At 38.9% G+C, this 57,671-nt stretch carries 56 protein-coding genes, 3 pseudogenes and 1 other annotated feature (2 of these 60 only partly in view); of the genes and pseudogenes, 35 read left to right on the forward strand and 24 right to left on the reverse strand.

The annotated features are described in order from the left end of the window. Nucleotides 1-242 precede the first annotated feature (242 nt). From ABWV72_RS18540 to ABWV72_RS18590, 11 genes and pseudogenes are all read left to right on the forward strand, one after another. On the forward strand, nt 243-365 hold the full coding sequence (locus tag ABWV72_RS18540) for a hypothetical protein (RefSeq protein WP_289847863.1): 123 nt from the start codon (nt 243-245) through the stop codon (nt 363-365). Between the two features lie 35 nt (nt 366-400). Beyond that, nucleotides 401-937, forward strand: coding sequence for an adenine phosphoribosyltransferase (gene apt, locus ABWV72_RS18545; RefSeq protein WP_216047345.1), 537 nt, complete (start codon nt 401-403; stop codon nt 935-937). A gap of 6 nt (nt 938-943) precedes the next feature. Continuing rightward, on the forward strand, nt 944-3,505 hold the full coding sequence (gene dnaX, locus ABWV72_RS18550; protein WP_353372299.1) for a DNA polymerase III subunit gamma/tau: 2,562 nt from the start codon (nt 944-946) through the stop codon (nt 3,503-3,505). Nucleotides 3,506-3,533: 28 nt separating this feature from the next. Then, entirely contained in the window at nt 3,534-3,860 is a 327-nt protein-coding gene (locus tag ABWV72_RS18555) for a YbaB/EbfC family nucleoid-associated protein (protein WP_216047343.1), read from the forward strand. A gap of 860 nt (nt 3,861-4,720) precedes the next feature. Then, nucleotides 4,721-4,864 (forward strand): annotated as a pseudogene (locus ABWV72_RS21235) (DDE-type integrase/transposase/recombinase); the annotation flags it as partial. A gap of 628 nt (nt 4,865-5,492) precedes the next feature. Continuing rightward, nucleotides 5,493-5,987 (forward strand): hypothetical protein, encoded by a 495-nt coding sequence (locus ABWV72_RS18565; protein WP_353372303.1) that lies wholly within the window; start codon nt 5,493-5,495, stop codon nt 5,985-5,987. 494 nt (nt 5,988-6,481) lie between these two features. Next, nucleotides 6,482-7,120, forward strand: a complete 639-nt coding sequence (locus ABWV72_RS18570) for a hypothetical protein (protein ID WP_353372305.1) — start codon at nt 6,482-6,484, stop codon at nt 7,118-7,120. Nucleotides 7,121-7,227: 107 nt separating this feature from the next. Next, nucleotides 7,228-8,073 carry an AbiJ-NTD4 domain-containing protein gene (locus tag ABWV72_RS18575; protein WP_353372307.1) on the forward strand — a complete coding sequence of 282 codons (846 nt, stop codon included), beginning with the start codon at nt 7,228-7,230 and terminating at the stop codon, nt 8,071-8,073. 83 nt (nt 8,074-8,156) lie between these two features. Next, nucleotides 8,157-8,672 carry a DUF1643 domain-containing protein gene (locus tag ABWV72_RS18580; protein WP_353372309.1) on the forward strand — a complete coding sequence of 172 codons (516 nt, stop codon included), beginning with the start codon at nt 8,157-8,159 and terminating at the stop codon, nt 8,670-8,672. A gap of 158 nt (nt 8,673-8,830) precedes the next feature. Further along, entirely contained in the window at nt 8,831-9,490 is a 660-nt protein-coding gene (locus tag ABWV72_RS18585) for a hypothetical protein (protein WP_353372311.1), read from the forward strand. A 99-nt stretch (nt 9,491-9,589) separates the two neighbouring features. Next, nucleotides 9,590-9,829: a hypothetical protein gene (locus ABWV72_RS18590; protein ID WP_353372313.1), complete on the forward strand. Its 240-nt coding sequence runs from the start codon at nt 9,590-9,592 to the stop codon at nt 9,827-9,829. A gap of 456 nt (nt 9,830-10,285) precedes the next feature. Here the strand turns inward: ABWV72_RS18590 and ABWV72_RS18595 are convergent. Together ABWV72_RS18595 and ABWV72_RS18600 are read right to left on the reverse strand one after the other, a co-directional pair. Beyond that, nucleotides 10,286-10,531: pseudogene (locus ABWV72_RS18595) on the reverse strand (IS110 family transposase); the annotation flags it as partial. A 6-nt stretch (nt 10,532-10,537) separates the two neighbouring features. Continuing rightward, entirely contained in the window at nt 10,538-10,765 is a 228-nt protein-coding gene (locus tag ABWV72_RS18600) for a hypothetical protein (RefSeq protein ID WP_353372315.1), read from the reverse strand. Between the two features lie 134 nt (nt 10,766-10,899). On the opposite strand from ABWV72_RS18600, the gene ABWV72_RS18605 reads away from it, so the two are divergent. Then, a complete protein-coding gene (locus ABWV72_RS18605) occupies nt 10,900-11,601 on the forward strand; it encodes a hypothetical protein (RefSeq protein ID WP_353372317.1) in 702 nt (233 codons plus the stop codon). A gap of 401 nt (nt 11,602-12,002) precedes the next feature. Beyond that, on the forward strand, nt 12,003-12,584 hold the full coding sequence (locus ABWV72_RS18610) for an SHOCT domain-containing protein (protein ID WP_353372319.1): 582 nt from the start codon (nt 12,003-12,005) through the stop codon (nt 12,582-12,584). Between the two features lie 256 nt (nt 12,585-12,840). On the opposite strand, the gene ABWV72_RS18620 is transcribed toward ABWV72_RS18610, so the two are convergent. Then, nucleotides 12,841-13,134, reverse strand: a complete 294-nt coding sequence (locus ABWV72_RS18620) for a hypothetical protein (protein WP_353372323.1) — start codon at nt 13,132-13,134, stop codon at nt 12,841-12,843. Between the two features lie 530 nt (nt 13,135-13,664). Between ABWV72_RS18620 and ABWV72_RS18625 the strand changes: the two genes are divergently transcribed. Continuing rightward, complete coding sequence (locus ABWV72_RS18625; protein ID WP_353372325.1) at nt 13,665-14,132, forward strand: PH domain-containing protein; 468 nt, start codon at nt 13,665-13,667, stop codon at nt 14,130-14,132. Between the two features lie 33 nt (nt 14,133-14,165). On the opposite strand, the gene ABWV72_RS18630 is transcribed toward ABWV72_RS18625, so the two are convergent. Beyond that, complete coding sequence (locus ABWV72_RS18630) at nt 14,166-15,377, reverse strand: IS256 family transposase (RefSeq protein WP_353372385.1); 1,212 nt, start codon at nt 15,375-15,377, stop codon at nt 14,166-14,168. Nucleotides 15,378-15,452: 75 nt separating this feature from the next. Between ABWV72_RS18630 and ABWV72_RS18635 the strand changes: the two are divergent. Together ABWV72_RS18635 and ABWV72_RS18640 are read left to right on the forward strand one after the other, a co-directional pair. Continuing rightward, a pseudogene (locus ABWV72_RS18635) lies at nt 15,453-15,578 on the forward strand (IS3 family transposase); the annotation flags it as partial. 88 nt (nt 15,579-15,666) lie between these two features. After that, nucleotides 15,667-16,422, forward strand: coding sequence for a hypothetical protein (locus tag ABWV72_RS18640; RefSeq protein ID WP_353372327.1), 756 nt, complete (start codon nt 15,667-15,669; stop codon nt 16,420-16,422). Between the two features lie 416 nt (nt 16,423-16,838). Here the strand turns inward: ABWV72_RS18640 and ABWV72_RS18645 are convergent, their stop codons facing one another. The 3 genes from ABWV72_RS18645 to ABWV72_RS18655 form a co-directional block, all read right to left on the reverse strand. After that, a complete protein-coding gene (locus ABWV72_RS18645) occupies nt 16,839-17,606 on the reverse strand; it encodes a hypothetical protein (RefSeq protein ID WP_353372329.1) in 768 nt (255 codons plus the stop codon). Between the two features lie 255 nt (nt 17,607-17,861). Further along, complete coding sequence (locus ABWV72_RS18650) at nt 17,862-19,133, reverse strand: tyrosine-type recombinase/integrase (RefSeq protein ID WP_353372331.1); 1,272 nt, start codon at nt 19,131-19,133, stop codon at nt 17,862-17,864. A 21-nt stretch (nt 19,134-19,154) separates the two neighbouring features. Next, on the reverse strand, nt 19,155-19,457 hold the full coding sequence (locus tag ABWV72_RS18655; protein WP_353372333.1) for a hypothetical protein: 303 nt from the start codon (nt 19,455-19,457) through the stop codon (nt 19,155-19,157). A gap of 1,235 nt (nt 19,458-20,692) precedes the next feature. Here ABWV72_RS18655 and ABWV72_RS18660 point away from each other — a divergent pair. The 15 genes from ABWV72_RS18660 (at nt 20,693) to ABWV72_RS18730 (ending at nt 40,983) form a co-directional block, all read left to right on the forward strand. Further along, nucleotides 20,693-21,238 (forward strand): hypothetical protein, encoded by a 546-nt coding sequence (locus tag ABWV72_RS18660; RefSeq protein WP_353372335.1) that lies wholly within the window; start codon nt 20,693-20,695, stop codon nt 21,236-21,238. Nucleotides 21,239-21,689: 451 nt separating this feature from the next. Further along, nucleotides 21,690-22,760, forward strand: coding sequence for a helix-turn-helix domain-containing protein (locus ABWV72_RS18665; protein ID WP_353372337.1), 1,071 nt, complete (start codon nt 21,690-21,692; stop codon nt 22,758-22,760). A 562-nt stretch (nt 22,761-23,322) separates the two neighbouring features. After that, on the forward strand, nt 23,323-23,634 hold the full coding sequence (locus ABWV72_RS18670; RefSeq protein ID WP_353372339.1) for a hypothetical protein: 312 nt from the start codon (nt 23,323-23,325) through the stop codon (nt 23,632-23,634). A 644-nt stretch (nt 23,635-24,278) separates the two neighbouring features. Further along, entirely contained in the window at nt 24,279-26,729 is a 2,451-nt protein-coding gene (gene hsdR, locus ABWV72_RS18675; RefSeq protein ID WP_353372341.1) for an EcoAI/FtnUII family type I restriction enzme subunit R, read from the forward strand. A gap of 167 nt (nt 26,730-26,896) precedes the next feature. Then, nucleotides 26,897-28,363 (forward strand): N-6 DNA methylase, encoded by a 1,467-nt coding sequence (locus ABWV72_RS18680; RefSeq protein WP_353372343.1) that lies wholly within the window; start codon nt 26,897-26,899, stop codon nt 28,361-28,363. Then, nucleotides 28,363-30,129 carry a restriction endonuclease subunit S gene (locus ABWV72_RS18685; RefSeq protein WP_353372345.1) on the forward strand — a complete coding sequence of 589 codons (1,767 nt, stop codon included), beginning with the start codon at nt 28,363-28,365 and terminating at the stop codon, nt 30,127-30,129. The genes ABWV72_RS18680 and ABWV72_RS18685 overlap by 1 nt, the downstream gene beginning before the upstream one ends. 81 nt (nt 30,130-30,210) lie before the next feature. After that, the gene (locus ABWV72_RS18690) at nt 30,211-32,475 is read left to right on the forward strand and encodes a retron Eco8 family effector endonuclease (RefSeq protein ID WP_353372347.1); all 2,265 of its coding nucleotides are present in this window, start codon (nt 30,211-30,213) and stop codon (nt 32,473-32,475) included. A 146-nt stretch (nt 32,476-32,621) separates the two neighbouring features. Next, nucleotides 32,622-33,719, forward strand: a complete 1,098-nt coding sequence (locus ABWV72_RS18695; protein ID WP_353372349.1) for a reverse transcriptase family protein — start codon at nt 32,622-32,624, stop codon at nt 33,717-33,719. A gap of 128 nt (nt 33,720-33,847) precedes the next feature. After that, a complete protein-coding gene (locus ABWV72_RS18700) occupies nt 33,848-34,579 on the forward strand; it encodes a HipA family kinase (RefSeq protein ID WP_353372351.1) in 732 nt (243 codons plus the stop codon). Continuing rightward, nucleotides 34,576-35,442: a DUF3037 domain-containing protein gene (locus tag ABWV72_RS18705; RefSeq protein ID WP_353372353.1), complete on the forward strand. Its 867-nt coding sequence runs from the start codon at nt 34,576-34,578 to the stop codon at nt 35,440-35,442. Before ABWV72_RS18700 ends, ABWV72_RS18705 begins: the two co-directional genes overlap by 4 nt. Nucleotides 35,443-35,616: 174 nt before the next feature. Continuing rightward, nucleotides 35,617-36,216, forward strand: a complete 600-nt coding sequence (gene recR / locus ABWV72_RS18710) for a recombination mediator RecR (RefSeq protein WP_216047342.1) — start codon at nt 35,617-35,619, stop codon at nt 36,214-36,216. A 194-nt stretch (nt 36,217-36,410) separates the two neighbouring features. Next, complete coding sequence (gene htpG, locus ABWV72_RS18715; protein WP_342807784.1) at nt 36,411-38,333, forward strand: molecular chaperone HtpG; 1,923 nt, start codon at nt 36,411-36,413, stop codon at nt 38,331-38,333. A gap of 211 nt (nt 38,334-38,544) precedes the next feature. After that, nucleotides 38,545-39,708 carry an AI-2E family transporter gene (locus ABWV72_RS18720; RefSeq protein WP_353372356.1) on the forward strand — a complete coding sequence of 388 codons (1,164 nt, stop codon included), beginning with the start codon at nt 38,545-38,547 and terminating at the stop codon, nt 39,706-39,708. A gap of 166 nt (nt 39,709-39,874) precedes the next feature. Beyond that, nucleotides 39,875-40,519, forward strand: a complete 645-nt coding sequence (gene adk / locus ABWV72_RS18725) for an adenylate kinase (RefSeq protein ID WP_353372358.1) — start codon at nt 39,875-39,877, stop codon at nt 40,517-40,519. 77 nt (nt 40,520-40,596) lie between these two features. Continuing rightward, the gene (locus ABWV72_RS18730) at nt 40,597-40,983 is read left to right on the forward strand and encodes an MAPEG family protein (RefSeq protein ID WP_216047339.1); all 387 of its coding nucleotides are present in this window, start codon (nt 40,597-40,599) and stop codon (nt 40,981-40,983) included. 88 nt (nt 40,984-41,071) lie between these two features. Here ABWV72_RS18730 and ABWV72_RS18735 read toward each other — a convergent pair whose 3' ends face one another. The 12 genes from ABWV72_RS18735 to hisG all read right to left on the reverse strand — a co-directional run bounded on the left by ABWV72_RS18735 (nt 41,072) and on the right by hisG (nt 51,294). Further along, complete coding sequence (locus tag ABWV72_RS18735; protein ID WP_353372360.1) at nt 41,072-41,524, reverse strand: Hsp20 family protein; 453 nt, start codon at nt 41,522-41,524, stop codon at nt 41,072-41,074. 179 nt (nt 41,525-41,703) lie between these two features. Beyond that, entirely contained in the window at nt 41,704-42,354 is a 651-nt protein-coding gene (gene lepB, locus ABWV72_RS18740; protein WP_436792293.1) for a signal peptidase I, read from the reverse strand. A 139-nt stretch (nt 42,355-42,493) separates the two neighbouring features. Next, nucleotides 42,494-43,189, reverse strand: coding sequence for an aspartate/glutamate racemase family protein (locus ABWV72_RS18745; RefSeq protein WP_353372363.1), 696 nt, complete (start codon nt 43,187-43,189; stop codon nt 42,494-42,496). A 45-nt stretch (nt 43,190-43,234) separates the two neighbouring features. Beyond that, the gene (locus ABWV72_RS18750) at nt 43,235-43,948 is read right to left on the reverse strand and encodes an SIMPL domain-containing protein (RefSeq protein ID WP_216047335.1); all 714 of its coding nucleotides are present in this window, start codon (nt 43,946-43,948) and stop codon (nt 43,235-43,237) included. A gap of 176 nt (nt 43,949-44,124) precedes the next feature. Continuing rightward, nucleotides 44,125-44,748 carry a bifunctional phosphoribosyl-AMP cyclohydrolase/phosphoribosyl-ATP diphosphatase HisIE gene (gene hisIE / locus ABWV72_RS18755; protein ID WP_342807792.1) on the reverse strand — a complete coding sequence of 208 codons (624 nt, stop codon included), beginning with the start codon at nt 44,746-44,748 and terminating at the stop codon, nt 44,125-44,127. A gap of 28 nt (nt 44,749-44,776) precedes the next feature. Continuing rightward, nucleotides 44,777-45,571: an imidazole glycerol phosphate synthase subunit HisF gene (gene hisF, locus ABWV72_RS18760; protein ID WP_216047333.1), complete on the reverse strand. Its 795-nt coding sequence runs from the start codon at nt 45,569-45,571 to the stop codon at nt 44,777-44,779. Then, nucleotides 45,553-46,290, reverse strand: coding sequence for a 1-(5-phosphoribosyl)-5-[(5-phosphoribosylamino)methylideneamino]imidazole-4-carboxamide isomerase (hisA, locus tag ABWV72_RS18765; RefSeq protein ID WP_303501076.1), 738 nt, complete (start codon nt 46,288-46,290; stop codon nt 45,553-45,555). Before hisA ends, hisF begins: the two co-directional genes overlap by 19 nt. Next, complete coding sequence (gene hisH, locus ABWV72_RS18770) at nt 46,287-46,916, reverse strand: imidazole glycerol phosphate synthase subunit HisH (RefSeq protein ID WP_216047331.1); 630 nt, start codon at nt 46,914-46,916, stop codon at nt 46,287-46,289. Before hisH ends, hisA begins: the two co-directional genes overlap by 4 nt. A 2-nt stretch (nt 46,917-46,918) precedes the next feature. Further along, nucleotides 46,919-47,989, reverse strand: a complete 1,071-nt coding sequence (gene hisB / locus ABWV72_RS18775; RefSeq protein ID WP_353372367.1) for a bifunctional histidinol-phosphatase/imidazoleglycerol-phosphate dehydratase HisB — start codon at nt 47,987-47,989, stop codon at nt 46,919-46,921. Further along, on the reverse strand, nt 47,986-49,086 hold the full coding sequence (hisC, locus tag ABWV72_RS18780; protein ID WP_353372369.1) for a histidinol-phosphate transaminase: 1,101 nt from the start codon (nt 49,084-49,086) through the stop codon (nt 47,986-47,988). Before hisC ends, hisB begins: the two co-directional genes overlap by 4 nt. Beyond that, nucleotides 49,083-50,390 (reverse strand): histidinol dehydrogenase, encoded by a 1,308-nt coding sequence (gene hisD, locus ABWV72_RS18785; protein ID WP_502902153.1) that lies wholly within the window; start codon nt 50,388-50,390, stop codon nt 49,083-49,085. The genes hisC and hisD overlap by 4 nt, the downstream gene beginning before the upstream one ends. Nucleotides 50,391-50,394: 4 nt before the next feature. After that, complete coding sequence (gene hisG, locus ABWV72_RS18790; protein ID WP_216047328.1) at nt 50,395-51,294, reverse strand: ATP phosphoribosyltransferase; 900 nt, start codon at nt 51,292-51,294, stop codon at nt 50,395-50,397. Between the two features lie 48 nt (nt 51,295-51,342). Then, nucleotides 51,343-51,456: a sequence feature (His leader region), on the reverse strand. A gap of 318 nt (nt 51,457-51,774) precedes the next feature. Between hisG and ABWV72_RS18795 the strand changes: the two genes are divergently transcribed. Next, nucleotides 51,775-52,098, forward strand: coding sequence for a hypothetical protein (locus ABWV72_RS18795; protein ID WP_216047327.1), 324 nt, complete (start codon nt 51,775-51,777; stop codon nt 52,096-52,098). Between the two features lie 30 nt (nt 52,099-52,128). On the opposite strand, the gene ABWV72_RS18800 is transcribed toward ABWV72_RS18795, so the two are convergent. Continuing rightward, nucleotides 52,129-52,443 (reverse strand): hypothetical protein, encoded by a 315-nt coding sequence (locus ABWV72_RS18800; RefSeq protein WP_216047326.1) that lies wholly within the window; start codon nt 52,441-52,443, stop codon nt 52,129-52,131. Nucleotides 52,444-52,573: 130 nt separating this feature from the next. Here ABWV72_RS18800 and ABWV72_RS18805 point away from each other — a divergent pair, with 130 nt between their 5' ends. From ABWV72_RS18805 to ABWV72_RS18815, 3 genes are all read left to right on the forward strand, one after another. Next, a complete protein-coding gene (locus ABWV72_RS18805) occupies nt 52,574-53,488 on the forward strand; it encodes a LysR substrate-binding domain-containing protein (RefSeq protein WP_353372372.1) in 915 nt (304 codons plus the stop codon). A 129-nt stretch (nt 53,489-53,617) separates the two neighbouring features. Continuing rightward, complete coding sequence (locus ABWV72_RS18810) at nt 53,618-54,718, forward strand: DUF2855 family protein (protein WP_353372374.1); 1,101 nt, start codon at nt 53,618-53,620, stop codon at nt 54,716-54,718. Nucleotides 54,719-55,003: 285 nt separating this feature from the next. Then, complete coding sequence (locus ABWV72_RS18815; RefSeq protein ID WP_353372376.1) at nt 55,004-55,843, forward strand: hypothetical protein; 840 nt, start codon at nt 55,004-55,006, stop codon at nt 55,841-55,843. A gap of 87 nt (nt 55,844-55,930) precedes the next feature. Here the strand turns inward: ABWV72_RS18815 and ABWV72_RS18820 are convergent, their stop codons facing one another. Further along, nucleotides 55,931-56,761 carry a formyl transferase gene (locus tag ABWV72_RS18820; RefSeq protein WP_216047322.1) on the reverse strand — a complete coding sequence of 277 codons (831 nt, stop codon included), beginning with the start codon at nt 56,759-56,761 and terminating at the stop codon, nt 55,931-55,933. Between the two features lie 15 nt (nt 56,762-56,776). Continuing rightward, complete coding sequence (locus ABWV72_RS18825) at nt 56,777-56,971, reverse strand: DUF2897 family protein (RefSeq protein ID WP_216047321.1); 195 nt, start codon at nt 56,969-56,971, stop codon at nt 56,777-56,779. After that, nucleotides 56,968-57,671, reverse strand: the 3' portion of a protein-coding gene (locus tag ABWV72_RS18830) for a M15 family metallopeptidase (RefSeq protein ID WP_252728866.1). It continues 4 nt past the right edge of the window; only the last 704 of its 708 coding nucleotides appear in the window; the start codon falls outside the window, past its right edge; it ends in the stop codon at nt 56,968-56,970. The genes ABWV72_RS18825 and ABWV72_RS18830 overlap by 4 nt, the downstream gene beginning before the upstream one ends. Continuing rightward, nucleotides 57,657-57,671: the end of a succinyl-diaminopimelate desuccinylase gene (gene dapE / locus ABWV72_RS18835; protein WP_303501086.1), read on the reverse strand. 1,113 nt of this gene lie beyond the right edge of the window; only the last 15 of its 1,128 coding nucleotides appear in the window; its start codon lies off the right edge, out of view; it ends in the stop codon at nt 57,657-57,659. The genes ABWV72_RS18830 and dapE overlap by 19 nt, the downstream gene beginning before the upstream one ends.

The raw sequence follows: 57,671 nt of genomic DNA on the forward strand, positions 1-57,671 counted from the left end.
CCCCGTAGCACGGGCTTCAGCCCGTGGAATCTAAATTTAACGCTACCATTGGCTTAAAGTAATCTGTTTTTCCATCTATGTTTAAAAATTGTTCATACTATTTCTAATAAGTGATGAGAATATTAACTGGCAGCTTACTTTAAAGGTAACAATTGTCGATCAAAGCTGATTAAGCCTATTAATTTTAGCTTGTTTGCATTACTATTTGGCGCTTCTAAAATAGGATTTATTGGAGTTTTAAAATGCAAGATCATAGTTTTGAAAAAGACCCTTTTAGCTGGACATATTTATTAGTGGCCCTTGTTGTCTTATTGGCACTTCCTCTTTTACCTGCTATCGCTGGTTGGCTAACGTTTTACCTTTAACCCCAATAATTAAGCGAGCCACTAAGAGGAAGTCTGTGTCAGCTGAATATATAAAATCAATCGTTAAAACCGTCCCTGATTATCCAAAACCAGGAATTTTGTTCCGTGATGTTACCTCAGTATTGGAAGACCATACCGCTTTTTCAAGCAGTATTGCTTTACTACTAGAAAAGTTTGCACCACTAAAATTTGATAAAATTGCTGGAACTGAAGCTAGAGGGTTCTTGTTTGGCGCGCCTCTAGCAATAGAAATGGGGATAGGCTTTATTCCGGTTCGTAAGCCGAATAAGTTACCTCGGGAAACCATTTCTGAATCATACGAACTGGAATATGGGATGGATACGTTAGAAATTCATTCTGATGCAATTAAGCCTGGTGAAAAAGTATTGATGATAGATGATCTGCTCGCTACAGGCGGGACTATGGTTGCTACTGCCAATTTGATTAGAAAACTTGGTGGAATAGTTGAACATGCTGGCTTTATCATTTCTCTTCCTGACTTGGGTGGCGAAGCTAAACTAAATGAGCATGGCGTTCAATGTCATGCTTTATGCGATTTTGATGGTGAATAACGTCTAATGGCTTATCAGGTACTTGCTCGTAAATGGCGTCCTAATCGATTTTCTGAATTGGTTGGCCAAGAGCACGTTGTTACAGCGATCTCAAACGCATTAGATAATAATAGACTGCATCACGCTTACCTGTTTACGGGGACGCGAGGAGTTGGTAAAACAACAATTGCACGAATATTTTCTAAAAGCTTGAATTGTGAAACTGGTTTAAGCGCTAATCCTTGTGGTAAGTGTCATACTTGCTTGGATATTGAAAATGGCAGTTTTGTTGATCTGTTGGAAATTGATGCAGCATCAAGAACAAAAGTTGAAGATACGCGCGAGCTTCTCGACAATGTTCAATACAAACCAACACGTGGACAGTTTAAGGTTTATTTAATAGATGAAGTGCATATGTTGTCTAAACATAGCTTCAATGCACTTTTAAAAACCCTTGAAGAGCCGCCTCCACATGTGAAGTTTTTGCTCGCAACCACCGATCCACAAAAATTACCTGTGACCATACTGTCTCGTTGTTTACAGTTCAATTTAAAAGCGTTATCACGGGATCAAATTACTCAGCAGTTAAGTTATATACTTAAAGAAGAGAATATCTTTAGCGAGCCTCAGGCATTATCGCAATTGGCTCGAGCTGCGCAAGGAAGCATGAGAGATGCTTTAAGTTTGACAGATCAAGCCATCGCTCAAGGTGATGGCAAAGTATCAAATGTCATAGTTACCGATATGCTAGGCCTAATGGATAAAGGCCAAATAATCAAACTACTGCATACTGTTTTTAGTAATGAGCCGGCACAAGTCATGGCGCAAATAGAAACCATGTCGCAACAATCAGTAAATTATGAACAGGTGTTATCAGAGCTAATGAGTTTGCTACATCAAGTTGCTCTGACTCAATTCGTACCAGAAGCTTGTAAGCTCGAAACCGTAGCAGCACGGGCTGTATACCAATTAGCTAAAATGATGCCGCCTGAGCAAGTTCAATTAGCGTATCAAATTGCCTTGCAGGGCAAAAAAGACATAAGCCATGCTGCAGATGCTCGCATAGGTTTAGAAATGACGCTTTTACGTATGTTAGCATTCAACCCTTCGCCGATTTCTTTGACGATTGATGAAACTAACAGTTTGACCACAAAAGCCAGTACATCATCGATTCCCATTCATAGTGATACTGGAGAAAAAAAAACGGTTGAAAAAGCTGAGTTTAATGGAAACGAAATAGAACAAACTCTTGTTGAACAACAAAGTGATATTATCCGTCAAGCTAATTCCTTAGTGGGAACCCAAGCAAGAGGTTCTGAACGTTCAAATGCAAATGATTTACATCAGGAAATCCAAGCAACTCAGGTTGATAATGTTGCTCAAAATCCTGTAGATATAGATTCTCAGAAGAACCATGAGAACCAACAAAATTACGAAAATTCCGATGTTTACCATCAGGAATATTTTGAACAGCAGAGCAATTTAGCAGATTTCCATGCAGACAACACTGTTCAAAATTCAGATACAAATGAAGTTAATAATTTACCTACGGCGGAGCAACAGATTTCGCCATCTGAACTAAGCCACAATGATATTACTGTTCAGGCTAATTCGTTATCAGCAACTGAAAGTCTGATTGCTCTAAAAGATAGACTTTCTAAGTTAGAAGTGGCTTCGGATGAAGAAGAGAAAAAGGAAGTAAAGTCTACAGATGACTTTCTACCTTCGCGATTCAAGCCTCAGTCAAATAATATAATTGAAGACTCTGCAGTCATTGAAAAAAGCCAAGATATTTCAGAACAAGAAATAGATGCTCAAAATCAGATTGGTACACAAATTACAAATTCTGAAAACTCAGAGACGCAATTTAACCCTAGCAACGAAATTATTCCAATAGAATCTGATTCTGATAGCCATATTGATTTATCCGAACAGGCGGTTAGCCCTGACGTTTTAGCAGACGAAGATGCAAAATCACAAGCTAGTATTGATTGTGATTATGCTGAACAACAACACAATCAGGATACTCCACCCTGGCTACCTGAAACTGCAGCAAATTCACAAAGTATTACAGACACTGAGCAAGTCGCTGTAAATGACGAGGAAATACAAGAAGAGTTCGATCCAATGGCTCATCTTAATGAACCTGTAGAAGTGAATGTGGATTTTGACGTGCCAGCATTTCTAGAAAATGGCGAAAAGGTAATACATTCCAGTCAGTTAGATACTTGGAGTCAATTAATCGAACAAATGCAGGTCACCGCGTTAACTAAGCAATTAGCGCTGCACTCGTCTTATGAAAAAAATGATAACCTTGTGACCTTGAAGTTGTTAGATTCGAAACTACATTTAGATACTGATACAGCTAGAATTCAGTTACAACAGGCTTTAAGTGAACTTTTTCAGCAACAAATTGAATTACGTATTGAGCATTGTCAGCCAATAAGTACACCATTTGCAGTGCAGCAAACCATTAATCAGGTAAGAATGCAGCATGCAAAAAATGTTGCTGAAACGAATCCTGAAATAAATAGAATTAAAAATATATTTTCTGCGCAGGTGATAGAGTCTAGTATCAAGCCTCGCTAATTTAATTTACCAATAAAGAGAGAGTGTTATGTTTAAAGGTGGTATGGGTAATATCATGAAGCAAGCGCAGCAAATGCAAGAGCGCATGCAAAAATCACAGGAAGAATTAGCGACAATTGAAGTCACCGGAGAATCTGGTGCTGGCTTAGTTAAAGTTACCATGACTTGTAATCATAATGTCAGACGAGTAGATATCGATCCATCTTTAATGGAAGACGATAAAGAGATGATTGAAGATCTTGTTGCCGCTGCGATTAATGATGCTGTACGTCGTGTTCAAGAAACAACTAAAGAGAAAATGGGTGATGTAACAGGGGGAATGCCCCTACCTCCTGGCTTCAAGATGCCGTTTTAAGGTTAAATATCTGAAATAAAAGATAATTATATATGTTTGAGGCTCATGGGGACAAATAGGGGACAACCTATAAAAATATATTCCCAATTCCAAATAGTGCCGTTTGAAAGTCAAAAATAAAAAGGCCACTTCATGAAGTGGCCTTTTGCATGCCTAAAGACACTGTTGAATTAATCTTAACCTGATTTAGGTTATTTTAAATATTAACCCAAGCTATCAGGCTGTTATTGAAGCCACCTACTTTGTCGTAATTTAATGACCTCTGTGTAGTCTTACCCCATTTCTGAGGACACTCTAAACGAGGTGTATAAATATATCGAGGGGTGTGAAATGGCAAAAGGAAAATCTTATCTACGATATCCAGCGGAGTTTAAGCGTATGGCTCTGCTTAGAACATCTGAAAATGGAATGATTGATAACAAAGCAAGTCAGAAATGATGAAATCGTAAAGCTGAGGGAGGAGTTGGAGCAAGTTAAGCAGGAGTGAGATTTTTTAAAGCAAGCGGTGGCGTACTTCGCCAAGGAATCCGAGTAAAACTGGAATGTATAAAGCGATACCGCAAACAGTATACCGTTACCATGAGGTGCCGAATATTGAGGGTTTCTCGGAGTGGCTTTGTGCTTAGCTTAAACGTCCAGAGAGCGCAACAGAGCAAGTCAATCATTCGTTGATTGGTTTGATAAAACAGGTTTATCAAACAAGCAAGGGAGTCTATGGTGCTCCACGGATTTACTCTGACCTATAGGCACTGGGTTATCGATATGGAAAGAACCGTATCGCTAAATTGATGAAAAAAATCGGTTTAAAAGGATGCCCTAGAAAGAGGTGTAGACGCTTCTCACAAGAGCCTCCAAGCTATCCTTTGGCTGACAACTTGTTAAGTCGACAATTTAACGTTGATAAACCAAATACTGTTTGGTCATCAGACATTACTTATGTCCAGACGAGACAAGGGGCCCTGTATTTAGCTGTGGTGATGGATTTATTTTCTAAACGCATTGTAGTGTAATGGTCTATACAAATGGCTCAACAGGCGCAGTGGCTGTCGAAGTTACAATTAGCGTAGTTTTAAGAAGATGCTAGAGTATTTTAAAATACAGAAGCTACGAGTTAGCAAAAGAGTGATCGATGTTGACTGGTATTAAGTTGCGTGTGACTTACACGGGTGAATATATAACTGAAGAGCCGGATGCGGTAATTCCGCACGTCTGGATTTGTGTGGGGTCGGCTTAGTAATTGGCCGCTTTACCACGATTGGCGCTTTGCCATGTTAAATCATCATTTACTTCAAAGGCTGATATTTTCAGTGTTTCTTCGAGGTAATTACTTCCTTTTCCGCATTCGCTTAACGGTTTTTTTGTCTTTAACTCTTCCAGCCCCCAACCAGTTTTATCAAAACCAGTTCAATGTAACGTTTATCAAAAGTTGCAGTTTTCTGGTGATTTGGTTTATTATTTAGGTAATTATATTGACCGCATTATTGTGCAAACGGCTTGTGGCTGTAAAGCCGCGATAGTGAAGTTGGGAGCGCAATAACAAACGTATATTGCGGACACAATCTCACTGGCTTGGGCTCATTCTTCGCCAAGTATAGCCAGCAAAATCGGACGTTATGTTTCATGGAGTATTAAGTGCAAAATTTGATTATTACGGTGGGAATCATTGGTAGTATCGCCTCGATAATAAGCTATTTGATGCAGCTCGCCGGCGTTAAGTCAAAGCTAATCCATGTGGCATATGTGATATTTATTGTTTTAATAACTTCTTTTTTCATAAATTACAGCGCGACAGTTAAAGCTGAAAAAGATCTGCTTCAACTTCAGGTTTCAGAGCTTAAAAGTATTGAGTATCAGTCGGCCAAAATTTTGAAGAATTCGCCACGTTATACCGAAGGTGATAAAAGAGGTTTTATGTTTGCCAGCTTAGCTATGTTGGAAAAATTTAAAAACGATCAGCCTGATGCGTATCAAATGGCAAGAGAATTTGCTATTTCCAGTGGAGTGTTGGTAAATGAACAAGAAGACGGAATGAAGCGCTTGTATCAAGGTTGGGCCTTAAATGATGGTGCCGAGGCTATGGAGTCTCTTCTAAAAGGGCTAGCCGGAGCTGCGGCAACTGAAACATAACAAGTGCATCAACGCATGGACTTATAAAGCTTGGCTTAGTTCGTGTTTCATCAATTTTAGCCGAGCTTTATTAGGCCCGTTATGCGAGCGTTGAGGCTGTAGAAAAAGGTTGGAACCAGAAAACTATCGTGTTCTGTTTTAACTGTAATTGCTGATCAATAGTGAAACCTATCCAGATTTCACGTAGCAGAGCGTTTTAAAGGTCAGAATAGGCTAATTTTTATAGTAAATTTTAAGGTGAGGGTTTTTCTACACCCTCGTTGTGGTTGTAGAAAAAGGTTGGAGCCAAAAAGCTACAGTGTTCTGCTTTAAATGTAATTGCTGTTCAATAGTGAAACCTATCCAGATTTTACGAAGCCGCGCGTTTTCAAGGTCAGATTAGGCTATTTTTTATAGTAAATTTTAAGGTGAGAGTTTTTTTACCCCCCCCCTCGTTAGTTGCAAAAAGGATTTAATGCATGCACCAGAAGAAAGTTTTAGATAGCAAAGATGCTTTGTTTTTTACTTTGTTTGGCATTTTCGTTTCATTAATGATGTGGGCGTTGGACAAAGTTACTTTGCCCGCTCATGTTGATAGCAGCTTTTTACTAGGACTGGTTTTCGATCATATTCCTTTTCTTACCATAGGTTCTCTATTTATAGTTGTTTCATTTTTGGTGTTTTTGTCATTAATATTCAAAAAGTGTTCAATTAAAAGCTGTCTTAGAAATCAATTACAACATATATCTAACCGCATATCACAGCTCTCTTCGCCTGCTATTTTTGTAGTAATTGGTTTTTCAATACCGGTAATTGGTAAATATTTCACCACTGGAAATTGTGTTTACTTGTCATACTTCATTACATTTTTGGGTTTTGCTTTTGCAATTTATTTAATGGCTAAGTTGGCTAAAGAGGCTTCACATTTAATCGATGAAATTCAAGAAAAGTTTCCTCCAAAATTGGCTTTATGTATCAGTTTAGCCACACTGCTTGTATGGGCTGCAGTAACAGATTTGAAACCTAAAAAAGTCGAGGTTGAATTTGATATTAATGTTTATCAGAAAATAGAAGAGAAGGCAAAAAAACAAAATAAAACAGTCAAAGAGTTTATAGAACATAGCGCTCTGTCAGGACTAAACGGCAGCAACTAACAAGCAAAATCAAAGCGACAAATAACAGTTGGCTTTTGCTCCTGCGTCGCTTATTTTAACCAATTGATATTTGCACATTATTAGGGCGTTAAATGCCAAGGAGTGATATGCTATTTTCGCAACGTATCGGTATAAATCCAGCAGAAAAAGTTATTCAAATCGACTCTATAGATGAAGATCTGCGAAATGGTCTATGGAATGCTCTCTCACTTTTTTACTGGGAAAATTATGAATCACCCGGTGACAGCTTCTACGGCCGTTCTGACTACGTTAGAAATTCGAACCATGAGGACCTCGTCTTAGCCCTCTGGATTCATTATTTCAAGAAGCCGATTGACTCTATAGATGACTATTGGGAGTCCTGCCTTCAAAACTTAAGAAAATACTTCTTTCGTGCGGAATGGTGGGAAGTCTATGAGTTCGTGGAATTTGTCACTCATAATGGAGCCGAAGCTCATAAAGGCAAGTTTATTGAAGCATGCAATTTTAACCTTGAACGAGAGAATTCAGCATACCGGTTCGTTGATGGAAAACTTGCTAAAATAACCTCTAAGGAAGAAATAAATTCAATAGAGACTGCCATAAGAGAAGCGACACCTTACGGAGGTGTGAAAGATCACCTTAAACGTGCTTTATCTCTTCATTCAGACAAGCTCAACCCTGACTATAGAAATTCTATTAAAGAATCCATCTCGGCAGTAGAGTCTCTCGCAAAACAGGTTTCAGGAGATGAAAAAGCAACATTAGGTGCTGTGCTTAAAAAGCTAGAAAGAGAAGCGAAAATGCACCCAGCATTAAAATCTGCCTTTTCCTCTTTATATGGTTATACCAATGATGCCGACGGTATAAGACACGCACTTCTCGAAGAAGAAACTTTAACGAAAACCGATGCTAGATTTATGCTGATTTGCTGCTCAGCCTTTGTTAATTATGTTATTGAAACTATTGGTTAAAGCATTCAGCAAAATGCTCAAGCAAGGACGTGCTAACGCACGCCACTTAGCTTTGAGTTGTGTAACTAAAAGGACTTGTTAAGATGGTTGTTGATTCTGCGAATATTGAAGTGAAAGCTGAGTTTTCTGAGGACAGGAAACTGAGATTCACCTTAAAAAAAACATGGGATATAGAAGAGCCGTCAGCCCTGTTTATTCTCCTTAATCCAAGTAAAGCCGATGTATTAAGAATGGACAATACGTTCTGCAACATCATTAATCAATGCATCGACCTAAAGTTTGGCTCAGTGACTCTGGTAAATCTATTTCCAATAATGGCAACTGAACAAAAGGAACTAAAAGGTAAATTAGATATTGGTAAAAACGAAAATTATGAAGTCATTGGGAGAGAATTAATGACTACAGATACCGTATTCATCGCATGGGGAAGCGAGCATAAGAAATACTCATCTAGAAAGTCAGAAATAGAGCACCTTTTAAAAAAATGCGATAAAAAGACAAAAATTCTTTGCTGGTTTGATGAAAACAAAAATTATCCAAAACATTTAAGAATAGTTGGGAAGACTTGGGAATTGAGTAACTACGAATATGTATTTTAGACCGTTATATAAAAAAATAAAGTCAGTCACTGTCGTTCCTTCGGACAATTTGTATTGGCTAAAAGCTGCACTTCGCTTCGCTCTTTTGTTGCAGATTTTAGCCAATACAAATCGCCGCCTAATTAAGTGTTATGTGCCAATAAAGGATTGAGGTTATCTTGATAAAATTACAAGAATTTAGAAGCCAGATAGATAACGATGATGGCCTAAAGAAAAAGCGTAAACTTCTAATATCTGTTTGTGTAGTGTTTATCGCGCTAAATATTACTGGCGCCACATTAGAAGAAACTAATACATTCATTTTCAAATTAAAATTTACCAAGGCTGCTAGTTTATCTTATCTTTTTGTGGGCACCATACTGTATCTCACACTCAGGTATTTTGGATATGCAAGGGAGTATCATGAAAAGCTTTTTAACTTTTGGACTTCTCGTTTATTAAGTGATTATAGAGTGTTGAATTTTAATCCTCATGAACATGATTTCACTGGTTTGTTAAGCCCTGCAATTAAGGTATACGCAGGCGATGAGCCTGGAATTCAATCCCCTTCCTATAAGGTTACAGGTCTCTTCAAACGTAACTTAACTTATGACTCGAAGAGTGTTGATGAATATGGAGTTGACTACTTTTATACTGCCAATATAGAGCTAAATAGATTCGATAAAAAATGGACTAGAAGGAAATTTCTCTCACTTTTGAAGTTCGAGGCGAACTATCAGTTTAATGCTTTTATCAAAAGCAGAGAAAACCTAGACCTTTATTTTCCGTATTTTGTGAGTTTGTTAGCTTTGCTTAGTCTATATTTCAAGCCAAGTTGACTTTGTACACATCAAAACACTGTAATCAGACGAAAAGTTTTAGGGCCAAAAAATGCCAGCTGTATCTCTAAGATTGATGTTATGTGCTAGGGAGAAATTATGCCACAAAATCAAAATGAAATGCCGCTTGAGTTAAATAATGAAACAAGAATTGCTATTGCAACCGGAAATAATGCGAGCTGGCTGTGTAGTTGTATTCGTAACCATCCACTACTAGGAAAAAGTGGACAAGTTAAAGGTTCAAGTGAAAATAAAAAGATCGTTTGCCCAAATTGCACGCAGAATATTTTGTTGTTCCTGATGGCGGCGACTATAAAAGAGCCCAGAAGTTTGTATTAATCTAAGAAAGAGCACATAACAAACCGCTGTAGACGCACGCGGTGCGTGCTGGGACAAAAACACTTGGGCCGTCCTCGCTTCGCTCGTAATTATAGCCCACGTATTTTTGCCCCAAAGCGGGGCGTTGGTATCACTCCCTTTGTCAATAAAAACCGAGTATTTCCCTGACATTTTTTCGGTCCATAATTAGTTATTCTTTCACTCAAATAAATTGAGCTAACGCACCGGATGAGGAAGTAATGTTGTCGGTTGTTATGCTGGTATCCGTAGGTTACTTATTCAGTGAATAAGCAGAGCTGACCTTACTCGTTTTGTCCCGCGCCGGTCACCGGTTGCTCCTTCTCATCAGTCTATGCTCGTGGATCAATAACGGTTAAGTTACTGCCATCATAACGCCCTCGTAGGTTGTGCCACATTCCGTGGCCTGATCCGAATGCGTTAACTCAAAACTTGTCATCATGCGGGTACTCGACTTAATCTTAGTTTGGGGTTTACTGGTGTGAGTACCACCTCTTTGGCAATGGCCCAAATGTAGGCTGCCATTTCTCGGGCAATTGCAGTAATGATTAAATTGTAATGTTTGCCTTTTTTATTCATGCGTTGATAGCGTTTACACAATCGAAGTTGTGCTTTCCAAGCAATATCGACGATACCTTTGGGTAAGCCTTCCTGTCCTAGTTGAATATCCGTCGAGATATTGGCTGGTGATCAAACGATAAATCCAATAGCCACACGTTCCTGCTTCATAGACAACATGTAATGTTGCACCTGGGTATTTAGGTTCAAATTGGCAGATAAGCTTTTTGATACTGACTTTAGAAAGTGGAATACGACCTTAGCGAATAGGTACGACCCTTCTTGTTCTTCACAATAAGCCACTTCATTAAATTCATTGTGAGTATCCAATGCCAAATAAATTATGCTATGTTTGTTCATGCTAGCATCCAAATGATTTAGTATTGAACAAACTAATTTGGGTTCCGGCCAGCGCTCTGGTGGCTTTTAGCTAACCGACGAAAATGTGGAGACTAGCATTTCACAGGGAGCCATTGTGTCTATGAGGATGAATAATGGGCAGTGGAAGGCGCATAGGATATATAAAATTCTTTCGAGATTTAGACAAGCTTAAAAGCTTTGAGGATGGACTTTTTTATTGCAATACGCCAGAGTTTTATAGGCAATCACCGGCCGATGGTGTTTCTGATCCTCACGAATCCTGCTTTCACGCTTACCGAAAATCCAGAGGGGACGATTCTGTAAAAATTCAAATTAATGGTACGGAAATAGAAGGAATCACAGATTCAACAACGTACCTTGGAGGTTTGAAAGATCGATGGCTTCACTGTTGGTTTGCTTTCGATATGCCCGAGTCAGATATTGAATTCGACAATCTGTATCAAAACATACAAATGATGCGAAAGGAGTTTGGAGAAAATTTCGCGTTTCTTCCTCGCGAGAACCTTCTAAGATTTGTCAATAGGTTACGTTCAGCTATAGAGCTAAATTTAGAGCATGGTAATGTCAAATACTCAAGTAACAAACAAGAATGGTCGTTTGCTTGTAAATCTTCTGCATACTCATATCAAAAAGAGTTTAGGTTCGTTGTAGGCGAATGTGGTCATTTAGAAACTACTCCTTTAAAAATTATTGTTCAAGAAGGTTTTTCTGATCTTATATTCGTAAACGATAGCATCGAGTTGAAAGATAAAAACTCAAACTTGCTATTCTTTTATCTAGATAAAAATAATTGTTTAGGTATAAAATCCTCATAAAAATTAATAGAGGGTTCTTAGGGGACCGCATCATTTAACTGTTATGTGCTTATGTGATACTTGGATATTGAATCCGCTAAAATTAAAAGTCAGAGTGTAGAAGCAGCACTAATTTTCGTTGCCGGCCCAATCGGTCTTTTTTATTCTAATTGGCAATTAGCGGTTTTATTTTTGATTATGTTGTTGCTTCTAGCGGCCGCATTTTTGTTTCCAGTATTGCGATCTTGGGTTGCGGGTTACTATAGTGTAAGGCAGCATAGTGTGTTGACTAACTCTTACCGCTGCATCCGAAAAATGCAGTCTAACTCCGGCACATAACGTCATGATGGGAGTTTTACTCGCTGGTACAGCGCTCCTAAAATCCTCATATGTTAAGCACAACATTTTAAAAGGACAGTACATTGCAAAATCAACCTTTGAGTAGTGGCGATCAAGGTAAGCTACTTATTTTTTCACTCTTGATGGCCCTTTCGATAGTATTTCTTTTCGGCGTTATTCCAGTCATATTTTTGGGCTTTGGCATATATATGATGAAGAAGAATCAAGACTTCTCCTGCATTGATATCGCGGTCAAAAACTTTAAGGGCTATGCTTGGATAGCTTTAATTATTTGCGCTCTGACGTCTTTTTATGGCGGATTTTATTATTCCATTTATGGGAATAGCTGGCATAAGGATGTGTTCTTTGCTTCGTTAATATTCTCTGGAATTGCTTGTGTCTATTTGATTGCGGTTCAAGTTTTATTCTATTCTCCGATGATTAAACATAGAGAGTGGATAGAGGTTAATGGAATATTGTCAACAAAAACCCAATCAGACAAAGCTTCAATAAAACATTCAGAGGTAGAAATAATCAAAGGAGAAAAATTGAAGCAATACTCTGTTGCTGATGAATTAACAAAGTGGGCGAAGCTCAAAGTAGACGGTCATATCTCAGAAGAGGAATTTAACGAAGCTAGAACCAAACTTTTGAAGCGAAAATGAATATTTACTATAAGCAATTCGAACTATACGAAGAAACATCGGCTTTTTGGCATAACAATTCACCAGCTCTTTGTCCAAAGGATCGAGCATGATGTTAGCCAGTAGCGGAGATAATGGTCCGCCCTGTGGAACTCTTTCTCGACTTTCACTATAAAACTGGTTATCGATACCCCCAGCTCGCAAGTAACGTTGAATCAATTTATGTAGTCGCTTATCCTTCACTTTACAGGCAAGGAGCGTCATTATTAAATCGTGGTCAACGCGGTAAGAACTTAGGCTGAACGACATCTACGGAAAAACGGCGTGCCATTTTAATGATCGCTTGCACCTGTTTCACTGCTTGTTGTCCATTTCGATTCGGCCTGAACCCAAAGCTATTGTTTGAGAAGGTTGGGGCGAAAATGTGTGTTAACTCTTGAGTAATTGGTTGTTGGATCTCACGGCCAACCACGGTCGGGATACCCAATTGACGTATACCGCCATCGAGCTTGTCAATTTCCACTCGTTTTACTAGTGCTGGTCGGTATTGGCTTGAGCAAAGCTCAGCCATTATACGTTTCCAATTCCCATAATTTGCCCAAACGGGGAAGTCATCAATGGTCATCTCATCGATGGCAGCGGTCTCTTTATTCGATCAAACTCGTTTCCATGCAGCCAGAATATTGGCTTGTCGAAGAATAAGTTCAAGTAAATCTGCACTAAAGGATGGCTGCTCATCAATACGCTGAGTCACGTCGCTACCGGACGACATTCGTGTATTTAAGTCTGAGAAGGCTCCTCCTTTGTTCTAAATGTTTATGGCGGGGCGGCCTTCCGCCTTCATCGTGCCCCAACCATTGCAATGGGCTTTTGGCTACTATGCCGTCTGCTGAAATCTCCATGGAAGGAGTGAATGCCTTTGCCGCTAGTAACCAGACAGTGTTTACCACGAGTGATCTAATCAAGGTAAACATACATGTTTAATTGGGTGGTGAAATCATTAATAAAAAATATGTGATTTTCAAAACATCTTCAGTACACTAGTCTTGAATACTTTACTAATTAGCATTGTTACGTGTAATTAAATATCAGAGGAATGGTATGTCGTTTATTAAAGACTCATTAGGAAAAGATGAAACAATTGAGGAACAATTTGAGTTTCATTGGTCGATATGGATTTCAACAGTTGTTCTTGCCATACTAGCTATTGTTTTAGGTATTGCTTGGTTAATCAACATTATCAGCTATGCAGGTTCCAGTGCTTCAGCTTTAGTCTTTGGAGCTTTAATTTGTGCACTTGGTACTATTTATCAACTGTTTGAAGTCAAAATGTCAGAACGCGCTTTAACCAGCAAAAGGTTCGTTACTAAGTCAGGTGTTATATCAGTGCATACTGAAGAGACGCGAGTACCGATGATTGAAACCATTGAAGTTAGGCAAGGGATAATTGATCGCTTATTAGGTAGAGGCACATTAAAGATTACTGGGACTGGAAGCTCTTCGATGTTAGTCACTCACCTCAGTGAGCCTAAAGCCACTAAACAGAAAATAGAGTCTCTACTCGATTAGTCGAGCCTGTAACAGATTCTGTGTAACTGCCATTTAGTTAATATGTTTTTCGAGGCGTTCCTCGAACTCAATAATAAAACGACTCATCGCCTGACGCCAGTTTTGAATCGGCATCGACCATTTCTTACTGGTGTCTTTAATGGCTAAGTACACCATTTTTCTCGCAGAATCGTCGCTAGGGAAGATTTTCCGTTTCTTGATGGCCTTGCGGATAACGCTGCTCAATGACTCAATGACGTTGGTCGTGTAAATTGCCCTGCGGATGTCCTCAAGGTAGTTGAACAAGGTGTTGAGGTTATGCCAGTGCGTACGCCATGATTTAGCGACTTGAGGGTACTGGCTATCCCATATTTCTGCTAACCGTTCAAGCTCAAGCAGCGCCTCATCTTCGGTTGAAGAACGGTACACGCGCTTTAAGTCTGTTGTATCGGCTTTGTAGTCCTTCCATGACACGTATTTCAACGAATTACGCACCATGTGTACGGTACATAGTTGAATATGCGTTTGTGGGAATACAGCATTGATGGCGTCAGGGAAGCCTTTCAGACCGTCGACACAGGCGATGAGGATGTCTTCCACACCGCGCTGCTGAAGTTCCGTTAGGACGTTCAGCCAGAACTTAGCCCCTTCGTTCTCAGCAATCCACATGCCCATCAGCTCTTTGTGACCCTCAGTATTGATACCCAAGGCCAGGAAAATAGATTTGTTGATGATGCGTTTATCTTGGCGTACTTTGACCACGATGCAGTCGAGATACACAATCGGGAAAATAGAGTCTAATGGACGCGACTGCCATTCCACAACTTGCTCAATAACCGCATTAGTGACGCGAGAAACCAGTGTCGGCGATATTTCCGCACCGTACCATTCATCGAATGCGTTGACTATTTCACGAGTGCTCATGCCTTGTGCGTAAAGCCAGAGGATTTTATCGTCCATGGACGTAAAGCGGGATTGATGCTTTTTGACCAGCTTGGGTTCGAAGGAGCCGTCACGGTCGCGAGGTGTATTGAGTTCAAACTCACCATCTTCGGTTTTAACTCGCTTGCTGCTTTTACCGTTACGACTGTTCACTGAGGTGGACTTTTTGTGCTTCTCATAACCAAGATGCTCATCCATTTCTGTGTTCAATGCCGCTTCAACAGTGATTTTCTTCAACATCTGACTGAATTCGTTTAAGTCCTCAGGTGTTTTAATTCCCTTGGCTGCTTCCTTTGCGAAAGCTTCAAGCTCTTTTTTGTTCATATTCATCTGCCTATCCTTAACTCTCTAAAGAGTAAATTGAGATAGGCAGTTACACAAAATTAATTACAGTCTCAATTTGAAACGAGCAGTAGTCTGCACTCTAAACTGCATGGATATTTAAATTATTTCTACAATAGACAGCGCTTGCATTCGAGCTTAGGATATAAAACACCTGATGAGTTCGAATTAGCAGTAACTTAAATGGTGGATGATGTCCATTTTATCGGGTGAAGATAACTCCGTAACCGGAGACCCTTCTCAAGGCGTTAGTGATTACAAGGAGAATCAAGTGAATCCCAAAAATTTTCTACCTATATCCATTACGTGCTTTGCGATAGCAGGAGCTTTTTTAGGCTTTTATGCTTTAAAACCTGAAACAATTACTATGCTTCCCGAATGGTTACAAACGGTTAGTTTCTTTTCTTGGATTCCTGGAGTAGTCCTGTTGTTGGCTGGCTTCGCTTTTCTAATCTTATATGGAGTTGGTTTAAGTGCTCAGTATTTCTTAAAAAATTGTAAATATTTTGACTGCAGGAAAGCTAATGAAGCAGATCTTCTTAAAATTTATGATATCGCCACAGACCTCTATGATTGGAACGTTTCACCACTTGAAACTATGAAAAAGTGGCATAGCCATAATAAAACTATTTTTTGGGTAATTGAAAAAACCATTTTTTCTGACAAAAAGAAGATTAAGTCTTTTGAAGGATATTTTTGCGTAATACCTATGAAAGAAGAAGCTGTTGAAATGTTCCTTAAAGGTGAGGTGACTGGGGCAACTATGGAAGTAGGGCATATAGTTCCTGAAAGAAGAAAATTCACTGATGTATACATAGGTGGAATAGCTGCATATTCGAACTCTGCAAAAGGGTACGCCATGCTAGGTCTTAAGCAATATCTATCTTTCTTAATGGAACGAGGCGTATGTAGGGTTTTAACTCGGCCAGTTACTCCAGATGGAATGAGAGTCGCGATTCATCATAGTTTTGTGCCTCTAGGCCCTAATGCAGATGAAGGCAACCTTTATCAAATTAATAATCACTAATAAGCACATAAATGCTCGTAGCGCTTGCAAGGGACAAAATACCTAAGCCTCCTCGCTTGGCTTGTAAATGTAGTCTACGTATTTTGGGCTTTTTTAGGGGGCAATAGCCATAAGAAAACGGAGGAAGTTATGAAAATAGATGAATCCTCAAGTGATAACGCTTGATTGATCCTAGGGGACTTCACGCTGCGCCATGGTCCTATGCAGGTGATACCACAAGCAACAACTGCTTGTCCTCGCACAAAAGTACCGTTAGCTACCTAAGTATCGAAGTTGATGACGCCCTTGCGGTCCTAGAGAGCACTGATAGACCATATAACTGAGTCTGACTCAATTGTGCCTTATATAGTCATTGATTCAAAATCACTATTGTATAAAACTGCATGCATTTATCATTATTATATTATGGCCGATCTCTAGCATTTTAAATGTCGCTGTCTAACAGCAAAAACAAGAAACATAATGAATAGAAAAAGCGTAGAGGGTTCGTCTACATGTACGATGTCTTTAACGAGAAACGAACCAAATGTTGGATACTTTTGTTCTCTACCACCAAATGTGCCTACTGAAATGTAGTCTCCCATGCCAGTGCGGTCTATAGCCCCGTTTCCACGGGCTGTTGAGACCTGACTGACAAAAAAGGTAGGTGCATTTTCATTGCTGCTAAAACCAGTTAAATTTTGGTCATCATTGAAATGTCCACCAACGTTCCAATATCCTTCGCTTATGTCCAATCTATCATATAAATCAGGATTTTCTTCAATAACATAGATACCAAATGTATCTCTAAAATATGGGTGTAGTGCATCCATTGCACCTTCCCACTCAGGTATTTGGAAAGTATCATTTGGGTCGCTGAACTCCATGTTAAAATCTACTGGGCCGCCCATAAAAATAGTAGTCAGATCAATAATGTCAGCGGATGAAGCCAATCTCCATCCATCGAATTTCTGCCCTGATCGTGTTAATTCCAGTATTTCGTTGTAAGAATGATTTGTGGTGAAGTTCAACGGTAACCACTCTATATCCATGCCACTTACGTGAATTGAATTGCCGTTAATTATTCTGCCGTTTCCATTCTCGTAAATGTATTGATATTCTGAAAAACTGAGAACATTTCGGTCTACAAAAGGAATGATAGGTTCGGAAGATGAAACAAGTGTAGCATTAGCTATATGAGTCATATTGACAGACAACAAAACTATGAATAATCCAAATCTCATAAAAACATCCTGTATATTTCACTTTAATTTCAGCACATTATAGCCTTTCAATAAATAAATCAAACAAGTTGAAATATCCAGTCCTACAAATACCTAATATTGTATATAGAGTGGCTCAATCTGAAAATGTAAACGTCTCTTGAGCGCTCATCGCTGACTGTCAAATGGAACTCTAAATTCAAAGAAAGGTTGTAGGTCCAAAATGAGCGACAACACCTAACCGGACTTTATGTTGCCGAGGATGGTTTCAAAGTGAGCTTCTTCGTCATCCTTAATTACCTTACCGTATATTCTCGTGATAATTGACCAATCAGTATGTCCCATTTGTTTTGCCAAGAAATTCAGTTCAGCTCCATTTTTTAGCATTGTAGCTGCGTATGTATGTCGAAGTTGGTATGCAGGACGGTGATCAACCTGTGCTTCAATCAACCAGTTCTTCCACTGTTTTGGAGAGGAGCTTATTTCAGGCCGTTTATATGGTTTTGAGCCTCTGCTTAAAAAAACGCGACGCTTGAATTCTTTTTTAAATTTTTGATTTTTAAAATGGATTGTTTCTAGGACTGGATTTTTATTAAATGTCTTTTTTTTCTGCTTTTTAAGAACTTTAACGGCTTCAGGTACAAGGTAAACTTTGCGGACACCAGCTGCGGTTTTAGGAGGTTTTATGTTGCCTTCTCTGGTCAAACTATGTCTTACATGTATAACACAATTCTCCAAATCTACGTCTTCCCATCCAAGTGCGAAAAGCTCACCATGCCTCAATCCTGTCAGTGCCGCTAGTTTGATGATACGTTTAGTCTGTGGAATGTGAATAACATTATACAGTCTTTTAAGTTCATCTTTCGAAAACGGCTCAACAGTGTATTTATCCTCGTCAACATTGTCATCTGGCTCAAGAGGGGTAATGTCTTTTAAAGGGTTATTTTTCACGTAACCTTTTTTAAGAGCATATTTGAAGATCCTATTCAATGTGAAAGTGTAATCATTTACGGTTACGGCGCGGCATTGATTCGCTTTTCTCTCCCTAATATCATCAATTTGAGCCGCCGTGATTTCTGATATGAACTTGCGCAGCATACTTTCTCTTTTCAACCAGTTTTTGATTGTTCTGAGCTTGCTAGCAAATGAGTCTGAAATCCTATTTTGTTGGGTTGACAAATATTCATCAATACATTCTTCCAATCTTATTTTACTAAGATTGGAAGAATGAGTCGGGAAATGCTTTTCCCAGAAAGACTGCTCATCATTTTTAAATGAGTGATTTTGTATATCCAACTTAATGTTGGCAAGTTTCAACTCCGCCATTTGCAGGTTTTCTTTGGAAAGAGGCCAACCGAGGGAACGTTTGACCGGTACATTTTTAGACGGAACTTTAAATTGCAGGCAAAGTTTGTCGTTTTTTAAGTGAATACCAGTTGCTTTCTGTAATGCCAAATAAAGCGGATCGCTTTTTGTAAGCTCAAATGATTTTTGGGTAGTCTGAGTCATGATGTTTTTCTTTTGCTAGGATTAAAGAAATCTACGATACTTTTGCAGATTGATTAGAATTTCTGCTCCTTTAGTTTTTTGTTTCCATACGACATTTTTAGCCATCATATTGTCAGGATTCTTGACTTTTTGTCGGATCGCGGCCGGACTCTTGCATAGTCTTATTGCCGCTTCTTTTAAGCTAATCCACTTGTTTTCGTCTATTTCGTTAAGTTTCTTCAATTCTTGTTCCAAAATATATATTCGTTGCAATATATTTTCATTAAGCTCTGCTTTAGTCATAGGATCTTCGTGCTTTGAAAACGTTTCGTTGTGTAGATTCAAGATGTTGCCTCTTTTGTTAAGTTGTTAAGAACACCTTTAAGTTACAAAAAAAAATTAAATTCACCAAAGTTTATGTACTTTTGTGAACGCTTTTAAAATCAATGTCCCAGGTATAAATGGATTTTTTTGAAAAATTTTTGGTATTTAATTGAGATCAAAGGACAATTTAAAAGAGTTATCACGTCCTACATGTTAAGACGATTTCATTAGCATTTTCAGTCCACCAACTGGAAGCGCTTTCAGTGCATTAAAGTACGGGCCATCCTTGGCCCAGAGGACAGAACACCGGTCTTATTATTTGCTGTTAGCTTTACTTTTTTTATAGACAAAGTAGGAGCCAAATATCATGATTGCCATGGGAACAAGAAACATTAAGTTTTCCATATTTTGTTTTCCTCAAAAAAATCTAAACAAACTGTAAGCGATCACTTTTTGTCCAGAAGGATGAATTTTTAAATTGCGTTTGTTATTTTCGTAAAGGTTTATTCCTAACGTACACTTTGTAAAAACACTCATATTAATTATTGCGAGCAAATGGGCGTGTTCAGTTATTTGATTTTCTACTGCCACGATGTAAATGAATCCCGGAAAGCAAACCATCGTTATAGCGATCAATAGAGATTGAATAATTCTATATCCGGTTTCCTCTGACATTGCTACTCCTCTGATTTAGTGCCTTTAAAAACATTAATGATTGAAAACTAAAACGCAAGAGAAAAAACATAGCACCCGATTTGGGTGCTATGCTTCTTGTTGATGGATCGTTCTCAACGGACGCTTCGTGACAGCTTCACAAGCTTTCAAAAGCTGGTTCCACAGTCAAGAGAAGTAAATACAATTTTCTTCTCTCCTCAACTAGTGATGCATCATTTCTTACTGTACCAATGCATTTCACTCAATCTCAATTAGAGGCTCGCCAAACAACTCAGTTACCTGGATGCTATAACTTCAAGTAGTAACGAGTTTGGCGAAATATGAAGTTTGGGCTTTTGACATTCTGATTTTTATTATTAAATTAAATAGCTTGTCTTCAAAAACAGCACTGAACCAAGATGAGCAATGATTTAGAATCCAGAAGAAAACGCAAAAAAATTCGTAGGGAAACGTTCAATCTAGGTAATGTAATTCATCATAATTCTAGGATGTCGTCTCTCTCGTCAATTAAGCAAGAAACTTTTGAATTGCGTCTTTTATTTCTTGTAGTATTAACAATAGCACTTCTCATAATAAGCGTTATGATGCTCACAGGCGGTTTTCCCTTTCTAGGTATTGTAGTGTTGATGGTTACTTGGATTCAGCTCATCGTGCAAGTGGCTCGATTTAATCGTCCCGAAGAAACTCCAGCACGATATGTTTCTGGCTCGAAATTTTATGCGGAGTTGGAGAGTAATAAACAGTATGTACGACAGAATCGCATTGAAGACAATAAAAGAAATCGTCAGCAATATAGTCACAAACATGAAGTGGCGGCAATTCAAATTAATACGCATGATTCAAATCATTCATGCGACGACGATTGGACTATCCCCACTATCACTACGAGTAATGATAGTGGGGATAGTCACACTCATACATCATTGAATGATGATGGCGACGAGTCCCCAATCATTTGGGGAACGTATGATATACGTAACTTCGCTAATGGGACTCATACACAGAACAAAGTCGATTCAAATATTTATGAACACCAAAATCTTGATACAGATTGCAATAATGTAGATATATCGATTGATGACGGTTCTACTAATTGCGTGATTGGCAATTCTTTTAATGATAATTAGTAATCCAGCCTAAAATGAATATAGTCAACACGTTCAGGTTGGCTGGGGAGCCGATGCTTCTTTTCATGCTCCCAAGCATGAACGCCGGCCCACCGGCAAAAGAAGTATTGGGGCTTGCCCCGCACGAGAAGCCTTAGCGCCGAGCAACCACGTAGATTTGATTTAATTTATCAGTTAGTCAGAAGACACTTTGGGTCGCCCATGACAACGATAAAATTTCAAATGTAGGTGGTTGCTCGGCGGTGCGAAGCGCTGACCGTGCGGCTTTTCGTGCGGTTTTGAGTGAGTTTGGCGTCCAGCCATATCCACTCAAAGGCCCGAAAACATAGGTATGGGAAAGCGTCCAGCTTGTAGATACCTATTTCTTTACCAACTCCTATCCCCATAAAAGTTCAGGGTGCTACAGAGTTTCCTTTTGATGTTCATAAATAATGAATAACAAGGAGAAAACATGACAAAAAATACTAAAAGTAAATGTGTTAGCGGTGCAGTAGCCATACAAATACAAAAGTCGATTAAAAATCAGGAAGCGGTACTGCTAGCAATCGCGCGATTTGGTTGGTTGACTAAGTCACAATTAGCCAACGTTACTGGATTATCTTTAGGAACACTAAGGCATGTGTTGGGGCGAATGGCAAGGCTGCGACTAATAATTGTGGATAATTACTCAGAATCACCAGCAGTTAAAGTTTATTCACTCATGAGGAAGGGGAAGAATCAATTAAAGAGAAACAATGTTCCACTTAATTTTTCAAAGGTAAAATCATACTTAAATGGAACTCAGTTTATTAGCAATTTTGAACATCAATACCACCGCCATCTCGCAAATGAGTTCCTAACGTCCTTAATATCTGAACGCATTGAACTAAGCCATTACATACCGGTCGCGTTTCGTAGTGAACATGAGCTACAAGCACGAAAAATCGTGGCAAATTCAATCTTTCAATGTGTACCTGACAGCCTGGCAATAACTAGTGACGGCACTCTCATTATTATAGAAGTTGAAAACAGTAGTAGAGGACTTTCGCAGCATCGGGGAAGCTTAACTCATCACTTGGCCGTAGCTGCCGAGCAACATGATAAATATGGCTATTACTCTAGTGATCTTCGTAACCTTTTTTGTGCACCGCACAAAAAAGATCAGTTCACGAGTTTCGACAACGTAGAGCAGGTTTTTATCTGTTCGTCGGAAAAAATCTACAGAAATATCTGGCGAAAAGTAGAAGCGGTGACAGAGGACTACCCATCATTCAGAGAAAATGTCAGCTATTTCGTAATGCCCAACAAGAAGAAATGGAATAATGTATTCGATGGTATTGAACCGATATTTCATGATGAAGTTGGATCACGAAATCGTGTTAAGGATGGCATGAGACTTTCTAAATTTAATGATGAAGAACGCATGCGAATTGTGAATGAGCGATATGCTTTGCATTTTACGAGAGAGGAGATAGCTAGAAAATATGGGATCAGTGTTAGTACCGTAGGGAGATGGTTAAAGATTTACCAAGCTAAAACGTAAATCTGATTAGTGTGGTGGCAAATTGATTTTTCCCTCTGCCACGTCAACTTTTCTGGTCGATGAGATGTATTCAATTTGCTAGAAGGGAGTAATTAGCCGTCTCGGGAAAGAGCAGCAATATATTTATTTACTACTATAGCTTTGCTAATTAAGTATTCGACAATTGTTTTTATAATAGGTATCCCGAGCTTATTATTTACTGGTGGCTTTATTGGAATATGGGCTTTGGGGATACTATTGGGCGTTGCAACAATAACCTTTGCGTTAATATCCTTATTCTGTTCGCTAGCCCTTTATTTCATATTCTTATTTTTAAAATTACTAGTTTATCCATCAGGGAGAACTCTAGGGTCCTAGGAACTGCACCTGACTATCGTGTCAATTTTATTAACAGTTAAGTCACCCATTGGCAATAAAAGGGGATAACAAGGAAGTTCGATTTCGAAGTTTAACTGCCGTTAAAGTTAGGTAATAAACAACAAGTTTATCGATATAAAACTCAATATTTCCCGTGTTTTGGTTTTAGTTAAATATGAGGTCAAAACAAAAGGAGAAGACTGATATGTATAACAGCTATGATGATGATTATGAATGGGCGAATGAATACATTGTTCTTTATGAATCCGCTAATGAATTAATTGTTCTGCATCGAAACATCATGAGGAATGAAGAGTTCATTTTACTGAGTAGAAAATCAACCGTAGAAACGTATACTGACGCGGAATATCTGCTAGATTTCACAGAGTATGAACAGCTCGTCCCCTATGAGCTCAAAATTCGCAGCTATCACAAGAAGCAAGACAACTTTCAACTTTTTAACGCGTTTTTTGGACAGTCGATATCCGACTTTTTTAACGTGATTCAATCGTGTTAACCAATTAACGATTTCCGATTGCCAGCTGATTCAGCTGGCTTTTTTATATTTTTTTTAAGCACTATGAGGAACCTTGTATGACTATTCTAACGCTAAAGCTATCTGCATTGTGGCTTTTTGTATATGAGAACTGGATCAAAGGCATCCTCGGTAACTAAACGGTTAGTTACAAGGGTATTTTTATTGTTTTTGCGAATACGACAAATAAAACAAGGTAATTGACATACTCCGGTTATATCAGTTAAGGCAAATGTCAGGTAATTCGTTCATTTACAGTAATCAGCAAGGGGAGGCTGAAAGTTGTTGCTTTAAATTAATAGCAATTACTAGAAAACTGGTAACAACCTTTTGTTTAAGGCAAAGCTAATGTATCAAATAAAAACTTTTTCAGAAAAAGCAGATTATGCTTTGAAAAAGTTATTTATTTTGGAACTGACAAGGTAAATATCGGAATTTAACTGTTGATGCTCCTCCAAAAAAGAGTCAGGTATCCTATTTATAGCGTAAAGCTAACTTATTGATAAGCAGTGACAAAGAGCTTACGTAGTGTTAACTTAAAGTTAAATCATAAAACCATTCATCGTTGTCTTCGTATCGAAAAAATTAAGCGTGATGCGTAAATAAAAGGATATTATTTAAGGCCCATGAGTTTAGTTAATAAGAAAGCGCTTAGCGAAACCGACATCATCACCAAATTCATCTTACCAGCGATCAAAGATGTTGGTTGGAATGATATGACGCAAATCCGTCAAGAAGTAAAACTTCGCGACGGCAAAGTTATTGTGCGTGGTATGGCTGCTGCCCGAAAAACTGTAAAGTCTGCTGATATCGTTCTTTTCCACAAACCATCGATACCCCTAGCTGTTATTGAAGCTAAAGCTAATAAGCATGAAATAGGCAAGGGCATGCAACAAGGGCTGGAATACGCTAAGTTGCTGGATGTACCTTTTGTGTTTGCCAGCAACGGTGACGGATTCATATTTCATGACAAAACGAATCCACAGCAGCTAGAAACTGAAATATCATTGGTTGATTTTCCTTCACCGATAATGCTTTGGCAAAAATATTGTGCGTTCAAAGGATACACTGAAGCGCAATTGCCAATCATTACCCAAGATTATTATGATGACGGTTCAGGCAAGTCTCCTCGTTATTATCAATTACAGGCTATCAATAAAACCGTTGAAGCAGTGTCATCAGGAAAAGATCGCATTCTACTGGTCATGGCAACAGGCACAGGCAAAACATACACCGCATTTCAAATTATATGGCGTTTGTGGAAAGCAAAAGCTAAGAAACGTATCTTGTTTCTGGCCGATAGAAATGTATTGGTTGATCAAACCCGCATTAATGATTTTCAGCCATTTGGGCAGGCGATGACCAAAATCACTGGTCGAAAAGTTGATCCTGCTTACGAAGTGCATTTAGCATTATACCAAGCCTTAACTGGTCCTGAAGAATCTCAGAAAGCCTATAAACAAGTTGATCCCGATTTCTTTGACCTGATTATTATTGACGAGTGTCATAGAGGTAGTGCAGCTGATGATAGTGCCTGGCGAGAAATCCTCGAATACTTTGGGGCCGCAACTCAAATAGGGTTAACTGCCACACCTAAAGAAACCGATGAAGTATCTAACATTGACTACTTTGGTGAACCTACTTATATGTATTCGTTAAAAGAAGGCATTGAAGATGGTTTTTTAGCACCTTACAAAGTAGTCAGAGTCGATATTGATGTTGATTTACAAGGCTGGCGACCAACTAAAGGCCAAGTCGATAAAAAAGGCAATCTAATCGAAGATAGGATATACAATCAAAAAGACTTTGATCGCACTATGGTAATTGATGAGCGCACGCAGTTGGTGGCAGAAACTATTACCAATTACCTGAAACGCACTAATCCAATGGATAAAACCATTGTCTTTTGTAATGACATTGATCATGCGGAAAGAATGCGAAGGGCACTTATTAATTGTAGTCCTGAACAATATGCCAAAAACGATAAATACGTGATGAAAATCACTGGTGACGATGAAATAGGCAAGGGGCAGTTAGACAATTTTATCAACCCTAAAAAAGCCTACCCAGTGATTGCCACTACTTCTGAGTTGATGACCACGGGGGTCGATGCTAAAACTTGCAAACTGGTTGTCCTTGATCAAAATATTCAGTCTATGACTAAGTTTAAGCAGATCATTGGCCGTGGTACACGCATCGATGACAAATTCAATAAACTCTGGTTTACCATCTTAGATTTCAAAAAAGCCACCGAACTATTTGCCGATGAGCGATTTGATGGCGTACCAGAAAAAATCATTGCCACCAAACCAGAAGATATCAACGATCCATCTTCAGACTTTGAAGATGTAATAAGTGATCCAGATAATCAAAACGAAGATGAATCGTCCGACACCGAAAGTGAATTTAATTTTGACTCATCAGATGAAAACGATGCTGACGGCACTAACACAGCTTTTGAAGAAGAAGAAGGTGATGACAAGGTTAATAAATACCATGTAAAAGGTGTCACTGTGAAAAAAGTCGCAGAACGGGTGCAATATTACGATACCGACGGCAAGCTCGTCACTGAATCGTTTAAAGACTACACAAAGAAAACGCTCACTAAACAATATGCCTCGCTAGATGACTTTATTAAAAAGTGGAATGACACCACAAGAAAACAAACCATTATTGATGAATTAGCCGAGGAAGGCATAATTTGGGACGCCCTTGAACAAGAAGTAGGCAAGAATATCGATCCATTTGACATGATATGCCATGTGGTATTTGATCAGCCCGCGCTCACGCGTAAGGAACGAGCAAATAACGTTAAAAAACGAAACTACTTCAGCAAGTATTCAGAACAAGCTCAAATTGTACTGGAAAAGTTACTCGATAAATACGCTGATGCAGGTGTACTTGAAGTAGAAAACCTTCAGACTATTAAGGTGCAACCCTTTACTGAAATCGGCTCGTTCAAAGAAATAGTCAAAGATGGATTTGGCGGCAGAAAGCAATACGATCAAGCGATAACTGAACTCGAAAAAGCGATTTATGAGTTCCAGGGGAATCCGAAACCTGAGATGTCAGCCTAATCCATATTGTCTATAACAATTGAACACGATAATACCTTTGTAAATCCCTGCTTAGCAGAAGCAAAAGAATAGCAAAGTAATTGAACACCGGAACGTTCGGGTAAACTCAATGAATAAGTTTGCCTACACTCCAAGTAACAAACAAAATAATGATAAGAGCAAAATAAATGTCCATTAGTACAGTAATAAAATCCATCCAAGACATCATGAGAAAAGACGCAGGCGTCGATGGTGATGCACAACGTCTAGGCCAAATGTCGTGGTTGTTGTTTCTAAAGATATTTGATGCCCAAGAAGAAGAGCTAGAACTAGAGTTAGACGACTACCGCACACCCATCGATGAAAAATACTTATGGCGCAACTGGGCAGAAGATGACGAAGGGATTACTGGTGATGCCTTACTTGAATTCATTAATGACGAACTATTTCCAAGTTTAAAAAACTTAACCGCGCCTATTGATAAGAACCCCCGTGGCTTTGTGGTAAGAGAAGCCTTTAGCGACGCATTCAACTACATGAAAAACGGCACGCTGCTTCGCCAGGTGATCAACAAGCTCAACGAAGTTGACTTCACTGACTCTAAAGAACGTCACCTGTTTGGTGATATTTACGAGCAGATACTCAGAGACTTACAAAGTGCAGGTAACGCTGGAGAGTTCTATACACCCCGTGCAGTAACCAAATTTATGATAAACCGTCTTGATCCCAAACTGGGCGAACAAGTATTTGATCCGGCTTGCGGTACAGGTGGCTTTTTAACCTGTTCAATCGACCACGTGCGCGACAACTATGTAAAAACCGGCAGCGACCGCCAAACCCTACAAAAACAAATTCACGGCGTAGAAAAAAAGCAGTTACCGCACTTACTCGCCACCACTAATATGATGCTGCACGGTATAGAAGTACCTGTGCAAATCAAACACGACAATACCTTAAATCAGCACCTATCAAACTGGGATGCAAGTTTTGATGTAATTGCTACCAACCCACCATTTGGTGGCACAGAAGAAGATGGTATAGAGAAGAACTTTCCATCTGACATGCAAACCCGCGAAACCGCAGACTTGTTTTTACAGTTAATCATCGAAGTGCTTAAAGACGGTGGCCGTGCAGCAGTAGTATTGCCCGACGGCACCTTGTTTGGTGAAGGTGTAAAAACCAAAATCAAAAAACTGCTGACTGAAGAATGTAACCTGCACACCATAGTGCGTTTACCCAATGGGGTATTTGCGCCTTACACGGGCATTAAAACCAATATCCTGTTTTTCACTAAAGGAATTCCTACTAAGAACATTTGGTTTTACGAGCACCCTTATCCAGAAGGCGTAAAAAACTACAACAAAACCAAACCCATGAAGTTTGAAGAATTTAAAACCGAACAACAGTGGTGGGGCAGTGAAGAAGATGGTTTTGCCAGCAGGCAAGAGACCGAACAAGCCTGGAAAGTTAGCATTGACGACATAGTCAGCCGAAACTACAACCTAGATATCAAAAACCCGCATGTGGGTGAGCAAGTTGTTCATGATCCAGAAGAATTACTAGCAACCTATGAAAGCCAGCAACAAGACATCCAACAACTGCGCGACCAACTCAAAGGCATATTGTCAGAAGCATTAGCTGGAGATAAAGCTTAATGGCAGCACAAGACATTATCACCGAGCACCTAGATATTTGGACTTCAGCGGTAAAGACTAAATCAGCTTCAGGCCGTGGTAGCTCTAAAAAGTTAGATTTATACGGTATTAAAAAGCTGCGTGAGTTGATTTTAGAATTGGCTGTGCGAGGCAAGCTAGTGCCGCAAGATCCTAATGATGAGCCTGCAAGTGAGTTATTAAAGGAAGTCCTACAAGAAAAAGCAGACCTAACAAAAGAAAAGAAGATAAAAAAAACCAAGCGTTTAGATGAGATAAATACAGACGATTTTCCTTTTGAGTTGCCTCTTGGTTGGGAGTTTGCGCGCTTAAATGACTTTGGGGATTGGGGGGCAGGTTCGACACCTACTCGTTCAAATACTGATTTTTATGGGGGTAATATTCCGTGGTTTAAATCTGGAGAGCTAAATTCAGAATTTATTTCAGAATCCGAGGAATATATAACCGAACTAGCGTTACAAAAATCATCTGTGCGATATAACAAAGTTGGTGATGTGCTGGTAGCTATGTATGGAGCAACAATAGGTAAATGCTCGATCCTTGCAATAAGGGGCACCACCAACCAGGCTGTTTGCGCGTGCACACCTTTTTCCAAAATATTTAATCGTTATTTATTATTAATATTGAAGGGATATAAAAATAGGTTGATTGGTATGGGGGCGGGAGGAGCACAGCCAAATATTAGTAGGGAAAAGTTAATATCAACTGTAGCACCACTGCCTCCACTCAATGAACAACACAGTATAGTTGCCAAAGTCGACGAATTAATGGCCTTATGTGACCAACTTGAAACACAAACCGAATCCAGCATCCAAGCACACCAAACCATAGTCGAAACCCTGTTAGTCACCCTGACCAATGCCAAAGACGCGGACGAATTTAATGAGAGCTGGCAACGCATCAGCCAACACTTCGACGTATTATTCACCACCGAAGCCAGCATAGACCAATTAAAACAAACCATCCTGCAACTCGCAGTCATGGGCAAACTCGTCAAACAAGACCCCGACGACGAACCCGCATCTAAACTACTAGAACGAATCGCCACCGAAAAACAACAACTCATCAAAGGTGGCAAAATCAAAAAACAAAAGCCATTGCCTCCAATTACAGATGATGATAAACCGTTTGAGTTACCTAATGGATGGGCGTGGTGTGCGTTAGCAGAGCTAATAACTATTATGGATGCTGGCTGGAGTCCAGCATGCCCTCCAGAGCCGTCTCTAAACGAAAAGACTTGGGGAGTTCTCAAAACTACTGCGGTTCAAAGTATGGAGTTTAGGGAATATGAGAACAAGATGTTGCCGAGTAATAAAGAGCCTAAATTACAATACGAAGTTAAAGTGGGAGATATACTTATTACTCGAGCTGGCCCAAAAAATAGAGTTGGCGTTTCGTGCTTAGTTCAGGAAACTCGTCCAAGGTTGATGATTTCAGACAAATTGATTCGATTCCATCTGATAGAAGTTGGCCTTAGCGAGCGGTTTATCTCTTTATGTTTAAATGCAGGTGCTACAGCTGAATACTTAGAGTTTGCTAAGTCAGGGATGGCTGAGAGTCAGATGAACATATCCCAAGATAAGCTCAAAGGCGCACCTGTGCCTTTATGTCCATTAAATGAGCAGTCGAGAGTGATTTCAAAAGTAGACCAGCTAATGTCCTTATGCGATTCACTTAAAGAAAGTTTAAATGAAGCTCAAAATACACAATTTCACCTCTCAGACGCAATAGTGGAGCAGGCAATATGAAAGCCAAGCACTTCACCGGTAATTTGAAACTTTATTACCAAATTCCAAAGCTTGCTGATTTAGCAAGGAAGAATTAGTGAAATGAGTATTAAGTCTATAAGGATAAAAAACCTCCTTTCTTTTGAAGATGTGTATATATCAGATTTTAAAGATATTAATTGTATCGTTGGACAAAACAATGCTGGTAAATCAAACTTACTTGCGCTTTTAAATTACTTTTATTCCTCTTTACGTGAAGAAAGAGTTGTGCCACCACTACTGAATTCAAATTATAGTGCCATGGGTAGCATAACAATTGAATATGACACAACCAGACTTAAAAAAGTTGTTACATCTAAAGGTGTTAAAAATCCTTATTTTCGTCATATATTTAACACCCTATTTGCACTTAAGAATAATTTAACAGGGTTGGCCGCGTTTTCTGAATTTATAAACGAACAAAATAGGAAAAAGTCTAAATACTTTCTTACGCTCACGGTGAAAAAAGACAACTCGATTAGCTGGTCTACAAAAAATCGCGATGCTTTAGAAATAATTAATAGAGTTTATCCATTCTTTTCTATAGATACCAGACACATCAACTTGTACGACTGGAGCAAAATCTGGGAGACAATAAGTCAGCTAAAATTTCTCAATATGAATTCTCTTAAAACTCAAGATCTTATTGGTTATATTGATGGAAATGTATCTAAGAAGAGTGGAGCATATAAAGACTACGTGGAAAAGGTAAATGAAATAGCAAGCACTTCAGCCTATAGCTATCAAGAGAAAGTGCTCAATTACGTTAAAGTTGGTTTGAAAGGGCATACTTTCAATATTGAAGGTGAAGAACTACTACGACAGTCTGATGGCACAAATTCACATAAGTTTTTAGAGTTATTTCTTAGTTTGATGATTGCGTTGACTAGAAGAGAGTTTATTACACCAACTGTCTTCGTAGACGAACCTGAAGTTGGACTTCATCCAAAAAGAAATGAGCAACTTATTTTCCGCCTTCACTCGCTATACAAATCCTATCAGAAAACGAAAGAGGAACGTGAAGTCGGACGATATGCGACTCCCTATCCCAAAATAATTTTCTCGACACATTCTCCTAATATTATTAAGACCGTCGTGAAATTATTCAAAGGTAAAGATGAGCATCAAGTGCTCCATTTCAAAAAATCTAAGAATAAACCAACGTCAGTTCGTACTATAAAGTCACATTATGAAGATCCTCGATTTTTAAACATTTTTAGCGATAACGAAGCAAGACTATTCTTTAGTAAATTCATATTGTTTGTTGAAGGGGAAACTGAGCTAGAGATATTTGGCAATCTGAATCTCGTATCAAAGTTCGATAAATTGCGAGACATAGATGTATATGCTGCTAACGATGTCCACCTAAACGCAATAAGTCCTTCTAAAAGCAATCTGCCGATTCCATTTCTGATACTTTACGATTCAGATCATTTACTAAAATGTAATATAGTTAATACAGGCAAGAAGGCTTTAGGAAACCTGTCTTTCAATAATAGAAAGGTAAATCTTAAAAAAATTGAAAAACGTTACAAATGTACTTTTTATGGTTCAAAGGAATATTCTGTAAGAAAGGCAATTGAGGAGCTTAGAAAGTCTATAGATAGTCCCAAAAAACTGAATCAAAACCTTACAGATTTTTCAGTATTTAAACTTTCTTCCTTTATAAGTTATGCGAATCGAAAAGTTTTTCACTCTCAAAATATAAGATTCAATGAAACAACTATTGAGGGGAGTTTGATTAACGAGAATAGCTTTCAATATTTAATCGGATGGTTATTAGATGAATTCAGATATAACTTTAATGTAACCCCCGTTTCGAATACCACTGCGAAAGTGAGAGGTATTAAGCGAAGCTATATCAGACATCAGGATGTTAAAAAAGCATTTCATGCAATTTTTTCAAGTTGTGAAAAGGCTGAATCTATTCCAAAAAGCTTAGTTAATTTCACAGACAGGATAAAGATAAAATATCTCAGGCTTATACGTGATGAAGTTAAGGGAAGTGGATTGAGTGAACGAGAACTGGTCATTGCGATGAAATTGGTTTTCGGAGGAAAATCAAATACGTATCAGAAATATGGAACAGATAGTTATAGAGATTTCATATCGCCTCAAATGAAAGGTTTAGTTGAAAAGATAAAAACAGAATATCTTGTCCATTTTACTTTTGATACGACTAAAACGAGTGGTTGGGCAACGAGCTTCCTAGATTTTAGCATCTCAAAACTAGAGCTAGAGGTATCAGGGGATGATAAAAGGTTTTATGCGCGATTTTCAGTAGTATTTCCAGAACTTAATGATATCATTAAGAAAGTTTCTTTTTGATAGAGTAAAGAGGCCAATGTTCGCATTGGTGAGTGCACTGACGCTCCTAGCTCTAAGTTACTAATCTTGAGCCTGGTCTCGCCGACATGTAACTTTTAGTCCACGAACGTGAAAAGATGTTTTTAGTATCCAAAAGAAGCAGACTAATGAAAAGAATAGACAAGGATTCGTTTTTTAAAATTTTGGGCATCGAGCCGAAGATAATATCTAAATTCCCAACTGTTCAAACGTATCAGTTTAAGATTGGACAAAAATTTGTTTACGCAGTAAAGCACGATTCAAAAATTCAAAGTTATCAAGAAGCGCTTAATAGTAAGTTTCTCAATTTAGTACCTTTAAATAATGCAGCTAAGGCATTTCGAAAGGGCGGTTCCTATTTTGAGTTTTTGGAACCACATCGACACAACTATAATTTTTTACGCCTTGACCTAAAAAATTTTTTTCATTCAATCAACGAGGATACTCTCAAAACTGTTTTTTCAAATTACATAGAAGATGAAATTGTTGAGGTTGGTTCTTTAAAACAAAAATTGTTGGATATTTTTGTAAATTTAGTGAGTCTTCAATTACCAAAAAATTCGGATAATAAAAGTTTTGCAGGGACCTTTATTGTGCCAATGGGTTTTAGAACTTCTCCAGCTATTTCAAATATCGTATTCCGAAAGCTAGATATAATTATTCAGAAACACTGTGCTCCGAAAGGAATAGAATACACGCGTTATGCTGACGATATGTTGTTCTCATCAGAATTCAATGATAAATATCTTGAGAGCCAAAGGTTTATTGAGGTTATATCAGAGATCATATCTATTGACGGATTTAAACTTAATAGAAAAAAGACAATTTTCAAAAAACACTTGCTGTCTATCAATGGACACGTTATCGAGGGTGCAAGATCAGACTTCAAGTCTGGCGATGTGAGACTATCTGCTTCGAAGTTGAAGCTTCTAGAAAAACTCTTTTACGAAATCAAGAACAATACTTCAAATGACAATATTTTGAAAAAAGTTTTTGGGATTGATGTTAGAAACGTTCAATTTCCATTGCCTAAAACACAGAAAGCTTTTATGGATAAATACTGTCAAGATCAGTTGGTGAATAAAGTTGCTGGCTACAGATCTTATTTGATTTCATTTCTCAAGTTTTTAGAGCGCAGTGGTATAAAAAATACTGCTTCAGAGGCCAAATACCGTCAGATGTTAGCAAATCTGGATGGAGCGCTTTCTAAAATTCAGAGATCGTAAGTGGTTACAATATTGCTTAACTTTGTTGGGGACGTATATACTTGTTTTCATTCTCACCAATTTAATTTACTTCTGCGGTTCAACTGAATATAAACTTTACGTAGTGAACATTTAAGGGCTTTGCGCAATTGATTAACATCGTTGAAATACAGCAAAAGATGAGTCAAGGTAAAACTGAGCCTTGGCTTTGCTTGGGTGATGATAGCAAAAAGTACGTAGTTAAACGTCAAAGTGCAACTTTTAAAGGTTGCTTATATGAATGGATAGCGGCTAACTTAGGGCAAAGGTTTGGTTTAGCTATTCCGGACTTTTCTTTAGCTAATATTGATGAAGAATTAGTTGAATTTGATATTGATTTAATGATTGGATTAGGGGCTGGAGTAGCCTTCGCTTCTAGATTTAAAGAAAATTTGCAAGAAGTGAATATCGGTATCGTTAAAAAATCTGATAGACAAGTTTTAATCGACTTATTTATGTTTGATTATTGGATTAACAATGGCGATAGAACATTGACTGTTCGAGGTGGCAATCCTAACTTGTATTGGAATGTTGTCACTGAGTCTTTAGTTGTAATTGATCATAATCTAGCGTTTGAACAAGGTTTTAGTATAGACGACCATAAAAAATTTCATGTCTCCAGTTCTATCTTCAAAGGTCAAGGCGATTTGTTTACACCTTTATTTGATAGAAAGTATTACGAAGTAAAATTTAATGAGGTAATGGGCGATTTGGATGGGATTATTGACAACATCCCTAACGAATGGTTAAACGAAATACAAGATGTACTTGGAGAAATTGACAGGATCAGAGTAGTATTAAGCGCATTCAAAAATGATGACTTCTGGGAGGCACTGAAATGAGCAATCACACAAACGCTGTTTATCAATACGCAGTAGTGCGTTTTATGCCTTTTATTGAAACCAGAGAGTTTGCCAATGTTGGTATTGTGTTGATTGATCCCAAAAAAGGCAAGTTCCGATTTAGACTTGCTCCAACTCGTTTTGGGCGTGTAACTAAGTTTTTTGACGATATAGATGGTCGGCTATATCGAAATGCTATTGATTCTTTCAACTGGGAATTAGAGCGCGTTGAACATTATTGCGATACCCATGGTTTGCGTAGCAAAGAATTAGTGGAGTATTTTACAGAACTCACACGACATCGTGAATCCGTGCTTCACTTTAGCGCTATTGGTCGCATGATGGGGGAAGCTGGTAAAATTGAGCTTGAACTTCAAAAGTTGTATCAACGATTTGTCGCACGTGATTTTGTTAATGAAGAATATCGTGAGCAACAAATGGTAAAAGTTCTGAAGCAGACTTTTGCGAAAGAATTAATAGTAAAATATACGCAGAAAAAATTAAAAGCCGGCGTATTAGACATTCCCATGCCTTTAGTATACGAAGGGGGCGATGGGTATAAGGTGATAAAACCGTTAGCATTTGAGCAAAATACTCCATTGAAAGCTTACGAGCACGGTATTCATTGGGCAAAACGAGTAGAGATTTTAATTAAGAAACATGTAATTTTGCCAGAACGTGCGTTATTTACTGTTGAGAAACCTGTTACTGAAAGTTCTGGAATGGTTGAGGTTTACGATGATATTGTACGTGAGATAATACAGCTCGGTGTACAAGTTGAACAGTTTAATAATACTAACAAAATTATTCAATTTGCTAGGTTTGATAATAACGAGACTAACGGAGCTAATACCACTCATTGATATCGTTTCATTTTAGCTTAGGGACAAATAGGGGACAAATTGATATCAAATATTAGCTCTTATCATTACAGTTTTACTTAAGAAGGTCTCGCAAAGTGCCGTTATATAACACATCATCACATATCATAATCTTAGCCGCACTAGGCTTCAAGATGCCGTTTTAAGAAGAAATAGATGCAATATAGCCCCCTCATTACTGAACTGATAGGCGCATTAACTCACTTACCCGGCGTAGGTAAGAAGAGTGCTCAGCGTATGGCGTTTCATTTGTTAGAGCGTAATAGAGAAGGGGCTTTGCAACTGAGTCAAGTACTGCATAATGCGATGGAGCACATCCAACACTGTCAGTCTTGTCGAACCTTTACAGAAGCTAGCTTGTGTTCAATTTGCAGTGATCCTGCTCGAGAAGAGTCTGGACAACTGTGTATTGTTGAGTCTCCGCAAGACGTACTTGCTGTTGAGCAAACCTCAGAGTTTAAAGGACGCTATTTTGTTTTAATGGGGCATTTGTCACCTATTGATGGAATTGGACCTAATGAAATTGGCTTGAATGAGCTTGAAGTTTTACTCAAATCAGACAAATTTAAAGAGGTTATTTTAGCCACAAACCCTACAGTGGAAGGTGAGGCTACAGCTCACTTTATCGCTCAAATGTGCAAATCCAATGAAATTTCTGCCACACGGTTGGCGCATGGAATGCCTGTAGGCGGAGAACTTGAGTATGTAGACGGTAATACTTTGATGCACGCATTTACCGGCAGAAGAGTTATTTAAATTAATCACTTTACTTAACACCACCCGCGTTTGAACAGTTTACTTTAATTGCGCAAATAGCATCCAATTTTTAAATCTTCGTTCTAATTTTTTAATAATTATTGATAATAAATTGTTTTGTTTGCTTGAAAAGAAAGTAAACGACCTTATCTCCTAAGCCTAGAAGCAAAACGGTTTATAGGAGAAATTTGTTTATGGCTGAAACAGCTCACCAAGAAACTCATGGTTTTCAAACTGAAGTAAAGCAATTACTTCAATTGATGATTCATTCACTTTATTCCAACAAAGAAATATTCCTTCGTGAATTGGTTTCAAATGCTGCTGATGCTGCAGATAAATTGAGATTTAAAGTACTTTCTGATCCTTCATTATATGAAAATGACAGTGATCTTTGCGTTAAGCTCAGTGCAGATAAAGAAGCCGGAACCATTACAATTTCAGACAATGGAATTGGAATGAACAAAGAAGACGTTATTGAACATCTTGGTACAATCGCCAAATCTGGTACCAAAGAGTTCTTTAATAATTTATCTGGAGACCAGTCAAAAGACTCGCAGCTAATTGGTCAATTCGGAGTTGGTTTCTATTCTGCTTTTATCGTTGCTGATAACGTCATTGTACGCAGCCGTGCGGCAGGTGACAGTGCAGATAAAGGTGTTGAATGGCAATCTGCCGGTGAAGGCGAATTTACTGTTAAAGATATCGAAAAGGCAGATCGCGGGACGGAAATCATTCTGCATTTGCGCGATGAAGAAAAAGAGTATGCGGATGACTGGCGACTACGCTCAATCGTTACTAAGTACTCTGAACACATTGGTATTCCAGTTAAAATGTGGAAAGAAGAAGTTGCAGAGTCTGAAGGCCCTGATGGCGAAAAAATTCCTGCTCAACCTGGAGAATGGGAAGCCGTCAATAAAGCCAGCGCACTGTGGACTCGAGATAAGTCAGAAATAAGTGATGAAGAATATAACGAGTTCTATAAACATGTTTCTCACGATTTCACCGATCCTTTACTGCATTCCCACAACAAAGTTGAAGGTAAAACTGAATACACCAGTTTACTGTATATTCCTTCAAAAGCGCCGTTTGATATGTGGAACCGCGATCAGAATCATGGCTTAAAATTATATGTTCAACGTGTATTCATTATGGATGACGCAGAACAGTTTATGCCAGTTTACCTGCGTTTCGTTAAAGGCTTGTTAGATTCAAACGATTTACCTCTAAATGTTTCTCGTGAAATTCTGCAAGATAACAAAATAACTCAGGCTATTCGTCAAGGTTGTACAAAACGCGTTCTGCAAATGCTTGAGCGTCTGGCTAAAAATGATGCTGAAAAATATCAGTTATTCTGGAAAGAGTTTGGTAGTGTCTTAAAAGAAGGCCCTGCAGAAGATCATGCAAACAAAGAAAAAATTGCTGGTTTGCTGCGCTTTGCATCAACTCACAATGACAGTGATGCGCAAACAGTATCATTGGAAGACTATATTGGCCGCATGAAAGAAGGTCAGGAAAAAATATACTTCATTACTGCAGATAGTTACCAAGCAGCTAAATCTAGCCCACACTTAGAGATTTTCCGTAAAAAAGGAATTGAAGTACTGTTAATGGGTGATCGCATTGATGAATGGTTGATGTCTCATTTAACTGAATTCAATGAAAAATCATTCCAGTCTGTAGCACGTGGTGCACTTGATCTTGGTGATTTAGAAGATGAAGAAAGCAAAAAAGAACAAGAGCAAGCTGAAAAAGAAGTTGAAGGCGTATTAGAACGCGTGAAAACTGCTCTAGGCGATAAAGTCGTTGACGTTAAATTTACTCATCGACTAACTGATTCGCCTGCTTGTATCGTAACTGATGAGCAGGGTATGTCTACGCAAATGATTAAACTGATGCAGGCTGCGGGACAACCTGTACCTGAAGCAAAATATCATTTTGAATTGAATCCCGAGCATCAATTGGTGAAATTACTTGCTGATTTACAGGATGAAGGTCAGTTTGGGCAATGGGTTGATGTGTTATACGATCAAGCTGCGTTGTCAGAGCAGGGAAGTCTTAAAGACCCTGCGAGTTTTGTCCAAAACTTGAATAAGCTATTGATTGATCTAGCCAAGTAAATTTTAGATAAAGTGCAAGCAAGCTAAATGCGTTTGCTTGGTTTTCTAGAATAGTAAGCGTTTGAAAAATCCGGTGAGAGTTTCTCATCGGATTTTTTATGTTTGAAGGATTAGAAAGGTATTACACGGGATTAGCTGCCAATGAATAGATGGTAAAATTCTATTCGCCGCACTATTCTAAGTGACAAATAAAAATAACCAAGGTTGAACAGTGTCTGACAATATTACTAGTAGTCAACAAGCTCCTGATGGAGGCACAAATTTAACAACACCAACGGCGGTGAAATCGTTGCATTGGCTGTTAATATTAGCCGTATTTTATACGCTATATTTTGCGCAATCTTTATTGATCCCTTTGGTTTTTACAGTGTTAACAGCGTTATTGTTGAGTCCTTTGGTCACTCTGTTTAAAAAAGTACATATTCCGCGTCCCATCTCTGCAGTTGTGCTGCTAGTGATGTTAGTGGCTCCTTTTAGCTTTTTAGGAGCGCAACTTGCTGAACCTGCACAAAAATGGGCACAGTTAGTTCCAAAGCTTTCTGTTCAATTGAGTGAACAGATTGACAGTATGAGTGAAGCGTTTTCAAAACACGAAACCCTTGCTAAAAAACAAGTCGATGAAAATAACGAAAAGAGTGGTTTTAGTTTTTTTGACTGGTTTGAAGAAGAAACAACTGAACCCACTCCAAACCCTGAACAAAATGTAGTTAAAGAACATATTAAACAAGGCAGTATTGAGATGTTGCTGTCTGTTTTAGGAGCGACACCAACGTTTATCGGTCAGCTTCTGGCAAGTCTTATATTGATTTTATTTTTACTCATTTTTGGACCGTCTTTGTTTACCGTTTTTATAGAAGATTTCCCAATTGTTAAAAACAAAAAACGAACCGTGTTTTTAGTGACTAAAATTCAACAAACGTTATCGAAGTATATAGTGACGATTAGTATCATCAACTCTGCGTTAGGATTATCTACCGCCGCTACCCTACATTTTTTAGGCGTTCAAGATGCATTGCTGTGGGGCTCCTTAGTGGCTTTGCTCAATTTTGTACCTTATATAGGCTCTCTCATCAGTCTGATTATTTTGTGCTTGGCTGGTACCGTGCAATTTGGCTTTGAGTTAATTGCTTTAATGCCAAGTGCTGTGTTTTTAATTTTGAATATTGTTGAGTCACAATTTATTACTCCGGCGATTTTAGGACGTAATATGCAAGTAAATCCCTTGGTTATTATTCTATGGTTACTGATGTTGGGGTGGTTATGGGGGATCCTAGGCGTGTTACTAGCAGTGCCAATCCTCGTTTGTATTAAACTGACTATTGCGCAAATTGGTGTATTGCCGCATTGGCTCAAACTAATTGAAGCAAAAGGTTAAAATTCAACCATTTAGCTCCCGGAACTAGAAGCAATTGAAAAATTTACATACTTATATCTAATTTTTATAAGACTTTAGGGGGAGTCTGCTTTGATATTCTTGTATACCAGCAAATGAATGTGTAAAGTTGCGGTTGGATTGAATTTTAACTATGAGAGGACACGGCATGCGCATTATTCTACTAGGCGCGCCTGGTGCTGGCAAAGGCACACAAGCCCAGTTTCTAATGGGTAAGTATGGGATTCCACAGATCTCTACAGGCGATATGCTCAGAGCAGCTATAAAAGCAGGTACCGAGCTTGGTCTTGCTGCAAAAAAAGTCATGGATGAAGGGAAACTTGTTTCCGATGAACTGATAATAGGGTTAGTAAAGGAACGTATTACCCAACCGGATTGCGAACGCGGCTTTTTATTGGACGGCTTTCCTCGCACTATTCCGCAAGCCGATGCCATGAAGCAAGCAGGTATTAAAGTCGATTTTTGTATCGAATTTGATGTAGCTGATGATGTAATCGTCGAAAGAATGGCTGGTCGACGTGTTCACCCTGGTTCAGGCCGTGTTTATCATGTTTCATATAATCCGCCAAAAACCGAAGGTAAGGACGATGTGACGGGTGAAGAACTCGTTATACGACCTGATGATGAAGAGCAAACTGTACGTAAACGTTTGACTGTTTATCATGAACAGACTAAACCGTTAATTGATTATTATTCAACTGAAGCCCTGGCGGGCAACTGTGAATACATTAAAATCGATGGTACCCAAGCAGTTGAAACGGTAAGTAGCCAGTTAGCTGAAAAGTTAGGGTAATCCCGCACTGGAAACTCTATGCAAATAGTTTAGACTAAAGCCCACAATATTGTGGGCTTTTTAATTTAGGATGCGATATGAGCACACCGATAACAGCTTTTTACGCTGGTCTTTTAGGGATAACTTTCTTTTATCTTTCTATCTTAGTAATAAAACAGCGGCGAGGTCGCAAAGTAAGTTTAGGTGATGGTGGTGATAGCCATTTCCTAGGTATCATCAGAGCTCATGGTAACTTTGCTGAATATGTACCTTTAATACTTGTTTTATTGTTGGTGGCAGAGCTTAATCAAGGTAATCATCTTATTCTTCATGCAATAGGTTCATTATTATTACTAGGTCGAATAATTCATGCCTACGGATTGCGTCATCACACTGGCGTTAGTTGGCAACGTTTGTGGGGCATGTTAATGACGTTTGCATCACTTGTTGGTGCGTCAGTACTGAATATCCTGACGTTATATTAATTGATACAAAAGTCATCAGGTTTTTATTGGTGAAGAACACAAAAAACGGCGTCCCAGGACGCCGTTTTAAATTATCAATAGTAACTAACTATTCAGGTTTATTTTCTATATAGTTGTTAGTTTTGCTACCTATTTCAATTTTTCTAGGCTTTTTCGCTTCAGGAATCACGCGTTCGAGTTCTATATGCAGCAGACCATTTTGCATATCCGCTGTTAATACTTTCACGTGATCTCCAAGTTGAAATTTTCTTTCGAAATTTCGCTCGGAAATACCTTTGTGAAGGAACTTACGATCGCTTTCTTTTCCTGGCAGCGTACCAGAGACTTTCAAGGTATTTTCCTGAGTCTCAATGGCTATATTTTCTTGGGAAAATCCTGCCACTGCCATAGTAATTCGATACTTGTCTTCTTCTAACAACTCGATATTGTATGGAGGGTAGGTTGTTTGTTTTTCACTTTGTGAAGCGGCATCAATCATAGATGCTAAGTGATCAAAACCAATAAAAGAACGATAAAGTGGTGATAAGTCGATGTTACGCATAGTCATATCCTCGCTATTAAGCAATATGTTTAAATTTTCAAATTGTGCCCCGAGTATTCGGCGGCGTTTTTATTTGTCGACCCTTTCGGCGTCGACAATATAAATATGTGGTGGAGGAATAGATTTTCAATGAAAAAAATTTAAAAAAATAAAAATAATTTATAACTCATTGATTTATATTAATTTAAATTTAATAAATTTCTGTTTGTTTTGGGTAGATAATAATTATCTTTATCAAAAGAGGCGATCACTTTTGTGGCTTTACCTTGTAATTCCTGTTCACTAACTAAGCCAATATAACGGGAGTCAACACTGTTATTACGGTTGTCACCCATCACAAAATAGTACCCCACTGGAATTTCAATATTGTTAAAATTGTCTTTACTGTGAGGAACGGCTACAAATTGCACCAAATGTTTTTTGCCCAATAGATCTTCTTGATAAAAATCCCGTTGTTGTTGACTTGTATAGGCTAATATTCGGCCGTTAATTATTAATTGGTTATTGACCATTGAAATATGATCTCCGGGTATTCCTACAATGCGTTTTACCAGTCTTTCTTGTGCAACTTTCGAGTTAAAAGTTACTATATCCCCTCGTTCTGGTGCGCCTGTTTGAATTAAAGGGATATCTGTAAAGGGTAATTCTATGCGATAGGCCATTTTGTTAACTAAAATGCGATCACCTACTTCGATGGTGGGTAACATCGAACCAGAAGGCACATGATACCAATCGGCTAAACTACTTCGTGATGCAAACATGAGAAAAATAAACAGTAAGAATCCCCAATTCTGCTTACATACACCCACTAACTTTTGTTTTATCATCATCATATTCCTAAGTGATAGTCCGTTGTAATACTACTGATTGTCTTATTAGATAACCGTGAATTTCATAGTTCAAACTTAGTATGTAAATATTTATGTCGTAAAAGTAGCGAGTTAAATGTGACTAGTTAGATGGCAAAAGCTAATTATTTAAGGAAAAATCCACAGCAGCTAAAGCATGAATATCCGTGGTGTTGTAGAGCGGAATGTCAGTATCATTTTGATTGATTAAAAGCGCAATCTCAGTGCAACCTAGAATAATTGCTTGTGCACCTTGTTGATACATCTTTTGTATAATATTAAGGTAGTTTTTTCGTGACGATGAGTTAATTTTTCCCAAGCATAGTTCATCGTAAATGACTTGATGCACAAAATCTCTATCTGATTGTTCAGGGATTAATACCTCGATTGCGAATTTGTCTTGTATTCTTTGGCGATAAAAATCTTGTTCCATCGTAAAGCGTGTACCCAATAATCCTACTTTTTGGATCTTGTCTGAGACCAACTCTTTCGCCGTTGCGTCGGCAATATGTATAAGCGGGAGTTTTGTCGCTTGTTCAACCTTATCAGCGACTTTATGCATAGTATTGGTACAAATCACTACACATTCAGCCCCCGCCAGTTCAAGTCCACGAGCTGCATCGGCTAGAAGTTCAGCCAATTCTTGCCACTTTTGCAGATGTTGTAAGCGTTCAATTTGTGCAAAATCAACATTGTGCAGGATGAGTTTTGCAGAATGAAAACCACCTAAACGCAATTTTACTTGTCGATTAATCACTTGGTAATAACTTACAGTTGATTCCCAGCTCATACCGCCGATTAAACCAATTGTGCGCATTGTGAATACCCCTTATTAGATTTGACGAAAACAATTAAATTGGCATTAATCTATTAAGTAATACTCAATGGTGGAAACCACCCTTACTTGTTTAATATGTGGTGTATTACTGTCCCTATCGGAAATACTAAACTGACCTTGTCTGGCTTGCTTTATTTTTCCTAATTGGCTATTGCTGTCAGCCGCAAATTTTTCGGCTACTTCACGGGCTTTTTGAGTGGCATCCTCAATCATATTAGGCTTTATTTGATTTAATCCCGAATACAAAAACTGAGTTTGGTTTTCATAACTATTGCCATTAAGCACTAGGCCTCGTTTACCTAACTCTAATAACTTGGTTTGTGCTTGCAGCACAGTGTCAATCTTTTCACTGTACACAGTGAATGTTTGGTTTGCAGTAAAGCGAGTATCATTGGGATTGTAGCTTCCGTAGTTTTGCGCTTTTTTGTCATTAATCGTGGGAGTTGATGCGCTTATCTCTTCTTCTGAAAAATTATTTTCTAATAAAAACTGCTCAACGATGCTTTGTTGAATTTCGAGTTGCTTGTACAAATCCGCTAGATCATCACTGATCACACTATATTGAATAGGCCAAATGGCAGTGTCGGCAGGTACTTCATGTTCTGATAAGCCTTTTACTGTGATAGTACGTTCGAAGGCTCGAAAGCGCTCAACAGATTGTTCTAAGAAATAGCCTAAAATTGCGCTACTAATGATTAAAGCAGCACTAAATATCAAAGTGGCACGAGAAGTTTGCATGATTTAGTCGTCCTTTCATTTGGATGAAACTCAAAGCTGTTAGGAGATTATTCTAACAACAAGTAGATAAAATAACTTGAACTTTAAAGACGCGAGATTTGGCGGCAGAAACGCGGGATATGTAGAGATAAAACTGTGTTTGGCTTGGCAATGTGATGCCAAGCCATACACTATACTTATTTTTTGTTGTGGCGAGACTTCAAGATGTCAACCACATCGCTCAATGACAGATCCGAAGCATGTAATAAAACAATTAAATGATAGAGTAAGTCTGCGGATTCATTTTTCAATTCTTGCAAATCTTTGACTGTTGCAGCTAGGGCTGTTTCAACGCCTTCTTCGCCAACTTTCTGGGCAATACGTTTAATGCCTTTGTTGTACAAGCTCGCAGTATAACTGGACTCGGGATCGGCTGTTTTTCTTGCCGCCAAGATGGTTTCAAGTTCGGCAATGAAGGTAAAGTCTGCACTTTCGCTGGATGCCCAGCAAGATTCTGTACCTAAATGACACGTGGGCCCGTTTGGTGTTACCAAAGCGAGGATTGAATCTTTGTCACAATCAGCAGTTAATTCTACTAAGTCCAAAGTATGGCCGGAAGTTTCCCCCTTGGTCCATAAGCGCTGTTTTGAGCGACTAAAAAATGTGACGTGACCACTATCTAAAGTTGTCATCACCGCCGCTTGGTCCATATAACCTTGCATTAATACTTTGCCACTTACTGCGTTTTGCACAATGCATGGGATTAAACCTTGCATTTTATCCCAGCTTAACTGGTCTATTGTTTGTTGATTGATAATCATCGAGTTCTCTGTTTTTTCAGTTGCGCTGCTAGGGTGTCATTTGCACAAAATCTTCGCGAATGACCACGCCTTGTGCACGTAAAAAGTCTTTTAATTCTGGAATTGGGATAATGCCTTTATGGAAAACTGAGGCAGCTAAAGCACCATCAACATCGGCTTGTTTGAAAACATCGTAAAAATGGTGTTTTTCACCTGCACCGCCAGAGGCAATTAATGGCACTTTACAGACCTTACGCACAAGGCTTAATTGCGCGATATCATATCCTTGACGAACACCATCTTGATTCATACAGTTAAGCACAATTTCACCTGCGCCGCGTTGTTGCACTTCTTCTACCCAGTCAGCTGTTAAGCGTCCAGTATTTTGCGTGCGCTTTTCGTCACCGGTAAATTGATAAACTTCGTATTGTTGGCTTTGTTCATTGAAGTAACTGTCAATACCGATAACAACACATTGCTGACCATAGGTATCATGTAATCGTGTGATCAATTCTGGATCGGCTAGAGCGGGGGAGTTGACAGATATTTTATCCGCTCCCATTTCTAAAATACGTCCCGCATCTTCTACTGATTTGATGCCTCCAGCCACGCAAAACGGAATGTCTATTACTTGTGCTATTCGGCTTACCCAACTTTTATCGACAACTCGTTGGTCACTGGATGCGGTAATATCATAAAATACTAACTCATCGGCACCTTGCTGTGCGTACTGCTCAGCTAATGGCACTATGTCACCAATTATTTCGTGATTGCGAAACTTAACACCTTTGACTACTTTGCCATCTCGGACATCTAAACAGGGAATTATTCTCCTTGCCAACATTGGATAGCCTCCTTAAGGGTAAACTTACCTTCTAAAAGCGCTCGCCCTAAGATCACACCATCAACATGACTAGGTTTTAATGCTTCAATGTCTGCCAATGAACCTATACCACCAGAAGCCTGCCAAATTACATTTGGGAAACGCTGTTTCATTTCTGTATATAACTGGTGATTGGCCCCTTGTAGGGTGCCGTCTCGACTGATGTCAGTGCACAACACATGTTTGGCTCCGACACTTAAAAAGTCATCTAGCAACCCTTCTAGTGCAACTCCAGAGCTTTCTTGCCAACCGTGGGTGGCAATAAATTTATTGCCGTTTTCATCGATATTGACGTCTAATGCTAAAACAATGGCTTCTGGTCCATATTTAGTCACCCACTGTTTAACTACTGCTGGTTGTTTAACTGCTAATGAGCCAATTACAATGCGTTTAACTCCAATTTCCAGCAGTTGCGCAACATCCGCTTCAGAACGAATACCACCACCGGCTTGAAACTGCATACGTTGAGTATCAACCATACGCTTGATTAATTCGAGTTGACGTTTGCTTGTATCTTTTGCGCCAGTTAAATCGACAATATGCAACCATTTTGCCCCTTGATCAGCGTAGCTATGAACAACGTCAACAGGATCAAGTTTGTATTGGGTTTTTTGATCGTAATCGCCTTGATATAAACGCACAACCGCACCGTCAATTAAATCTATTGCTGGAATAATCATAAGTTTAAAAAGTTCTCCAGTAGGGTAGCTCCGGCATCTCCAGAACGTTCTGGGTGGAATTGCACACCATAAAAGTTGTCTCTATGTATTGCCGCAGAAAAAGGCATTCCGTATTGGCTAGCAGCCAAAGTATGGGAGTAAACATCTACCGCAAAGCTGTGTACAAAATAAAAATAAGTTCCTTGCGGAATTCCTTTAAATATTGAGTTTTGTTCAACTGCGTCCACCGTATTCCAACCCATATGAGGTAAGCGTAAATCACCTACTTGCATGCGTTTTACTTGCCCAGGTATTAAATTTAAGCAAGGGGTATTTCCAAGGTCGCTTTGATGGGCTTTTTCCTGGGAATCGGTAACCATTAATTGCATCCCTAAACAAACCCCCAAAACAGGTTGAGTCAGAGATTGAATGCAACTAGCGAGTTGCTTGTTTGCAATGCTTTCCATCGCTGCATTAGCACTACCAACACCAGGCAAAATAAGTTTGTCTGCAGCACCGATAATAGCTGGATCATCCGATACTGTTACATTTTGCGTCAACCTTTGCAGTGCAAATTTTACCGAAGAGATATTTGCACACCCAGTATTAATAATAACGGTGTTTTGTGAAGAACTTGCCACTGACATGCTTATAATGCTCCCTTACTACTGGGTAGCATATCACCTTGTTTGGTAATCGCTTGACGCAATGCTCGCCCGAACACTTTAAACAGGCTTTCTACTTGATGATGAGCATTACCTTCTGTGGTGGATAAATGCAGAGATAATCCCATTGCTTGGGCTATGGAATAGAAAAAATGTGGCACCATTTCAGTTGCCATTTCACCAACTGTATCGCGACTGAACTCGGCTTCAAACTTCAAGTGAGGTCGATTAGAAATATCCATGATACATTCAGCACGACATTCATCCATAGGTAGCGCAAAACCAAAACGACCGATGCCGCGTTTGTCGCCTAGCGCTTTCTTAATTGCTTCACCTAAGGCTAACGCCGTATCTTCAACACTATGATGATCATCAATGTGCAAATCGCCATTGACTGATAAACGTAATTCAAAACCACCGTGAGTCGATATTTGATCGAGCATATGATCAAAAAAGCCTAATCCGGTATCGATAGTAGACTTGGCCGTGCTATCTAAATCAACAAATACGCTAATTTGCGTTTCCGATGTATTTCGCGTCACAGTCGCTGTTCTGCTTGAGCTTAAAATACTTTTTTCAATTGCCAACCAATTATTTGATACGCGGTTATACAACTGAGACTTTAAACCCATGTTATCAGCTAAGCCAATATCAGTTTGTCGGTCACCAATGACCAAAGAGCGACTAAAATCGACTTTACCCTGCTGCAGATAGTCTTTTACTAAACCAAGTTTGGGTTTACGACAACTACATTGTTGCTCTTCAAAGTGCGGACAAATTAACACATCATCAAAAATCACACCTTGTGAAGAAAAAATATCCATCATCATATTATGAGGAGCATCAAAATCTGCTTGTGGGAACGAATCAGTTCCTAAACCATCTTGATTTGAAACCATGACTAAACGATAACCAGCATGTTGTAGTTTCAACAGCACAGGTATTACATTCGGCTCGAAAACTAATTTGTCTAAACGATCGAGTTGCTTATCAATAGGGGGTTCTTCTACTAATGTGCCGTCTCTGTCTATAAATAAAATCGGTAGGGCGCTCATTGTGCCGATTCCTGTTTTTTGAAAAATGAAAAGATTAAATCCATTAGCTGTTGATTTTGCTCAGCTGTGCCAACGGTTATGCGCAGACAGTTTTGTAGATTTATTTGTTTTGATTGGTCACGAATTAAAGTGTGATTATCAACTAAATACTGCATAAGTTCTTGTTTTTGTTCGCATCGGAACAAAATGAAATTCGCTTTATCGTCGCCAACTAATTCAACACTTGGAATGCTCATCAAACGTTCTTTAAGTAACGCTCTTTGCGCATTTAATTCACTTACCTGCAGCTTCATTCTGTCGATACCTGGTGTCTGTAACGCTTGTTTAGCAATCTGCGCGACAGGTTCTGGAATCGGGTAGGGGGCAATGACTTTTAATAATGCTTGTATCACCGCTGGAGCCGCTAAGGTAAAGCCACATCGTATACCGGCTAGCGCAAAGGCTTTTGAGAGCGTTCGCAAGATTACCAAGTTTGGATAAGTAGCTAGCTTGTTTGCCCAAGTGCTGTGCCAATCAAATTCAATATAAGCTTCATCTACCACCACTAAGGCTGAATCTGCAAAATGTTCAACAACTTGCTGTAATTGTGCTGAATCAACACTCGTCCCCGTAGGGTTGTTAGGTGAACAAATAAAGACTAATTTTACTTTGTCTTTGTGTGCGCAAATACTTTCTACGTCCAAACTAAAATCATCGTTTAGTGGTGCTTTGTGCACGCCTACATTAAATGTTTCTGCGCTGATTGCATACATACCGTAGGTTGGAGGACAAATTAAAATGGCGTCTTTTGCAGGGGTACAGAAGGCTCTAATTAGCAATTCAATACCCTCATCGGCACCTCGGCTAACCAAGGTGTTTTCTGCCGCCACTTTTGAATACGCTGTATAGGAATTAATAACGCTGGTGGGTTGGCAATCTGGGTATCGATTAAAGCGTTCACTATCGACATCGTAATTGTTTGCAAAGGGGGATTCGTTAGCATTTAGCCACGTTTGTTGAACTTCCCCCGAACCTGCTGCAAATAACCGGCGCGCAGATTCATAAGGTTTCAAGCTTCTTACGTTATCGCAGAGTAGCTTTTCGACTAAATTGCTCATACGCTATCTCCATTTAAACGAATTGAAACCGCACGTTTATGGGCATCAAGCCCCTCTGCTTCGGCAAGGTCCATAATTGCATTACCAATATTGGAAAGCCCTTGGTAACTGAGTTCTTGAACCGTGTAACGACGCATGAAATCTGCCAAACCTAAGCTTGAGTAATTTCTAGAGTATCCGTAAGTGGGTAATACGTGATTCGTCCCACTAGCGTAATCGCCTGCAGATTCAGGAGACCACTTACCGATAAAAATAGAACCGGCATATTTTAGCTTCGGTAATAAATCCCGAGCGTTTTCGACCTGTACAATTAAGTGCTCAGGTGCATATTGATTGCTGACCAAAATTGATTCGTTAACGTCAGAGGTTAATATATATCGCCCATGTTGCATCGCTTTTGCGGCAATTTCCTTGCGAGATAACTGCTGCAATTGTTTTTCTACGGCTAATTGCACCGCTTCTATCAATGTTTGGCTATTGCTTACCAAAACCGCTTGCGAGTCAGCACCATGTTCTGCTTGCGAAAGCAAATCTGAGGCAACAAAGTTTGGGTCCGCTGATTCATCTGCAATCACTAAAACTTCAGAAGGACCGGCAGGCATATCAATAGCAGCACCATCTGATTTAGTACTAACTTGTTGTTTAGCCTCGGTAACAAAACTATTGCCGGGGCCGAAGATTTTATCCACTTTAGTGATAGAATCAGTGCCAAATGCCATAGCTGCGACCGCCTGGGCACCACCAATTAAATATATCTCATCAATGCCGCACAGTTGTGCTGCATAGCGAATTTCTGCGGCAATATTGCCTTTCGCATCGGGAGGAGTGCATAACACTTTGCGTTCACAACCGGCAACTTGAGCCGTGGCGCCTAACATAAGCACTGTTGATGGCAATGGTGCGCTCCCACCGGGAATATATAAACCAACCGAATCAATGGCTGAATGTTTAAGCTCACACAGCACGCCTGGCTGAGTTTCTATTTTTACATCAGTAGGAAACTGAGCTTGATGAAACGCCTTGATATTTGCATATGCTAAATCGATGGCAGTTCGCACGTTATCGCTGATCTCGTTCGCGGCATTGATTAGGCTTTCATTGCTCAGACGCAATTTCGTTAATCGAATGCCATCAAACTGCTCGGTTAATTCTCGGACAGCGTCATCACCGCGCTCTTTTACCTGCTGTAAAATATCACTAACAATTTTAGTCAATTTTTCGTTGTCAGCCTGAGCTGGGCGACTCAAAATATTTTGTTTTTGAGAATCTGACAAATTTGCCCAGTTTTGAATCTGCGTGGTCATATGTTTAGCCCATCATTTTTTCGATTGGCATAACTAATATTGAGCTGCAACCGAGTGACTTCAGCTTTTCCATCGTTTCCCAGAAAAGTGTCTCTGAACTAACCACGTGAATTGCAACCGTATCGTCATTGTTTGCTAACGGCAAAACCGTTGGGTTTTCAGCGCCCGGTAACAAGCTTTTCACTTGCTCTAAATAAGCCTTAGGCGCATGCAACATAATATATTTGCTTTCTTTGGCCTGCATAACGCCATCGACTCGAGGTAACAGACGATTAATTAACGCTTGTTTATCATCTGTTAGTTCGCCAGCACGTTGAATTAACACAGCCTTAGATTTGAAAATTACCGCTTCTTCACGTAAACCGTTTGCTTCCAGTGTTGCGCCTGTGGATACTAGATCACAAATCGCATCTGCTACACCTGCTCGGGGGGCAACTTCCACAGAGCCGGTTAACATAACTGACTGAGCATCAATGTTATTGTTTTTGAAGAACCGCTCTAAAAGAAAAGGATAAGTCGTTGCTACTTTTAAACCGTTAATGGACTCTAACCCCTGATAATCAAATTCGGTAGGAACGGCAATGGATAATTGGCAACCACCGTAATCTAAACGACGTAAGGTTTTAAATTCGTGAGGTTTACCTGATTGTTGGCGCTCTAGCATTTTTTCTTCAAGTTCATTTTCGCCAATAAAGCCTAAATCGACCACGCCATCCATAACCAAACCTGGGATATCGTCATCACGCACCAATAATAGATCAATCGGTTGATTGGTAGAATGAGCGATTAAAAGGCGATCACGTATTTGTAATTTAATGCCAATAGCTTTAAGCAATCCAATACTTTCATCACTTAATCGCCCTTTCTTTTGAACCGCTATACGTAGTCGTTTGCTCTCGCTCATGTTGTTGCCTCAATATAAAGTTAAATTTCAAATCGTTGCCATAACAACGAAAAACCCCCAGAAGTTTCCTTCCGGGGGTTTAGAAAAATTCTGTACCACTGGAAGGACAATTAACCTTCCAGCACGAACCTGAAAGGTTATGCTATATGATGATGATGCCAGTTTAGACGTGCTTTATTGGTGAAAAAAATCATATGCTTCTCTTGTTCGCTTTGGTTTCTCGTGTTGATGCGCAGAACATTATCCAAACCACAAAGATAATGCAAGTACAAACACCTAAAAGTGATAATTTAAGATTGTATTAGTTAAAACTAAAAGGCATTAGCATCATGCAATTTCGCAATCTAGCTCAAATATTGAACGAAAAGTGTTAAAGTAAGTCAAAATCAATACGATAGCTAAATAAATGCGCAAATGCATGGTTTGTGGGTATATACCTACAAAATTCATTTTCAGTTGAAAATAGAGTGAGTAAATCCTATGACGAGTGATTTGATTTTTTCTGTTTTACCCCGTGAAGGTAAAGTGGCCATTGAAAAAGATGAGCTCAAAGTTAAACAAGTCGAAAAAGAGGCGAAACTTCGTGAATTGAATGACGAAGAAAAGGAGCTGAACACCGAGGAGAGAGACGCGCGGGAAAAGTATTTTAAAAAATCTTCTGATGATAAAGAAGAAAGCAAGTCGGATAAAAAAAGCCAAAAGGAACAAAAAGCTGAAAAGCAGGCAAAAGATCAAGAGGCCGTAGACCCTGAACTTCCATCCGTAGATGAACAGGGAAGAAAGCACTTAGATATTTATATTTAGTGATTTTGCTATCAGTATAAAATCTATTAATCACTCGAAAGTTCGTTTCAACCAAGCTTTGGCTTGGAACCTTGGTAAACAGCTAACTAACGGCTGTTTTTTAAAATCTGTTTTATTCACATCTAAATAAGTTGTTTGTTGCTCTATATCACCTTGATTAAAGCGCACTGCACAACGAACGCTTTCACTTTTTTCAGTAAATAAAATCTTTATTGAATCTGAGCGGTCAATTAACATTTTGTAAGGGTATCCTTGGTTTGAATACTTAGTTTCTAGTTGTTCGCTATTTTTCGCATTTAGATTTAAACTCAATAGAACTAGAGTTATTAAGATTAAGTTTTTCATGTTGATTCCTTTTTTTAGTGGATGTTTCAAGGTTAGATTAGTGTTGAAATACAACTTGAACAAACGATTAAAAATTAACTATGATTAAGAAAAACTTAATTGAGTTTGAGTTGAAAGGAAGTCCCTAATTATGCGAGAAAATCTTCCACCACTTAAATCTCTGCATTTTTTTATGGTGGCGGCAGAGTTATCAAGTTTTAAATTAGCCGCGGAAAAATTATTTGTAACCCAGGCAGCAGTCAGTCAGCAGATAAAGTTACTGGAAAGCTTTTTGGAGCAAAGGTTGTTTGAACGTTCGAATCGACAAACTCAGTTGACTCATGCCGGTGAATTATTACTTCCCTATGTTCAACAAGGGTTTTCCCAGTTCAAAACAGGCTTAAAAGTCATTTCAGGCGATGCAAACCCTAATATATTGAGAATTTCCACCATTCACTCTTTTACTTCACTTTGGTTATTACCGCGATTACTCCAGTTTCAAAAATTACATCCTGAGCTGATGGTTCAATTAGCGCCAAGTAATGATTTAGTCGACTTTAATCGCGGCGATATTGATTTAGCCATACGAATGGGGCAGGGCGGATATAAAGGCCTCGCTGAGAAGAAACTAGTTAACGATCAACTTATTCTAGTGGCAAGCCCCGACGTTATTGCGCAACAGCAAATAAATAACCCGAACGTGGTATTTCAATTGCCTTGGATTGAAGATACTAGTCCGGATGTGGCGACTGTTTTTGAAACCTTATGTCAAACCTATGCAGTGGACATACATGGGTTAACACCGTCAATTCGTGCAAGCAATTCAGTTCTGTTAATTGAAAATGCAGTGGCTGGGCGTGGGTTTACACTGGTGAACAAAAGTTTAGTTGCAGATCACTTACAAAACGGTTCATTATTGGCTTTGCTAGAATTTAGTTACCCTAGTCCGTACTCCTTGTATTTGGTCGCGCCTGCGCAGAATTTCGAGTGGCAAAAGGTGAAGTTATTTGAAAGTTGGTTTGTCCCTCTAGTGCATCAATCTTTTGACAATTTAGATGCTTGGTAGCTCATTATGCTAAATGATTTAAATATTTTGGGGTGTTATTCTCTTCTATTCAAAAGGATGATAAATCTGTTAGCAGCTTAGCGTTATTATTAACGTTAATAATAACTTCAAATGTTAGGGGAATGCTAAATGTCAGTCTTCAATCTTCAACAGATCCAAACCAATAAATCCGATCTCAGTAAACTCGATGTTGTAAGTAGTTCAATTGATACAGATTCGTTAGAAACGAACGAAGTGGTTCTTAAAGTTGATTCTTTTGGCTTTTCGGCCAACAACATTACTTATGCGTTATTTGGTGAAAAAATGGGGTATTGGGGATTTTTCCCAGCGCAGGATGGCTTTGGTATTATGCCCATATGGGGCTTCGCTACAGTCGAGTATTCAAATAGTCCAGATCTCGTTGTCGGAGAAAAAGTTTTTGGGTATTTACCTTTTGCTACGCATTTAGTGATTACCGCAGGAAAAGTAACATCCAATGATTTTTACGATGTTAGCCCTTTACGCAAAAGTATTTCCAGCGTTTACGACCAATATGTGCGTTGCAATGCAGATCCAGCGTATGACCCTAATAAAGAAGATTGGCAACTCAACTTTCGTCCATTATTCATGACGTCTTTTGTGTTGGATGATTTTGTCGGCGAAATTGCAACCTCTGATACTGCGACCATTGTGTTAACTAGTGCATCCAGTAAAACTGCATACGGAGCTGCTTATCTTTTGAAGCATCATTGTAAGAATCGCGGATTAAATTACAAAGTTGTGGGTCTTACATCTGCAAACAACAAAGCATTTACCGAAAAGACGTCTTGTTACGATCAGGTACTCGATTACCAAGAATTTTCCTCGCTAGATAAAAATGCGCAAACTATCGTATTAGACTTTTCTGGAAACAAACCATTGCTATTGGATATTCAAGCTCATTTAGCCGCTAGTTTGCAAAAGATGATTTATATTGGTGTTACCGATGTTGAATCACAAGCAAAGTCTTACGCCGGCGAGTTGCATGGAGAGTTCTTTTTTGCGCCAACGCAAGTCAATAAACGCATGAAAGAGTGGGGTGGGAAAGGGTTTATGCTGCGCTACGCGGAGGCTTGGGGGGGATTTTCGAAACATATGGAGCCTTTGTTGAGCACTACTAACATAGTTGGAGTAAATGCAATCCAATCAATATACTTAGATGGATTGAAAGGTAAGTTTGATACAAGCCAAATGTATGTTTTAACCTTTTAATAAAATATTGAATTTCAGCTAGCATGGAATTTAGATTGATTTTCATGTAGCGCTGAAATTTGCTTAACAACACTGCTTTTATTCGATGTGCAATATCATGTTGCGATGAAAGCAGTGGCATTGGTTTACTAACAAAATAAAATGATTTTGCGTTATAGTCAAAGAATCGGTTAACGTTGCAAAGAGTCCACTAGTTGGTGCATCGTTTAAAGTGATCTTATCCATGAGGTTTCTATAATGATTCTTAAAAAAACATCATATCCAGTTAGTTTTGCAGGTGAATTCATGAGTGTGCTTAAATTTAGTTTACTCATTTTGTCAGTGACGTTAAGTATTTTTACTGCAAATAAGGCTCGGGCGACAGATTGGATACTGATAGATAACTTTGAAGCGGCCAACAGTTTAGAAAAATGGACTAAAGCGGATACCAAAAACGACACTTCACCAAAAATTCATTCCCCACAAATTAGCGAACGCCGTAAGGAAGACTTTGCCAGTAAAAGCAATTTTTATTTAATTAAAAAACCGGCGGCTGAGGGAATCGTTGGCAATCGAAAGGCGTTAACTTATGCTGTTCTTCCCCAAACGGTCAAAGTGGGGGAAACCTATACGTTTTATACCCGCATAAATGTGGAGTCCTTCCCCAATAACCACGCATTTGGTATTAGCAATATGACTCCAGAAGGTATTGAGTTAAACGATTACAATGCATTTGAAGCTACCTTGAGGGTAACCGATAAAACAGAATCAAACGGCCATAAAAATACTGGTGCCTTAATGGTTAAGACACAGGACGGATACGCTAATATTCAAAATAACAGCACAGGAAAAGACGCCAAACCTCTAGTGCCCGGAGTATGGTATGAAATATGGTATGTGGTTGATAACAGTGAAAGCCGCGATGGCGGTCAAAGCTACGATGTTTATGTAAAGGGCGGAGATGAGTTCCCTCAACAGCAAAAAGTGTATAGTGATGCCACCTTCCGAATGCAACGGGAGTTGCCTTTAACGCATTTTTTAATGAACTGTAATACCGGTCCTAAAAAGCAACCTTATGGAAATGGTGGCTTAAAATATGATGATTTGTATATGAGTAAAGGGCATAACTTAGGGACGCCTTTTTAACCTTGGTGACGTTTAAGCGTTTTCTGGTAGGCAAGATTTGCAATGTTCAAAAGTAAAATGTTATTCACTTAATTTAGTTGAGCGGCACTACAGATATTTTTCAATGATTGAAGGGATTTCATCATAGTTAATGAGTTGTTTTCCTTGTTCAATAAACTGATTAAGGGTTGTTGAGTCTGGAAAACTATAGTAGTTACCCGACGCGAGATCCATACTTCTTGTGTCCAACGTCTCGCCGCGGTTCAATCTGTTGACCGCAGATACAATGTTATTCACACCTTGTGGATATAAGGCTAAAACGTTGAGTAAATAAGACTGACTATAATTCACTTTTTGTTGAGTCGAAGAAATGATTTTACCTGCGTCTATCTGGCATGAATCTATAAAATGTAAGCTTGTGCCTATTTCCTCTTTGTTATCTAACATTGCCCAAAATGTGGCCATTACCCCTCTATAATCCGGTAATTTACCCGAATGAAGATTTATCACACCTAAGCTAGGAATGCTGATTATGGGATCTTTTAATATTTGACCAAATCGAATTGAAATGATCAGTTCAGGTTTTTGCTCAGCAATGCGTTGAATTCCTGCCAGGCTATTAATGTCTTTAATATCACTGACCGGCACTGAGTCATGAGCCATTTGTTGAAAACTCTTAAATCGGCTTGATTGTCGAGCTGGTGGCGTTGAAATCTTGGCTTTGCAGTGTTGTTGGCTTGCAAGCACTGGAAAAACAATTTGATTAAACAAGGTTTGCTCGATAAAGGCCAAGTTTTTCAGTGGTTCAGGGACATTGTCTAATTTACCCACTTTTGCAGACAGAAAAATACAATAATGATGTTCAGGGAGTTGTTGAAGTAATAAGTTTATTGCCATGTTGCTGGCTAAATCTCGATTGGCAAGAAGAGTTATCCGCACCGCTCAGTACTCCAATTAAGGCTTGTTTGTATCTTCTGGTTCTTTTATTTTGGTTTGCTTTTTATCAATAGGTTTGGAATCTAGAATTTCATCTTCTGGTTTTGCTTTGGTTTTTTCGAATGTCATTTTAGCACTCATTTTCAGTAATAAAATATTGCCTACAACCAAGCCTAATGCAATCAACAAGGTCACTATCAGCCATATATTCATTGTATTATTCCATTTAATGTATAACGCTCAAATAGCTTGTCTAAGTGCCTTAAGATAGTTTGCTTTCCACCAATATTGACACTGGCGAGTTGATTGGCGAGTTGACTCAGTTCTAGTTGATTAATGATTGACTTAGAGATTGGGGCATAACTTAAATGCCATGCTTCGGGGGCAACTCCACCATTGTAGGTTTTATAGGGACGATAAAAGCCAAAGTTATCTGCATTTTCTTCAAGCCAGCAATGCAGTTCATAACATGGGCCGGCTAGTTCATATTCTGCACTTACCAACTGCAAGGGCTGCCCGCAGCGTTCAATGGCCTTCTTGTCGTATACATCCAAATCTGTTCCCCAATGGTGACGGCTTGCTCCTGGAAGAGCCGACCAGGTCATAATGGCATGTATCTTTTCTAATTCAGTATACTCAGAGGTATTTATGGGATGGCTATGGATATCATTTATTGGCAAGGTTCCTAACCACTTTTTTTGCCAAATAGCTAATTGGCGGTCAAAACTGCGGAAGCTACTAGCCAACTGAATGTCAATGCCGTCTTTTTGTGCAGCTAACTGCATAGCTTCAAACGCCGTTTTTACATCGGCAACTAAGCCGTGATGTTTACCGATTGGCTGGATATGGGCATCAGTTAAGCCCATCCAGCTCGGTGCAGACATTTTTGTTGCAGGCATTAGAGGAGCAGTCG

It is taken from the genome of Aliiglaciecola sp. NS0011-25 (assembly GCF_040370605.1).
GTDB classification, from domain to species: domain Bacteria; phylum Pseudomonadota; class Gammaproteobacteria; order Enterobacterales; family Alteromonadaceae; genus Aliiglaciecola; species Aliiglaciecola lipolytica_A.

What these genes read in the sequence shown, in the direction of transcription:
- ABWV72_RS18540 (WP_289847863.1), top strand. Translation starts at nt 243, where the DNA reads ATGCAAGATCATAGTTTTGAAAAAGACCCTTTTAGCTGGACATATTTA.
- dnaX (WP_353372299.1), top strand. Translation starts at nt 944, where the DNA reads ATGGCTTATCAGGTACTTGCTCGTAAATGGCGTCCTAATCGATTTTCT.
- ABWV72_RS18555 (WP_216047343.1), top strand. Translation starts at nt 3,534, where the DNA reads ATGTTTAAAGGTGGTATGGGTAATATCATGAAGCAAGCGCAGCAAATG.
- ABWV72_RS18575 (WP_353372307.1), top strand. Translation starts at nt 7,228, where the DNA reads ATGCTATTTTCGCAACGTATCGGTATAAATCCAGCAGAAAAAGTTATT.
- ABWV72_RS18580 (WP_353372309.1), top strand. Translation starts at nt 8,157, where the DNA reads ATGGTTGTTGATTCTGCGAATATTGAAGTGAAAGCTGAGTTTTCTGAG.
- ABWV72_RS18590 (WP_353372313.1), top strand. Translation starts at nt 9,590, where the DNA reads ATGCCACAAAATCAAAATGAAATGCCGCTTGAGTTAAATAATGAAACA.
- ABWV72_RS18600 (WP_353372315.1), bottom strand. Translation starts at nt 10,765, where the DNA reads ATGAACAAACATAGCATAATTTATTTGGCATTGGATACTCACAATGAA.
- ABWV72_RS18605 (WP_353372317.1), top strand. Translation starts at nt 10,900, where the DNA reads ATGGGCAGTGGAAGGCGCATAGGATATATAAAATTCTTTCGAGATTTA.
- ABWV72_RS18620 (WP_353372323.1), bottom strand. Translation starts at nt 13,134, where the DNA reads ATGGCTGAGCTTTGCTCAAGCCAATACCGACCAGCACTAGTAAAACGA.
- ABWV72_RS18625 (WP_353372325.1), top strand. Translation starts at nt 13,665, where the DNA reads ATGTCGTTTATTAAAGACTCATTAGGAAAAGATGAAACAATTGAGGAA.
- ABWV72_RS18630 (WP_353372385.1), bottom strand. Translation starts at nt 15,377, where the DNA reads ATGAACAAAAAAGAGCTTGAAGCTTTCGCAAAGGAAGCAGCCAAGGGA.
- ABWV72_RS18645 (WP_353372329.1), bottom strand. Translation starts at nt 17,606, where the DNA reads ATGACTCATATAGCTAATGCTACACTTGTTTCATCTTCCGAACCTATC.
- ABWV72_RS18650 (WP_353372331.1), bottom strand. Translation starts at nt 19,133, where the DNA reads ATGACTCAGACTACCCAAAAATCATTTGAGCTTACAAAAAGCGATCCG.
- ABWV72_RS18660 (WP_353372335.1), top strand. Translation starts at nt 20,693, where the DNA reads ATGATGCTCACAGGCGGTTTTCCCTTTCTAGGTATTGTAGTGTTGATG.
- ABWV72_RS18665 (WP_353372337.1), top strand. Translation starts at nt 21,690, where the DNA reads ATGACAAAAAATACTAAAAGTAAATGTGTTAGCGGTGCAGTAGCCATA.
- ABWV72_RS18670 (WP_353372339.1), top strand. Translation starts at nt 23,323, where the DNA reads ATGTATAACAGCTATGATGATGATTATGAATGGGCGAATGAATACATT.
- hsdR (WP_353372341.1), top strand. Translation starts at nt 24,279, where the DNA reads ATGAGTTTAGTTAATAAGAAAGCGCTTAGCGAAACCGACATCATCACC.
- ABWV72_RS18680 (WP_353372343.1), top strand. Translation starts at nt 26,897, where the DNA reads ATGTCCATTAGTACAGTAATAAAATCCATCCAAGACATCATGAGAAAA.
- ABWV72_RS18685 (WP_353372345.1), top strand. Translation starts at nt 28,363, where the DNA reads ATGGCAGCACAAGACATTATCACCGAGCACCTAGATATTTGGACTTCA.
- ABWV72_RS18690 (WP_353372347.1), top strand. Translation starts at nt 30,211, where the DNA reads ATGAGTATTAAGTCTATAAGGATAAAAAACCTCCTTTCTTTTGAAGAT.
- ABWV72_RS18695 (WP_353372349.1), top strand. Translation starts at nt 32,622, where the DNA reads ATGAAAAGAATAGACAAGGATTCGTTTTTTAAAATTTTGGGCATCGAG.
- ABWV72_RS18705 (WP_353372353.1), top strand. Translation starts at nt 34,576, where the DNA reads ATGAGCAATCACACAAACGCTGTTTATCAATACGCAGTAGTGCGTTTT.
- recR (WP_216047342.1), top strand. Translation starts at nt 35,617, where the DNA reads ATGCAATATAGCCCCCTCATTACTGAACTGATAGGCGCATTAACTCAC.
- htpG (WP_342807784.1), top strand. Translation starts at nt 36,411, where the DNA reads ATGGCTGAAACAGCTCACCAAGAAACTCATGGTTTTCAAACTGAAGTA.
- adk (WP_353372358.1), top strand. Translation starts at nt 39,875, where the DNA reads ATGCGCATTATTCTACTAGGCGCGCCTGGTGCTGGCAAAGGCACACAA.
- ABWV72_RS18730 (WP_216047339.1), top strand. Translation starts at nt 40,597, where the DNA reads ATGAGCACACCGATAACAGCTTTTTACGCTGGTCTTTTAGGGATAACT.
- ABWV72_RS18735 (WP_353372360.1), bottom strand. Translation starts at nt 41,524, where the DNA reads ATGCGTAACATCGACTTATCACCACTTTATCGTTCTTTTATTGGTTTT.
- lepB (WP_436792293.1), bottom strand. Translation starts at nt 42,354, where the DNA reads ATGATGATAAAACAAAAGTTAGTGGGTGTATGTAAGCAGAATTGGGGA.
- ABWV72_RS18745 (WP_353372363.1), bottom strand. Translation starts at nt 43,189, where the DNA reads ATGCGCACAATTGGTTTAATCGGCGGTATGAGCTGGGAATCAACTGTA.
- ABWV72_RS18750 (WP_216047335.1), bottom strand. Translation starts at nt 43,948, where the DNA reads ATGCAAACTTCTCGTGCCACTTTGATATTTAGTGCTGCTTTAATCATT.
- hisIE (WP_342807792.1), bottom strand. Translation starts at nt 44,748, where the DNA reads ATGATTATCAATCAACAAACAATAGACCAGTTAAGCTGGGATAAAATG.
- hisF (WP_216047333.1), bottom strand. Translation starts at nt 45,571, where the DNA reads ATGTTGGCAAGGAGAATAATTCCCTGTTTAGATGTCCGAGATGGCAAA.
- hisA (WP_303501076.1), bottom strand. Translation starts at nt 46,290, where the DNA reads ATGATTATTCCAGCAATAGATTTAATTGACGGTGCGGTTGTGCGTTTA.
- hisH (WP_216047331.1), bottom strand. Translation starts at nt 46,916, where the DNA reads ATGTCAGTGGCAAGTTCTTCACAAAACACCGTTATTATTAATACTGGG.
- hisB (WP_353372367.1), bottom strand. Translation starts at nt 47,989, where the DNA reads ATGAGCGCCCTACCGATTTTATTTATAGACAGAGACGGCACATTAGTA.
- hisC (WP_353372369.1), bottom strand. Translation starts at nt 49,086, where the DNA reads ATGAGCAATTTAGTCGAAAAGCTACTCTGCGATAACGTAAGAAGCTTG.
- hisD (WP_502902153.1), bottom strand. Translation starts at nt 50,390, where the DNA reads ATGACCACGCAGATTCAAAACTGGGCAAATTTGTCAGATTCTCAAAAA.
- hisG (WP_216047328.1), bottom strand. Translation starts at nt 51,294, where the DNA reads ATGAGCGAGAGCAAACGACTACGTATAGCGGTTCAAAAGAAAGGGCGA.
- ABWV72_RS18795 (WP_216047327.1), top strand. Translation starts at nt 51,775, where the DNA reads ATGACGAGTGATTTGATTTTTTCTGTTTTACCCCGTGAAGGTAAAGTG.
- ABWV72_RS18800 (WP_216047326.1), bottom strand. Translation starts at nt 52,443, where the DNA reads ATGAAAAACTTAATCTTAATAACTCTAGTTCTATTGAGTTTAAATCTA.
- ABWV72_RS18805 (WP_353372372.1), top strand. Translation starts at nt 52,574, where the DNA reads ATGCGAGAAAATCTTCCACCACTTAAATCTCTGCATTTTTTTATGGTG.
- ABWV72_RS18810 (WP_353372374.1), top strand. Translation starts at nt 53,618, where the DNA reads ATGTCAGTCTTCAATCTTCAACAGATCCAAACCAATAAATCCGATCTC.
- ABWV72_RS18815 (WP_353372376.1), top strand. Translation starts at nt 55,004, where the DNA reads ATGAGTGTGCTTAAATTTAGTTTACTCATTTTGTCAGTGACGTTAAGT.
- ABWV72_RS18825 (WP_216047321.1), bottom strand. Translation starts at nt 56,971, where the DNA reads ATGAATATATGGCTGATAGTGACCTTGTTGATTGCATTAGGCTTGGTT.